The following is a 55,611-nucleotide window of genomic DNA, read 5'->3' on the forward strand; positions in this document are numbered from 1 at the left end:
GGCGCGAGCACCGCGGTCAGGGCGCCGAGCAGCAGCAGAGCGGCGGGGACCATCATGTCCGCCAGCCTATGAGCGCGGGGGTACCTGCGGGTACGGCCTCGGAGGATTGGTGACGCAGGACACGTCCGCCGGCGCCGTCACATCGTGAGCAGCATGGCCAACGTCCCGATGCCCATGGCCAGTCGGCAGGCCCGGGTCAGCTCGGCCGTGTTCGGCGCCGCAGCCCCAGCCTCAGCCTCAGCCGCAGTCGCCGCCGGCCGCCCGCCCGGCCCTCCGCCCTCCCCGGTGGCGACCCCCGCGTCTTTGCCCGCCGCCACCAGGCGGGCCCCGCCGAGGAGCACGTACCCGGCGAAGTAGAGGAGCAGGGCCCCCGTCACGAGCGGCGGTCCCGTGGCGTGCGCGTCCCCGTGTCCGCCGCCTTGCCCGCCCCCGGGACCCGGCCCGGCAGCGCCGGCCGTCGCGGTCAGGGCGATGCAGGCCATGTAGGCCATGTAAGCCATGGCCAGGGACCCCACCAGGTGGTGCGCGTGGTGCACGCCGTCCCGCATCAGCCACAGGGCGTGGGCCGCGGCCGCGCAGAAGACCGCGAGCAGGAGCGGCGGGCCCCAGGCCCCCACCCCCGACGGCACGGCCATCACGGCCATGCCCAGGCCCATCGCCGCCTCTCCCGCCGCCGCGCCGCGCGCGTCCCGGGCGGCCCGGCCGGCTCGGACCAGGCAGTACGCGCCGCTCGCCGCGCACAGCAGTACCAGCAGCCAGGAGGTGACGGAGGCGGAAGGCGGGATGCCGGAAGACGAGATGCCGGAAGGCGAGACGGCGGAAGCGGACATGGCGAACCCGTGCACGGCGGAACCTCCCGGTTCGTCGGCGTCACGGGGAGAGATGCCCGCCCCGAACCGCCCGCACGCCGCCCCGGGATAGGCTCTCTCCGTCGTACCGGGCATGTCATATGCCACCGCGCAGAACGGAGCCCCCGATGTCGACCGCCGACCCCGCAGCCCTGCAGTTCCGCACCGCGGTGGAGGCGGACGTGGACGAGCTGGTGGTGCTCGTCGAGTCCGCCTACCGCGGCGACGCCAGCCGCGCGGGATGGACCACCGAGGCCGACTTCCTGGACGGCCGGCGCACCGACGCCCAGGGCGTCCGGCAGATCATCGCCGGCTCGGACAGCACCCTGGTGGTCGTGGAGCGCGCCGGTGAGCTCGTGGCCTGCTGCCAGCTCGAACACCGCGGTGACCACGTCTACTTCGGGATGTTCGCGGTCCGCCCCGGCCTCCAGGGCGCCGGTCTCGGCAAGGAGGTCCTGGCCGAGGCCGAGCGCCGGGCCCGCGAGGTGTGGGGCGCCGCGGAGATGCGGATGACGGTGGTGAACGTACGGGAGGAGCTCATCGCCTACTACGTGCGCCGCGGCTACCGGCGAACCGGCGAGCTGAGCCCCTTCCCCTACGGTGACGAGCGCTTCGGGGTCCCGCTCCGCACGGACCTGGCCTTCGAGCTCCTAGTCAAGCCGCTCTGAACCGGGGCCCGTGCGGGTACGCGCGGCGAACAGGGGTCCGTGCGGGTACACGGGGCTGAGCCGGCGCCGGATCGCGCGCCGGTCGCGCGCCCCGGGCGGCGCCGCTCCGCGTCAGGCGGTGAACCGCCCCGTGCTGCGGACCTCGGGGAAGCCGGTCGCGGCGCCGTCCAGCCCGAGCGCCCGCGCGAGGCGCAGCAGCTCCAGGGTGTCGACCGCCCGGCCCGTCACCCGCAGCCCGGCCGTGTGCGCCGCCTCCACGGCCTCCAGGCTGATCCGGCGGATGTCCAGGGCGACCGTCGCGGCGCCGGCCGCCCGCGCCCGCTCCACGAGCGCCCCGGTGTCCCCGGCGACGACGTCCGCGTACAGCGTGGTCCGTACGCCCGGCACCCGCCGGGCCGTCTCGGTGAGCAGATCGTCGTGGGAGGAGGCCACCTCCACCCGTGCCGTGAGGTCGCGGCGCGGGAGCAGCTCCGCGAGCGCACCCGCGGCGGCGCGGTCCCGCACCCACGCCTGGATCGGAGTGCGGACGGCGTCCAGCACCTCGTCGAGGACCGGTACGCGCTCGCCCCGGCCGGCGTCGAGCCCGCGCAGCTCGGCCAGGGTCAGGTCGGCGACGGCCCCCGACCCGTCGGTGGTCCGGTCGACCTCGGGGTCGTGGAGGGCGACGAGGGCGCCGTCCTTGCTGAGCCGGAGGTCCAGGGCGATGACGTCCATGCCGGAACGCTCCGCGCGGACGAAGGAGCGCAGGGTGTTCTCCGGTTCGACACCCATGACCCCGCGGTGACCGATGGTGAGGAAAGTCAAGGTTCTCTCGCTTCCGTCGACGGCGGCTCCCCGCGCGGTCCCGGTGTCCCGGCCGTCCGCGCGCGATGAGGACGCATGCTAGTGGTCCCCGGTGGTGAGGGGACCGCCCGTGCAGCGACCCGGACGGGGCGCACAGGCCGCTCCCCGTCCGGGTCCCGCGGTGCCGGGGCGGCGCGGAGGGGCGCAGCGCGTCACCCGGCCGTGGGCGCGTCCCCGCCGGCTTGACGGGCCATGTCCCAGGGGACCGGTCCCGCGGCGGGCGCCGCCCGCCGGGGGTGGTCCCGTAGCGCCGGTCGGCGCGCACGTCCTCGGTCCCAGCACTGCGCGCGCGGCTCGAAGTACCGTGGCGACACTGGGCGGAGGCGTGGCTTCCACACTGAATCGCAGGAAGACTTCCCGCTGAACAGGGGGTGGCGCAGGATATTTTCCCGAGATACCTCTTGAGTGGGAGAGCTCCACATGCCTACTCTGTGCCGACGTGAGGTTCTCCTGTGGAGGAAGTGACATGACGGAAACTCTTGTGCCGGGTGCCGGCGGTGCCGCGATAACCGCCGGGGCGCGGGTGGTAGACCACCCGGCGTGGCCCGAGCTCAAGGCCGCCGTGGAGGAGATCCGCCCCTGGCAGGCCAAGGACGGCTCCATCGACTTCGAGCGGGAGGGCGCCCACGCGCGCGCCACCGTCCTCGGGGCCGTCGAGCGGGTGATCAAGGCCGTCGAGGCCCTGTCGCCGCTGCTCCCGCACGCCGCTGCGTACCACCGGGCGCTCGTCGCCGACCTGCGCAAGTGGGCCGCCGACGACTTCCGGGTGCCGGACTTCCTCGACTCCCTGATGGCCTTCCAGCCGGCCGCCGAGCGCGCCGACGGCCTCCAGCACCTCGTGGTCTTCCCGATGTACACGCAGAACGGCAACCCGGACCGCAATCTGGAGGCCGTGGCGCTCAGGATGGTGTGGCCCGAGTGGCTGGCCGAGCTGGAGCGCACCCGGTACGACAACCCGCTGTTCCTCGGCATCACCTTCGAGGACTTCACGCCGGGCTACGACACCAACTCCGCGGTCCTCTTCCCCGAGACCATCGCGGTGCGGGAGGCCCCCGAGCGCTTCACCTGGGGCGGCATCTTCTGCGACCGCGAGGCCGCCCGCTACCGCAAGGTGACCGAGGCCGCGGTGGACATCCTGGGCATCGAACTGCCCGAGGACATCGCCGCCATGGTCGGTGACCAGGAGCGCTGCGAGAAGGCCTTCGTCCTGTGGGACATGGTCCACGACCGGACCCACAGCCACGGCGACCTGCCCTTCGACCCCTTCATGATCAAGCAGCGCCAGCCGTTCTGGATGTACGGCCTGGAGGAGCTGCGCTGCGACCTCACCGCCTTCAAGGAGGCCGTGAAGCTGGAGTCCGAGGGCAACGAGCACGGCCGCGACGTGCAGTACGCCGTCCTCTTCGACCGGATGTTCCGCTTCCCGGTCTCCGGCGACCGCAACCGCAACTACGACGGTCTCGGCGGCCAGCTGCTCTTCGCCTACCTCCACAAGCACGACGTGGTGCGCTGGACGGACAACAAGCTGAAGATCGACTGGATGCGCGCCCCGCAGGTCACCAACCAGCTGTGCGCCGAGATCGAGGGCCTGTACCGCGCCGGCATCGACCGCCCGAAGCTCGTGCACTGGTTCAAGGCGTACGAGCTGGTCGCCGAGTACCTCGCCCCGCACCCCGGGTCGAAGTGGGCCAAGGGCCCCGACGCCCTCGACCTGACGCAGCCGCCGCGCAAGCTCGTCGACGACGTGCTTCCGGACGAGTTTCCGCTCAGCATGTTCTACGAGGCCCTCGCCAAGAAGCTCAAGGGCGTGATCGCCTCCACCAAGGGCATCACCGCCCTCAACGCCGAACAGGCCGATCGGGTCGCAGCGTGAGTGACCGCCCACAGGAGGCAGCACAGATGAACGGCTCCGGGAACGGCAACGGAATCCTGCACGGAGCGGTGGTGGCGGTGGCCGGGGCCGGCGGGCCCGCCGGCCGCGCCGCCCTGCTCCGCCTCGCCGAGGCGGGCGCGGTGGTCGTGGCGTCCGACGCCGACGCGGGACGGCTCGCGGAGGCCGTGGACGCGGCCCGCTACGCCCACGGCGGCGCCACCATCACCGGTGACACCGTGGACCTGCTCGACCTGGCCGCCACCAAGGCCTGGGCCGAGCAGATCGAGAAGGAGTTCGGCCGGGTCGACGGTGTGGTCCACCTCGTCGGCGGCTGGCGCGGCAGCTCCTCCTTCACCGAGACCGACCTCGCGGACTGGGCCTTCCTGGAGAAGCTGCTGATCCGCACGGTCCAGCACACCTCGCTCGCCTTCCACGACGGCCTGCTGCGCAGCGACCGCGGCCGGTACGTGCTGGTCAGCCAGTCGGGTGCGCACAAGCCGGTCGCCAACAACGCCGCCTACAACGCGGGCAAGGCGGCGGCCGAGGCCTGGACCCTGGCCATGGCCGACTCCTTCCGCAAGGCCGGGGGCGAGGACGGGCCGGGCGCCGCGGCTGCCATCCTTGTCATCAAGGCACTGGTGCACGACGCGATGCGCGCCGAGCGACCCAATGCGAAGTTCGCGGGCTTCACGGACGTCAAGGAGCTGGCCGAGGCCATCGCCGGCGTCTGGGACCGGCCCGCCCCCGATGTGAACGGACAGCGTCTGTGGCTCACTCCGCAACCGTGAGGACCGCGACCTCGAAGACCGACGCCCGCCGCCACCACGACCCGGCGGTGCGCGGCTTCGCGAGCGACAACTACGCGGGGGTGCATCCGGAGATCCTGGAGGCCGTCGCACTGGCCAACGGCGGCCACCAGGTCGCCTACGGCGAGGACGAGTACACCGAACACCTGCAGAAGGTCTTCCGCAGCCACTTCGGGCCGTACGCACAGGCGTACCCCGTCTTCAACGGCACCGGCGCCAACGTCATGGCCCTCCAGGCCCTGACCGACCGCTGGGGCGCCGTGGTGTGCGCCGAGAGCGCCCACATCAACGTGGACGAGGGCGGCGCGCCGGAGCGCATGGCGGGGCTCAAGCTGCTCACCGTCCCGACCCCGGACGGCAAGCTCACCCCCGAGCTGATCGACCGGCAGGCCTGGGGCTGGGAGGACGAGCACCGGGCGATGCCGCAGGTCGTCTCCATCACCCAGAACACCGAGCTGGGCACGGTGTACACCCCGGACGAGATCCGGGCGATCTGCGAGCACGCGCACGGCATGGGCATGAAGGTCCATCTGGACGGGGCCCGGATAGCCAACGCCGCGGCCTCGCTCGACGCGCCGATGCGCAGCTTCACCAACACCGTCGGTGTCGACGTGCTGTCGTACGGCGGCACCAAGAACGGCATGATGTTCGGCGAGGCCGTGGTGGTGCTCAACCCCGACGCGGTCCGGCACGTGAAGCACGTCCGCAAGATGTCGATGCAGCTGCCGTCCAAGATGCGGTTCGTCTCCGTACAGCTGGAGGCGCTCCTCGCCAAGGACCTGTGGCTGCGCAACGCCCGGCACGCCAACGCGATGGCGCAGCGGCTCGCCGCCGGCGTGCGCGAGGCGGACGGCGTGGAGATCCTCTACCCGGTGCAGGCGAACGCGGTGTTCGCCCGGCTGCCGCACGAGGTGTCGCTGCGGCTGCAGAAGCGCTACCGCTTCTACTTCTGGGACGAGGCCGCGGGCGACGTCCGCTGGATGTGCGGCTTCGACACCCAGGAGGAGGACGTGGACGGCTTCCTCCAGGCGCTGAAGGAAGAGCTGTCGCGCTGACCCCCGCACTAATCGATAGTCATGCGGAGTAATGCATAGGTATGCTCCTGGATCATGGAACTGATCCAGGAGCAACCCGACCTGGCCGCCTACCTGGCGGCCGATGACGTCATCGACCACCACCATCCGCTGGTACGCGAAACCGCCGACGCCCTGCGGGCCGCCACGGCCGGCGATGCCCGTGCCTACGCGGAGGCCGCCTTCGCCCACGTCCGCGACGCCGTGGCCCACTCGGCGGACTCGGGCGACCCGCGCGTGCCCTGGCGGGCCTCCGAGGTCCTCGCCACGCGCAACGGGATCTGCTACGCCAAGTCCCACGCCCTGGCCGCCCTGCTGCGCGCCCGGGGCATCCCGACGGCCCTGTGCTACCAGCGCCTCGCCGACGACGGCGCCGGCACGCGCCACACCGTCCACGGCCTGATCGCCCTGCGGCTGCCCGGCAGCGGGCGCTGGTCCCGCCAGGACCCGCGCGGGAACAAGCCGGGTGTCGACGCCCGGTTCAGCCTCGGCGAGGAGCGGCTGGCCTTCCCCGTGCGCCCCGCACTCGGCGAGAGCGACTACCCCCGGCTGTACGCGGCTGCGCACCCGGCGGCCCTCAAGGCCCTCCAGGGTTCCGCCGACCTGCGGGAGCTGTGGCGGAAGCTGCCGACGGCCCTGTGACCGACCCCGGTACGGGCCCCCGCGCCGCCACCAGCGCGTGCAGCAGGGCCGCCGCGAGCTGCAGCCCGGCGATCCCGGTCAGCAGCGTCCACGCGGGAGCGTCGGCCGCGATCCCCACCAGGGCCGCACCGGCCGACGCGGCCGTGAGCTTCAGGCCGGCGCCCAGGGTGAACACCTGGGTCCGCACGGCGTCCGGGGCGTGCTCCGAGCGGATCCGCAGCGTGGCCGTCAGCACCGGACCGTCGCACACCCCGGCAGCCGCGAACAGCACCGCCGTGACGGCGACGGACGGCGCGAACGCCGCCCCGGCCAGGGCGACCCCGGTCGCCGCCAGAGCCCACCGCACCAGTCGGCCGGGCTCCACGGACGTCATCCGCCCCAGGGTCAGCGAGCCGCCCAGGGCGCCCAGGGCGAAGGCGGTCATCAGCACGCCGCCGGCGCGCGGACTGCCGAGCTCGGCGGCCAGGAGTACCGAGGTGGTCGTGAGCGAGCCGATGCCGATGAAGGCCAGCGTCGTGGCCGAGGTGACCGCGCGCAGCTCGCGGACCCGCCACAGGGCGGCCAGCCCCGCCCCCATCCCGGCCCGGGAGCGCTGGGGCGGGCCCTCGACCGGGTGCGCGGGGTGGTCCCGGCCCGCGTCCTCGTGTCCGTACGGAAGGGTGGCGGCCAGGGCCGCGGCCAGCGCGCCGGAGAGCGCCAGGACCGCCATCGCGGGCCCCGCCGACCCCACCGCGGCCACCAGGCCGACCACCGCCGGGGCCGTGACCGCGGCCGCGTTGTAGGTGGAGGCGTCCCAGCCGTACGCCCGGTCGCGCGCGGCCCCCGCGGGAACCAGCCCGGCGACCAGGCTGGACAGCCCGCCGGTGACCATCGGGCCGCAGGTGCCGCCGAGCACCGCCACCGCGACCACCGCCGGCATCGGAACCCGCCCCAGCAGCACGGCCAGAGCCGCCACGGCCGCCGTGAAGCCCGCCAGGGTGCCCGGGTAGAAAACCCTCGGCCGGCGGGCACGGGCCGCGAGGACGCCCGCGAGCGGTGCGGCCAGGACATGCGGGGCCAGCCAGGCCGTCAGGACGAACGCCCCGTACGCCGCGCTCCCGGTGCGCTCCAGGGCGAGCAGCACCACGGCCATGCCCATGCCCTCGGAGGCGAAGCGCGCCGCCAGCGCCGCCCCCAGGTACCGCCCGAACCCGCTCATGCCGGACCCCTCCCGCAGTACGCCAGGTGTGTAACGTGATGAGAGGGCAAGACGTTACGCCGGTCAGGTGTATGAGGAAAGGATTCCGGGATGGCGGATCCGGAGGGCTTCTCGGCGGCCCGGCGGCTGGTCGACCTCGCCGAGGCGGTCCGCGCGGATCCCGAACTGCCGCGCGCCGACCTCGCCCGGCTCCTTGCGGCGCACGGTGAGCGGCCCGTCGACCTGAGCGAGCACACCTTCACCGAGACGGCCGCCGCCGAACTGCGCGCGGCGGCGCGGCGCATGGCCGGGCTCCTCGCCGAGACCGACGAGGACCGCGTCGCCGGGGCGCTCAACGCGCTGTTCGAGGAGTGCGGCGGACGGCCCCGGCTGACCCGGCACGACGGCCACCCCTGGCACCTGCACGTGGACCGGGGCGAGGAGGCCGGCTGGGGGGACTGGTACCTGGCGTCGGGGGCCCTCGTGCTGGCTCGGCTGCTCGGCGAGCACGGGCGCATCACCTGGGGAGCCTGTGCGGCCCAGGGGTGCGGGCGGTTCTTCCTCGGCCCCGGGCCGGGCAGTACCCGCCGCTACTGCTCCGCCACCTGTGCCACCCGGGTCCGCGTCGCCGCCCACCGCCGCCGGCGGCGCGAGGGCGGGGCCGCCCCGGAGCGGTGAGGGCCCGGGGACGGAGAACCGGGGGCCGAGGACCGGGACGGCGCAGGACCGGGAGGGCGGATGGCCGAGCGCCGTGTCGACCGGGGGCGGGCGGCGGCCCGGTGGTCCGCCCGCGAACACGGGGCGGGACCTCCGGGCCGCCGTCGGCGGCGCCGTGGATCAGCCGGCTTCGCGCACCTGGGCCGCCGTCGGCGCGGTACCGCCGAGGTGGGCCGGCAGCCACCAGGCGTCGGAGGCGTCCTTCGGCTGCGCCGGGTAGGCGCGCTGCGCCGCGTCCAGCAGTTCCTGCACCCGGTCGCGCACCCGGCGCGTGATGGCGCCGGCGTACTGGTCGGCCGGGGCGTCCATCGGCTCGCCCACCCGCATCGTCACGGGGATGTGGCTGCGCTTGAGGTTCTTCGGACGGCCCTTGGTCCACAGCCGCTGGGTGCCCCACAGCGCCACCGGGATCAGCGGGACACCGGCCTCCTGCGCCATGCGCGCCGCACCCGATTTGAAGCTCTTGAGCGTGAAGGACTCCGAGATCGTGGCCTCCGGGAACACCCCGATGATCTCGCCGGAGCGCAGCGAGTCCAGAGCGTGCGCGTACGCCGTCTCACCCTGCTTGCGGTCCACCGGGATGTGCTTCATCGCGCGCATCAGCGGACCGGACACCTTGTGGCGGAAGACCGACTCCTTCGCCATGAAGCGCACCAGGCGCTTCTGCGGCCGCGCCGTCAGGCCGGCGAAGATGAAGTCGAGATAGCCGATGTGGTTCGACACCAGCACCGCCCCGCCCGTGCGCGGGATGTTGTCGGTGCCCTCCATGTCGATGCGGATGTCGAGCGCGCGGAACAGTCCGTGCGCGGCGCCGATCACCGGAGGATAGACGAACTCAGCCATGATGCGGAGACCCCGCTTTCTGCCTGGGGAGGTGCTCCCGGCCGGAAGTTACGGCAGCGTAGGTTACGCGGCCATGGGGGATGGTGCCCCATACGGGGGCTGCTGGCCAGCCCAGACGCTCCTGCCCGGAGAGATTCTCGTCACGCAGGGAATGCGCCGGGCCCGCCATACGCTCCGATCAGAGGACGGCGTACGGGTGGAGGTACGCGGACACCGGCGGCGACGGGAGTTGGGGTGCTCGGGAACGAAGAGGTGCGGCTCGGCGCCGGGGACCTGGGCGCGGAGCGGGGGGAGCGGGCCAGCCTGGTGCAGTTCTCCAGTGCGTTCTGCCAGCCCTGCCGGGCCACCCGGCGCATCCTGGCCGAGGTGGCGGGGATGGTCGCGGGGGTCGCGCACGTCGAGATCGACGCCGAGGAGCGGCTGGACCTGGTCCGGGCCCTCGGGATCGAGAAGACCCCGACCGTGCTGGTGCTGGACGCGTCGGGGCGGATCGTCCGGCGCGCGGCCGGGATGCCGCGCAAGGCGGACGTGATCGCCGCGCTCGGAGCGGCGGTCGCATGACGGATACGCCGGTACGCGCGCCCGCACGCAGCGTGACGCGCCCGACATCTGGCCGCTCCCGCTTGACTGTGTACACGGGAGATCGCCAGGCTGACCGCATGCGGTATGAACTCCTGCTCTACGGGCGGGTCCACGTGGACCTCGTCCGCCACGCCGGCGCGCGCTGTCCGGGCCACTGACCGACCCCGGCCCCGACCTCAGCAGTGCCCCGCCCGTGGCAGAAGGAAGACACCCCATGACGGCTCCCACCGCCCAGACGGCCGCCTCCGACCGGCCCGGCGCGGGCCTGCCCGGCTCGCCCGACCTCCTGCGCTCGGTGTTCCGGCAGCACGCCGCCGGCGTCGCCGTCGTCACCGCCCGGGACGGCGGACGCCCCGCCGGGTTCACCGCGACCTCGCTCAACTCCGTCTCCGCCGATCCGCCGCTCCTCTCCTTCACCATCGGCACCGGCGCCTCCAGCTGGCCCGCCGTCCGCGACAGCGAGTACCTCGGCGTCCACATACTCGGCGAGCACCAGAAGGAACTCGCCGGTCTGTTCGCCCGTAGCGGAGCCGACCGTTTCGGCCCCGGGACCGGGTGGGTCCCGGGCCCGCACGGGGTACCGGTGCTGGACGGCGTCCTGGCGTGGGTGGCCTGCCGGGTGGTGGCCCGGGTGCCCGCGGGGGCGCACCGGGTGGTCATCGCGGAGGTGGTCGCCGGGGACCCGGCCGGGGAGGGCCGTCCCCTGCTGTACCACCAGGGACGCTTCAACGCGTTGCGCGACTGAATCGTCCCTGTTGGGGCGGGTCGGGCGGCGTTGGGCAGATCACAGTTCACCGCCCTTGCCACTTGCGGGGACGCGCGGTGTACTGGCGAGTAACATTCCCATCGGAGCGCGGGCCGCCCCGACAGGGGTCCGCCCGACGAGGCGCCTATGCTGCCTGCACAAGGCGGTATCAGAAAAAGACGATGCGGTAGGAGAGCCGGCGTGAGCCTGAGGATCGTTGTCTGTGTGAAGTACGTGCCCGACGCCACCGGCGACCGGCACTTCGCCGATGACCTGACCGTCGACCGCGACGACGTCGACGGCCTGCTGTCGGAGCTCGACGAGTACGCCGTCGAGCAGGCGCTCCAGATCGCCGACGAGGCCGACGATGCCGAGATCACCGTCCTGACGGTGGGCCCCGAGGACGCCAAGGACGCGCTGCGCAAGGCGCTGTCCATGGGCGCCGACAAGGCCATCCACGTCGAGGACGACGACCTGCACGGCTCCGACGTCATGGGCACCTCGCTGGTGCTCGCCAAGGCGATCGAGAAGGCCGGCTACGACCTGGTCATCACCGGCATGGCCTCGACCGACGGCACCATGGGCGTCCTCCCGGCGATCCTGGCCGAGCGCCTGGGCGTCCCGCAGGTCACCCTGCTCTCCGAGGTCAAGGTCGAGGACGGCACCGTGACCGGCCGCCGCGACGGCGACACCGCGAGCGAGACGCTGGAGGCCTCCCTCCCGGCGCTCGTCTCGGTGACGGACCAGTCGGGCGAGGCCCGCTACCCGTCCTTCAAGGGCATCATGGCGGCCAAGAAGAAGCCGGTCGAGTCCTGGGACCTCGAGGAGCTGGAGCTCGAGGCCGACGAGGTCGGCCTGGCGGGCTCCTGGACCGCGGTCGACTCCGCGGCGCAGCGCCCGGCCCGCACCGCGGGCACGATCGTCAAGGACGAGGGCGAGGGCGGCAAGCAGCTGGCCGGCTTCCTTGCGGAGCAGAAGTTCATCTAGGCCCGGCCCGGCCGGCCGGAAGCCCTCCCGACAGGAGCTCCGGCCAACCCCTCTTAGCCCCCAGACACTTCGCAATCGCAGGAGAGCAGTCCCATGGCTGAAGTTCTCGTCTATGTCGACCACGTGGACGGCGCCGTCCGCAAGCCCACCCTCGAGCTGCTGACGCTGGCCCGCCGCATCGGCGAGCCCGTCGCCGTCGCCCTGGGCTCCGGCGCGGACGCCACCGCCGCCGTGCTCGCCGAGCACGGCGCGGTCAAGGTCCTCACCGCCGACGCCCCCGAGTTCACCGAGTACCTCGTCGTACCGAAGGTGGACGCGCTCCAGGCCGCGTACGAGGCGGTGTCCGCCGGCGGCTCCCTCGCCGCCGTGCTCGTCCCGTCCTCCGCCGAGGGCAAGGAGATCGCCGCCCGCCTGGCCGTGCGCATCGGCTCGGGCATCATCACCGACGCCGTCGACCTGGAGGCGGGTGACGAGGGCCCGGTCGCCACGCAGGCCGCCTTCGCCGCGTCCTTCACCACCAAGTCCCGGGTCTCCAAGGGCACCCCGGTCATCACCGTGAAGCCCAACTCGGCCCCGGTCGAGGCCGCCCCGGCCGCCGGAGCCGTCGAGGCGCTCGCCGTCACCTTCGGCGCCCTGGCCACCGGCACCAAGGTCACCGGCCGCACCCCGCGCGAGTCCACCGGCCGCCCGGAGCTGACCGAGGCCGCGATCGTGGTCTCCGGCGGCCGCGGCGTCAACGGTGCCGAGAACTTCGGCATCATCGAGGCGCTCGCCGACTCCCTCGGTGCCGCGGTCGGCGCCTCGCGCGCCGCAGTCGACGCCGGCTGGTACCCGCACTCCAACCAGGTCGGCCAGACCGGCAAGTCGGTCTCCCCGCAGCTGTACATCGCGTCGGGCATCTCCGGCGCGATCCAGCACCGGGCCGGCATGCAGACCTCGAAGACCATCGTCGCCATCAACAAGGACGCCGAGGCCCCGATCTTCGACCTCGTCGACTACGGCGTGGTCGGCGACCTCTTCTCGGTCGTCCCGCAGCTGACCGACGAGATCAAGGTCCGCAAGGGCTGACCTGCAGGTACGCCGTCCCCGGGGCCGTGTGGTGATTCTCACCGCGCGGCCCCGAGTCGTTTGTCCAGGACGGCGGGGGCACCATTGACGGGGCGGAACCCCGTGGCTAAATTCTGCTATGCGGATCTAACCTTCCGTGAAGCGGAAAAGAGGAGAGTGCACGATGGGTCAGCAGGAGAAGGTGGCGACGAGCCTCGCAGGCGCGGTCAGCGAGGGCATCAGCGCCTCCCTCGCGCCGGTGGACGCGGAACTCGCGCGGCACTACCCGGGCGACCCCGGCACCCGCCAGCCCATCCACACGGTCTACGTGCCCGGTGACGTCTTCGCCGCGGACACCATCCGCTCCTGGGGCGACCAGGCCCTCGCCGCGCTCGACGAGCACGCCCCGGACGCCGCCGCCTTCGCCGAGGTGCTCGGCATCTCCGACGAGCTGGCCGTACCGGTCTACGAGCGCGTGCGCGCCAAGCTCCTGCGCGAGCCGATCGAGGACCTCCGCGTGGACTTCGAGGACGGCTTCGGCGTCCGCTCCGACGAGGAGGAGGACCAGGCCGCGGCCCGCGCCGCCCGCCTCGTCTCCGAGGCCTTCTCCAACGGCGCCAACGCCCCGTACATGGGCATCCGCATGAAGTGCATGGAGTCCAACGTCCGCGACCGCGGCATCCGGACCACCGACGTCTTCCTCTCCGGCCTGCTGGAGCACGGCGGCCTCCCCGACGGCCTCGTCCTGACCCTCCCGAAGGTCACGTACGCCGAGCAGGTCAGTGCCTTCGTCAAGCTGCTGGAGGCCTTCGAGGCCGCCCGCGGGCTGCGCGCGGGCCGGATCGGCTTCGAGATCCAGATCGAGACCAGCCAGTCGATCGTGGCCTCCGACGGCACCGCCACGGTCGCCCGGATGATCGAGGCCGCCAAGGGCCGCGCCACCGGCCTGCACTACGGCACCTTCGACTACAGCGCCTGCGTCGGCGTCTCCGCCGCCTACCAGTCCAGCGACCACCCCGCCGCCGACCACGCCAAGGCGATCATGCAGGTCGCCGCCGCCGGCACGGGCGTACGCGTCTCCGACGGCTCGACCAACGTCCTGCCGATCGGGACCACCGCGCACGTGCACGAGGCCTGGAAGCTGCACTACGGCCTGACCCGGCGCGCCCTGGCCCGCGCCTACTACCAGGGCTGGGACATGCACCCGGCGCACCTGCCCACGCGCTACGCGGCCGTCTTCACCTTCTACCGCGAGGGCCTGGAGACCGCCGCGGCCCGCCTCAAGGCGTACGTGGCCAAGATCGAGGGCGACGTGATGGACGAGCCCGCCACCGCGAAGGCCCTGGCCGGCTACCTGGTCCGCGGCCTCGACTGCGGCGCCGTCGGCGCCGAGGAGGTCACGGCCCTGACCGGCCTGACCCGCGCGGAACTGGACGCGTTCGCGATCCCGCGCCGTTCCGCGACCCTGACGGCGACCGGCTGACCGAGCCGCACGCGGGACCCGGCCGAACGCCCCCGGCCGGGCCTCGCGCCGCACGGCCCGCCGGCCCGGGACGAACGTGTTCTCGTCCGCGACCTCCCCGCGAGGCCGGCGGGGCCCCGGCGGGGCGTCGCGCCGCCCGGTGTCGGCGCACGTCAGTCCGCGGGGGCGATCTCGCCCGAGCCGCGGGGGACGAGCCGGGTGGGGAGTTCGATGCGGGCCGGGGGCAGGAGCGCGCCCGACAGGCGTCGGAAGAGGCGGTCCGTCGCCACCCGGCCCAGGGCCGCGGCGTCCTGGGCCACCACCGTGATGCCGGGGCGCAGCAGGTCGGCGAGCTCGAAGTCGTCGAAGCCGACCAGCGCCACCGGACGGGCGCCGGCGGCCAGCACCCGTACGAGCGTCACCGTCACCCGGTTGTTCCCGGCGAAGAACGCGGTCACCGGCGCGGGGCCGGAGAGCATCGCCCGTGCGGTGGCCGTCACCCGGTCCGGGGCCGTGGAGCCGAGCGACACCCAGGATCCGGCCACCGGCAGCCCCGCGGCCTCCATGGCCCGGCGGTACCCGCGCAGCCGCTCGGTGGCGGTGTGGATGTGCGGGTGGTCGCCGATGAAGCCGATCCGGCGGTGGCCCGAGGCGATCAGGTGGGCGACCCCGTCCCGGGCGCCGCCGAAGCTGTCCGAGAGGACGACATCGGCCTCGATCCGCCCGGCGGGCCGGTCCACGAAGACCGTGGCCACCCCGGCGCGCATCTCCGGCTCCAGGTAGCGGTGGTCGTCCCCGGCCGGGATCACGATCAGCCCGTCCACCCGGCGGGCGCACAGCGCGAGCGCCAACTCCCTTTCCCGCTGCGGGTCCTCGGCGCTGGAGCCGTTGATGAGCAGTGCGCCGTGCGCGCGGGCCACCTCCTCCACCGCCCGGTTCAGCGGACCGTAGAACGGGTCCGCGAGATCCTCCAGGACCAGGCCCACGGTGGCCGTCCGGCCCTTGCGCAGGACCCGCGCGCTGTCGTTGCGGCGGAATCCGAGCGCCTCGATGGCCTCGTGGACGCGCTTCTCGGTGTCGGGGGTGACGCCCGCCTCGCCGTTGACCACGCGGGACACCGTCTTCAGGCCCACGCCCGCCCGGGCCGCCACGTCCTTCATGGTCGGCCGGTTGCCGTAGCGGGGCTCGGTCGAGTGGCGGCTGTGGGGCACGGTGGGGAAACCTCCGGCGGTATCGGACGGGCTCTGGCCTTGAGGATAAGCAGTCGGCCGAGAGTGAGGTTTCCGTGGCAGGGTGGTGCGGGCAAGCCTCTGGGGGCTCCGGACGAGCCATGGGGAGAGGGGTAGACGTGATTGTCTGGATCAACGGCACATTCGGTGCCGGAAAGACCAGCACGGCCCGCGAACTGACCGGAATCCTCCCGGACAGCACCCTGTTCGACCCGGAGTTCGTCGGGGACGCCCTCCGTGTGCTGCTGCCCCGCAAACGCCTGGCGGAGGTCTCCGACTACCAGGACCTGCCCAGTTGGCGGCGGCTGGTGGTGGACACCGCCGCGGCGGTGCTCGGCGAGGTGGGCGGGGTGCTCGTCGTCCCGATGACGCTGCTGCGGCAGGAGTACCGCGACGAGATCTTCGGAGGTCTGGCGGCACGCCGGATTCCGGTGCGGCACGTGCTGCTCGCCCCAGCGGAAACGATCCTGCGGCACCGGATCGCCACCCGGGAGGAGCCCGGGGCGCAGCAGGACGTGGACCTGAGGGTCCGCCAGTGGGCGTACGACCACATCCCCGCCTACCGGCAGGCCCTGGGCTGGCTGACCGCGGACGCCCACGTCCTCGACAACGGGGCCCTGAGCGCCCGCCAGAGCGCCGAGCGGATCGCCGAAGCCGTCCGCACCGAGGCCGCCCCGGTCTGCGACATCGTCCAGACCCCGGACCCCACCCGCGAGACGGTGGCCGCCGGGGTGCTGCTCTTCGACGAGCAGGACCGGGTGCTGCTGGTGGACCCGACGTACAAGGCGGGCTGGGAGTTCCCGGGCGGAGTCGTCGAGGCGGGCGAAGCGCCGGCCCGCGCCGGCGTACGGGAGGTCGCCGAGGAGCTGGGGCTCGTACTGGAGCGGCCCCCGGGGCTCCTCGTCGTGGACTGGGAGCGGCCGCACCCGCCCGGGTACGGCGGGCTGCGGCTGCTCTTCGACGGCGGCCGCCTCCCGGCCGGGGCCGGGGCCCGGCTCCGGCTCCCCGGACCGGAGCTGCGCGCCTGGCGGTTCGCCACGGAGGACGAGGCGGCCGACATGCTCCCGCCGCACCGCCACGAACGCCTGCGCTGGGCCCTGCGCGCCCGGGAACGCGGCCGCCCCCTGTACCTGGAGGCGGGCGTCCCGGTCGGGTGACGCGGTGGGGCTCCCGGCCGGGCGTGAGCAGCGGGGGCGCTCCCGGTCGGGTGTGAGCGGGGGCGCGGGTCCGGGTCCGGGCGGGCCCGGCCGGGAGCCGGTCCGGGTGGCCGTGGCCCGGGTGGCCGTGCGCGGATAGGCGTGTGTGGCGGGGGCGGTCCGGGTGGCCGTGGCCCGGGCCGGCCTGTCCGGCGGGTGGGGTCAGGCAGCGGGAGTGCCGGAGGCGGCCTTTGCCAGAGCGGCCGCGGTGTCCACCGTCAGGGGGTCGCCGTGGCCGAAGCAGGCGACCCGCGGCGAGAGCGCGGCCAGCCGTCCGAAGGAGCGGATCGCCGCGGCGCGGTCCACGTTGAAGACGCCCAGCATCACCTGGCCCACGGCGGCGACGCAGTCGCCCGCGAACAGCACCCCGTGGCGCGGCAGGTGGACGCCGATGCTGCCGTCCGTGTGGCCCGGGGCGTGCACGACGTACGCCCCGTCCCCGAAGCCCAGCGCGTCCCCGTCCTCCAACTCCACGTCCACCGGCGTGGGCGGGGCCTCGGGGACCGTCAGGCCGTGCGCGTACAACGGGATCTCCCAGTCCAGCAGCGCCGGCTCGGGTACCGGCGCTTCACCGCGGACCACCGGCGCGTCCAGGCGGTGCACCAGTACCCGGGCGCCCCATCGGGCGGCCAGCTCACCGGCCGCGCCGACGTGGTCGCGGTGGCAGTGTGTCAGGACGATCCGCTCCAGGCGCTCGGGGGAACGCCCCAGCGAGCGTACGGCCCCCTCGATCTCGGCAGCGGAGCGGACGTTGCCCGCGTCGATCAGGGTGAGCGCTTCGCCGTCCTGCCAGAGGTAGGCCTGGCCGATCGGGAAGCGGAGCATGTGGAGCCGGTTCGGTAGCACTTCGACGAGGTCCATACCGCGAACGTACGCAGCTCCGCCCGCCCCGAGCCCCCGGGTTCGCCCGAAGCGGAGTACGCCCGGAGCGCACGGGCGCCCCGGGCACACGGAACGGAGCGGACGGTCCGGACGGTCGTGGACCCGGCGGGGCGGTCGCGGTCCGGGCGGGTCGGGCGGCTCCGGTCCGGTCGGACGTCGACCGGTGCGGGGCGTCAGGCGCGCCTGGACTCCGCGTAGTTGACGAGGAAGAGGGCCTCCGCCACCGACAGGCGCTCCAACTCCTGCGGTGACACGCTCTCGTTGACCGCGTGGATCTGCGCCTCGGGCTCGCTCAGCCCGATCAGGAGCATCTCCGCCTGCGGGTACAGGGACGTCAGCGTGTTGCACAGGGGAATCGACCCGCCCATGCCGGCGATCTGCATCTCCTGACCCGGGTAGGCCGTCCGCAGGGCCGCGGCCATCGACGCGTACGCCGGGCTGCCGGTGTCCGCCCGGAACGGCTGGCCCTGGCCGACGACCTCGAGCTCCACGCGCGCCTGCCACGGGGTGTGCGCCACGATGTGCGCCTCCAGGAGCTTGATCGCCTCGGGAGTGTCCACGCCCGGCGGCACCCGCAGGCTGATCAGCGCGCCCGCGCTCGCGTGCACCGACGGCGTCGCACCGACCACCGGCGGGCAGTCGATGCCCAGCACGGTCACCGCCGGGCGCGCCCACAGCCGGTCCGCGACGGTGCCCTCGCCGATGAGACCGACCCCGTCCAGCACCCGCGCGTCGGCGCGGAAGTCCTCCTCCGGGTACTGCAGGCCCTCCCACACCGCGTCCGAGGCCAGCCCGTCCACGGTGGTCGAACCGTCCGCCGCCCGCAGCGAGTCGAGCACCCGGATCAGAGCGGCCAGCGCGTCAGGGGCGGCGCCGCCGAACATGCCGGAGTGCAGGTTGCCGCCGAGCGTGTCGACCTTCACCTTCAGCAGGGTCATCCCGCGCAGGGTGGCCGTCACCGTCGGCAGGCCGAGCCGGAAGTTGCCCGCGTCGCCGATGACGACGGCGTCGGCGGCCAGCAGCTCCGGGTGGGCCTCGGCGTACTGCTGGAGACCGCCGGTGCCCTGTTCCTCCGAGCCCTCGACGATCACCTTCACGCCCACGGGCACTCCGCCGTTGGCCTTCAGGGCGCGCAGCGCCAGCAGGTGCATGATGAAGCCGCCCTTGCAGTCGGCCGAGCCGCGCCCGTACCAGCGGCCGTCGCGCTCGGTCAGCTCGAAGGCCGGGGAGATCCAGGCGGCGTCGTCCAGCGGGGGCTGCACGTCGTAGTGCGCGTACAGCAGCACCGTGGGTGCGCCCTCGGGGCCGGGCAGGAAGCCGTACACGGACTGCGTGCCGTCGGGGGTGTCGAGCAGTGCCACGTCCTGGAAGCCCTCGACGCGCAGTGCGTCGGCGACCCAGTTGGCGGCGGCCTCGCTCTCGCTCTTGGGAAACTGCGCCCAGTCCGCCACCGACTGGAAGGCCACCAGCTCGGTCAGCTCCTGCTTGGCGCGGGGCATCAACGAGGCGACGGTCTCGGCGATCGGATTCTGGGACATGGGCACGCTCCTTTTGGGTGCGACGTTGGTATCCGTGTACGCCGCCCGCATCCGCGTGGTGTGCGTATGCCGGATACGGCGAAAGGCAGTCCCGATCCTCGCACAGCAGGGCGCGGCCGACTCTCGCCGTAGGATTTCACCGGCATCGGAGCAACCGGGTGATCAGGAGCGGCAGCACATCGTGAGCAGCGACGACGTACGCGACGCAGGCGCGGGCGCAGGCCCAGGCGCAGACGCACACGCAGGACGGGCCGCGCGGGGGGCGGGCGACGGGGCGCCGGGGGAGCCCGGGGCGGCCGAGCAAGCCCTTGGGGACACGGCCGGGGAACCGGCTGAGGACCCGTCCGGGGACACGGCCGACGACACGTCCGGGGACGCGGCCGACGACCTGTCCGGGGACGCGGCCGACGACCTGTCCGGGCCCGCGGCCGAGGAGACGGCGGGAGCGGCCGAGGCCGGGGAGACCGGCGGGGCCGCCGGGGCGGACGAGGTGTGGGACGTGGTCGTGGTCGGAGCCGGCCCGGCCGGTTCCTCAGCCGCGTACGCGGCGGCGACCGCGGGGCGCCGCGTCCTGCTGCTGGAGAAGGCCGAACTGCCCCGCTACAAGACCTGCGGCGGCGGCATCATCGGCCCTTCGCGGGACGCCCTGCCGCCGGGCTTCGCGATCCCCTTCAAGGACCGCATCCACGCGGTCACCTTCTCGATGAACGGGAAGCTGACCCGGACGCGGCGCTCCAAGCAGATGCTCTTCGGCCTCGTCAACCGCCCCGAATTCGACGCCGGTCTGGTGGCCGAGGCGGAGAAGGCCGGGGCGACCGTCCGCACGGGGACGGCCGTGTCCCGCGTCGAGCAGCACGGGACGGCCGTGCCCGACCGGCGCACCGTCGCCGTGGTGCTCGCCGACGGGGAGACCGTCCTGGCGCGGGCGGTCGTCGGTGCGGACGGCAGCGCGAGCCGGATCGGCGCGCACGTCGGGGTCGAGATGGACCAGGTGGACCTGGGCCTGGAGGCGGAGATCCCCGTGCCGGAGTCGGTCGCGGAGGACTGGAAGGGGCGGGTCCTGATCGACTGGGGTCCGCTGCCCGGCAGTTACGGCTGGGTCTTCCCCAAGGACGACACCCTGACCGTCGGGGTCATCTCGGCCAAGGGCGAGGGTGCGGCGACCAAGCGCTACCTGGACGACTTCATCGCCCGGCTGGGTCTGGCCGGCTTCGAGCCGACCGTCTCCTCCGGGCACCTGACCCGTTGCCGCACGCCCGAATCGCCGCTGTCCCGCGGCCGGGTCCTCGTGGCGGGCGACGCGGCCGGGCTGCTGGAGCCGTGGACCCGTGAGGGCATCTCCTTCGCACTGCGCTCGGGCAGGCTGGCGGGGGAGTGGGCAGTGAAGATCGCCGAGGCCCAGGACGCCGTGGACGCGCGCAGGCAGGCGCTCAACTACGCCTTCGCGGTGAAGGCGGGACTGGGCGTGGAGATGGGCATCGGCAAGCGGATGCTGACCCTCTTCGAGTCCAAGCCGGGGCTGCTGCACGTGGTGATCACCGGACTGCGTCCGGCGTGGCGGGCGTTCGCCCGGATCACGCGGGGGTCGACGACCCTGGCCGAGCTCGTACGGACGTACCCGCTGGCCCGCAGGGCGCTGCACGCGCTGGACGCGAAGCAGGCGGCCCGGGGCGGCGAGGCCTCGTAGAGCCCGCCGTCGGCCGCCAGGCCGCCCGCCCGCCCGCAGGCCCCGGCCACCGCGGACGCAGCCACCCGTCCGCCGGGCCACCGTCGGCGCAGCCACCTGCACACGGTGAGCGGGGCGGGTGGCCGGGGGAGGAGCGGGCGGCGGCGCCTGTCCGCGCCGATGGCCATGGCGTCCACGTCACCGGGTCCCGCACCGGGCGTCCATCTGCCGGGCCACCAGGCGCGCCCCCCGCCTGCCCGGCCACGGCCGACCCAGCACCCACCCGTCCGCCTGCCACCGCCGGCCCGGAACCCCGCCCCGCCCGGGCGCCCGAGGTGGCGTGGACCGTGCTCGGGCCGACGTGCGTGCGGGACCCGGGGGCCGGGAGCGTGCGGCCCTGCGCACCCCACCGGGGGCGGCCGTGCGGCGCCCACCCGGCCCGGGCCGCTCCTGCCGGGTCCTGCCCGGGCGGGTGTGGGCCCGTGCTCTCAACGAGGGCGGCCGTGCGGCGCCTGCCGGCGGGTGCGGGCGGGTGCGGGCCCGCCCGGCCGGGTGTAGACCTGCGCACCCGCCGGGGGCGGCCCGGGCCGTCCATGCCGGGTCTTGCCGGGCAGGCCCGGGCGGTGCCTGCCCGGCGGGCACGGCCGTGCGGCGCCTGCCGGGCCCGGGTAGGACCCTGCAGGGTCCTACCCGGGCGGGTGCAGGCCCGCGCACCCACCGGGGCGGCCAGGCGTGGGCCGTTCCTGCCGGACCTGCCCGAGCGCGTGCGAGCCCGCCTTCTCATCGGAAGCGGCCGTACGGCACCGACCGGGACCGGGCCGTTCCCGCCCGGGCGGGTGTAGGCCCTGCGCGCCCGCAGGGCCGCCCCCGCACGACACCCGCGGTGCGTCCGCAGGGTGCCCCCTCGCCGGGGGTCAGCCCCGCACGCTGATCCGGAAGACCGGGTGGTCGTCGGCGGCAGCCTGGAGCTCCGCGTCGGAGGACGTCGCCGTCACGCCCTGGAAGAACCGGTTCACCTCCCAGCCCCACTTCTCCAGGTAGGCGCGCAGCACGGCCGCCTTCCGCACCGGGTCGGTGATCTCGGTGACGGTGAAGGACCGCACCCTGCGCCCCACGCGCAGCTCCCCGCCGCCCGCGACCCGCATGTTGCGGACCCACTGGGAGTGGCCGCGGGCCGAGACCAGGTACGGGACACCCTCGAACGTGTGCGGGTTGACCGGGATCCACTGCATCCGGCCCGACGTGCGGCCGCGGACCGACAGCTCGGCGGTACCGGCCACGCTGACGCCCCACCGGGCGAGCCTGCCGAAGAGCGCGTTGAAGCGCGTCGCCAACCGACCGGCCTGGACGTAGTACGGGGTGGGCGCGTTCACAGTGACCTCCGGGGCCGGTGCGGCGTTACGAGAGCACTGCTCTCGCTTGCCCTCAGTGTGCACGGGCGACCGCGACAAAACAAGAGCAGTGCTCTCGAAGTGGATCGGTGTTCTGTTTTTTGAGCGGTGCTCCCACCGCGTGGCACACTGATCCGCATGAACACCGTCCGAGGGGCCAGGGAACGGGCTCGCATCGAGGTCACCGCAGCCATCAAGGGCGAGGCGCGCCGCACGCTGGCCGCCGAGGGCGCCGCCAAACTCTCCCTGCGCGCCGTCGCCCGCGAGCTGGGCATGGTCTCCTCCGCCCTCTACCGCTACTTCCCCAGCCGGGACGACCTGCTCACCGCGTTGATCATCGACGCCTACGACAGCCTCGGCGCGGCCGCCGAGGAGGCCGACTCCCGCGCCGTCACCGCCGGCGCCCGGCCCCACGCCCGCTGGGTCGCGATCTGCGAGGCCGTCCGCGCCTGGGCGCTCGTCCACCCGCACGAGTACGCCCTGATCTACGGCTCCCCGGTCCCCGGCTACAGCGCCCCCGTGGACACCGTCGGCCCCGCCTCCCGGCTCGGCAACGCCCTCATCGGCGTCCTGCGCGCCGCTCAAGAGGGCCGCGGTCTCGCCCTGCCCCCGCTGCCGGCACACCTGCGCGCCGAAGCCGAACGGATGAGCGCCGACTTCGCCCCGGGCCTGCCCCCCGAGGTCACGGCCGCGCTCGTCGCCGCCTGGGCGCACCTGGCGGGCCTCGTCTCCTTCGAGCTGTTCGGGCAGTTCAACCGGGTGGTGGAGGACCGTGCCGCCTTCTTCGCGCACGCGGCCGGCCAGCTCGCCCACGGGGTCGGGCTGACCGTCGTATGACGTCCGGTCGGCAGGGAGGCCCTGATTTCGCCCGACGGACATTCACATGATGAGGCGACAGGTCGCTCTTCTGTTCCTCATGCGAATGCAGGCGGTCCAGCCTTGAACGAAGGGCCGTCCGTCTAGTGTTCCTCGGGTCGCACCCCCACGCCCGCCGCCGGAGGAACCGTCATGCCCCGCGCCGTGAAGGTCCTCTACGCCGTGCTGGCCACGCTCTTGCTCGCCGCGCCGGCACCGGCCGTCACGGCGTCGGCGCAGCCCTTGCGCCCGGTGCGACCGGCGGCGGCCGAGATCCAGGGCCAGGCCAGGGCGAAGACCGAGGCCAAGACGAGGGCCGAGGCCGAGGCAAAGGCCGAGGCAGGGGCGAGGACGGGGGTCCCGGCCGTCGAACCCGCCCCGGCCCCCGCCGCACCGCCCGCCCCGCGAGCGCCCGGTGTGCGCGGCCTGGAGATCGCGGTCCCCGCGTACGTCTGGGCGAACGATCCGATGCTGGCCGACCTCACCGCCACCGGACCGGCGGCCTCCGTCGTGGTGCTCAACCCGGGCAACGGCGACTCCCCGTTCGACGGCCCCTGGCAGACCCGTGCCGACGCCCTGCGCGGCGGCACCACCGCGACCGGCGAGAAGACCAAGGTGCTCGGCTACGTCCACACCGACCACGGGAGCCGCAGCGCCGCCGCCGTCAAGGCCTCCGTGGACAACTACCTCAAGACCCCCGACGGACGGCTCCACGTCGACGGCATCTTCTTCGACGTCGTCAGCCGAGAGTGCGGCCCGGGGAACGCCACCCGCGACCACTACGCGGAACTCCGCCGCTACGTCCAGGAGGTCATGGACGCGGCCGACCCGGCCGCCCCGGACCTCGTGGTGAACAACCCCGGGACGGCCATCGCCGACTGCTACCTGGAGCCGGGCCGCCGCACCGCGGACGTCTTCGTCACGTACGAGGACACCCACGCCGCCTACAACGCCGGCGGCTGGCTCGGCGGCAATGTCTTCAACCACCTCAGCGGATACCGGGCCGGCACCGAACTCGACCCGAGCGGGACGGCGTTCTGGCACCTGGTGCACGGTGTCCCCGACGCCGAGGCGATGCGCGCCACGCTGCGCACCGCCTTCGACCGCGGCGCCGGCTACGCGTACGCGACCGGCACGGTGATGCCGAACCCCTGGAACGCGGGCCCGGCCTGGAAGTACCGCGCCCAGACCGCGTACGCCGCCACCCTCGGCTAGGCCCCGTCGGACCGTGCCGGACCGGCACGGTCCGAACCGGGCGACCGACCTAGCCGCCTTCGTTCTCCGGATGCCGGGTGAAGCGCCACAGGACCCGGGTCACCTGGAGGACGAAGACCCCGCCCGCCACGACCGCGCCCGCCAGGGTCAGGGCCCGGTGCGCCGCGGGGGACAGGGAGAGCGCCGCAGCCGCTCCGTACACCGCGCCGAAGGCGAGGGCCGCCGCGAAGCAGGCGCTGACGAAGGCGTAGCCGATCTCGATGGTGATCGCGTCCCGGTCCGCCTGCGTACGTCGCTCCATCCCCGCAGTCTCACAGCGTGTGCGGCCGGTCACAAGAAGGCCTCGCCGCCGGCCCTCGGCCGCCGTCGCCGACCCGGGCCTCAGATCCCGGACGTCTGGCTCCACAGCCGGGCCAGCTCCATGTCGCCGGTGACCCCGGGGCCCGCGAGCGGAAGCCGGTTCCACAGCGCCGCGTAGAGCCAGGCCGCCTCGCCCGAAAGCTCGCAGTCGGCCTCCCCGTCCGCGGCCTCCCGCACGGTGCGGGCCGGCTCCCGCGACAGGTGTACGGTCCACACGGCGCCGGTGTCGACGGCCCGTACCCGCAGCACCCGGGGCTCCGGCGTCCGGACCCGGCTGCGGGCCCGCGCGTGGAAGCCGCGCAGCAGCTCGTCCACCCCGTCCTCCGCGAACCGCGGCTCCACCGCCGAGAACGCGACCCCGAGCGCGGCCTCGGCGTCCATCCGGTGCACGGCCGTCTCATGGGCCTGCCGCCGTGCCCAGAAGGCCAGCGGCGAGGGAGCCTCCGTCGGCAGGAACGTCCAGCACTGCACGTCGGCCGGGGCCTCCGCGAGGGTCCGCACCAGAGTCTCGTGTCCCTCGCGGAACCAGCGGAGGAGCTCGTCGCCGACCAGTTCCGGCGGGTCCGGTATCGGCTCCGGCTCCGGCCGCGCCCCGCCGACGAAGCCGGCCGCCCAGCGGTGTACGGCCCCGGTGTGCCGCAGCAGGTCGGCGATCCGCCACCCGCCGCAGGTGGGCACGGGAGCGTCCGTACCGGCCCTGCGCCCCAGCTCGGCGAGCAGTGTTCCGTCCCGCCCGAGCGCCTTCACGTACGCATCGATGTCCATACGGGGGAGTCTCGCAGCGGACCCGCGACAATGGGGGCATGGACGGGGAACTCTTCCCGCGCGAGCGGACCGTGATCGCCCCCGGCGCCGTGCACGTCCCGGACTGGCTCGGGGCCGTGCGGCAGCGGGAGTTGCTGTCGGCCTGCCGCCGGTGGGCCCGGCCGCCGGCCGGCCTGCGGACCGTCCGCACCCCCGGCGGCGGGACGATGACCGCCCGGCAGGTGTGCCTGGGGCTGCACTGGTATCCGTACGGGTACGCCCGCACCGCCGTCGACGGCGACGGGGCGCCGGTCAAGCCGATGCCCGGATGGCTCGCGGAGCTCGGGCGTGAGGCGGTCGCCGCCGCGTACGGCGAAGCCCGGGCCCCCGGGGAGGCGTACGACATCGCACTGGTCAACTTCTACGACGGGGACTCCCGCATGGGCATGCACCGGGACGCCGAGGAGCGCTCCGGGGCGCCGGTGGTCTCCCTGAGCCTCGGCGACACCTGCGTCTTCCGCTTCGGGAACACTGCCACGCGCGGCCGGCCGTACCGGGACGTCGAGCTGCGCAGCGGTGATCTGTTCGTCTTCGGGGATTCGAGCCGTCTGGCCTACCACGGGGTGCCGAAGGTCCTGCCGGGTACGGGCCCACCAGCGCTGGGGCTCTCCGGGCGGCTCAACATCACGCTCCGCGTCAGCGGGCTCGCGTGAGCGCGGGGAGTGCGGCACCCGCCGATCATGCGAGGATCGCTGTCATGAACGGCAACGGGGCCCCGCCGCGGGTGGGGGATGTGACCACGGTGTCCACGCGGGCCAGGCTGGAGCGGGGCCGTGGCGCGCTCGGCCCGGCGCTGGAGCTCGTCCACACCGGCCGCGCCCCGACCCGCGCGGTCCTGACGGCCGAGCTCGGCGTCACGCGCGCCACGGCCGGAGCGGTGGCCGCCGAGCTGGAGGCCCTCGGGCTGATCCGCGTGGACTCCCGCCCCGGCGGGGCGGGCGGGACCCAGGGGCGGCCCTCGCACCGGCTGTCCGTGGCCGAGGACGGCCCCGTGGCCCTGGCGGCCCAGGTGCACTCGGACGGCTTCCGGGCCGCGCTGGTCGGCCTGGGCGGGCGGATCGTGGCCACCGCCCCCGGCAAGGTCACCGTCTCCGCGGACCCGGCGCAGGTGCTCGGCGCCGTGGTGCGCGCAGGGGCCGAGCTGCTGGCGGAGACCGCCCGCCGCTGCGTGGGCGCGGGACTCGCCGTCCCCTCGGCGGTCGCCGAGCCGGAGGGCACGGCACTGAACCCGCTCCACCTGGCCTGGCCCGCCGGGTCCCCCGTCCGGGCCATCTTCGCGGAGTGCGTGAAGGCCGCCGGGATCGACGGCCCGGCCCTCACCGGCAACGACGTCAACCTCGCGGCACTGGCCGAGCACCGTCACGGTGCGGGGCGCAGCGCGCAGCACCTGCTCTGCGTGGCGACCGGGCACCGCGGGGTCGGCGGGGCCCTCGTACTGGACGGCCGCCTGCACAGCGGGAGTTCGGGCCTCGCCCTGGAGGTCGGCCACCTCACCGTGAACCCGGAGGGGCGCCCCTGCCACTGCGGCGGCCGGGGCTGCCTGGACGTGGAGGCGGACCCGTTGGCGTTCCTGACGGCGGCCGGACGCCCCGCCGGCCCCGAGGTGTCGCTGCTGGCACAGGCCCGCGAGCTGCTGCGCGAGAAGTACGCGGAGCCGGCGGTCCGGGCCGCCGCCGAGGAGCTCATCGACCGGCTGGGGCTGGGCCTCGCGGGCCTGGTGAACATCCTGAACCCGGACCGGATCATCCTGGGCGGACTCCACCGGGAACTGCTGCACGCCGACCCGGAGCGACTGCGCGCGGTGGTGGCGGACCGCAGCCTGTGGGGACGCAGCGGGGGCGTGCCGATCCTGCCGTGCACCCTGGACCACAACAGCCTGGTGGGCGCGGCCGAGCTGGCATGGCAGCCGGTCCTGGACGACCCGCTGGGCGCCTTGGGCGCGGCGGCCTAGACGTACGGCTGGCCCGCGCGGTCGGCGCGGGGCGCCGGGTGCGGGGTGCCGGGCGCCGTTCGGGACCGGGCTGTGCGGGCGGACCTGCGGTCTGCCCGGGTCGGGCGCTGACGGCCGGGCGTCCGTCTCTCCGGCCGGGCCCGACGGGCCGGGTGGGCGTCAGCCGGGCCTGATGCCGGCCGATGCCGCCACCGGCACGGCGGTCGGAACGGCCTCCCGGTCCACGGCGACGACCGCCGCCCGGGCGGGTTCTCGTACCGGCTTGGCCGCGATCCGCACCGCGCGCGGCGGCGACGCCGGTGCGGGGGCCGCCCTGAGGGAGAACCACACCACCTTGCCCGACCCGTTGTCCCGGCTGCGCGCGCCCCAGGCCTCGCTGACGGCCTCCACGAGCGCGAGCCCGCGCCCGCACGTCTCCAGCGCTTCCGCCCGCGCCTCCCGGAGCACCGGGAGGCGCGGATCGCTGTCGATGACCGACACCGTGAGGCGCCCCAGGCGGAGCTCGATCTCGACCGTGCAGGTCTTGTCGGGCTGTGCGTGGCGGTGGACATTGCTGAGCAGTTCCGTCACGCCGAGCGCAGCCCGGTCGATGAGCGGATCGAGCTGCCAGTGGCGCAACTGCGCAGAAACGATTCTGCGGATCTGGCCGATCCGGCACGGCAAGGCCTGCAGTTCGACGACGCAGTGCCTGCGGGAATGACTGATCACGGCTGCGACTCCCCGACATGAGTGTTACGGGTGCTGCACCCTCGGTAATGCTCCACCAGGGTCACCCACGGTAGGCCGCAGTGCAACCGAACGCGATCGAAAGGGATTCGCATGGAAACCCAAAGTGACTGTTTGTGCAGGTGAGGGAGGTACATTGCGAAAGCAGGGGGTGAAAAACCCGCGCACAGACGCACCGAAGGAGCACGGCGCATGAGCACCACCGGCACGACCGCCACGACCATCGACGTCGACCGCAGCGACGCGGACTACCGGGCCTGGTTGAAGGAGGCCGTCCGCAAGGTCCAGGCGGATGCCAACCGCTCCGCGGACACCCACCTCCTGCGCTTCCCGCTCCCCGAGGAGTGGGGCATCGACCTCTACCTCAAGGACGAGTCGACACACCCGACCGGCTCGCTCAAGCACCGCCTCGCGCGCTCGCTCTTCCTCTACGCGCTCTGCAACGGCTGGATCCACCCCGGCCGCCCGGTCATCGAGGCCTCCTCCGGCTCGACCGCCGTCTCCGAGGCGTACTTCGCCAAGCTCATCGGCGTCCCCTTCATCGCCGTCATGCCGCGCACGACGAGCCCGGAGAAGTGCCGGCTCATCGAATTCCACGGCGGCGAGTGCCACTTCGTGGACGACCCGATGAAGATGTACGAGGAGTCGGCGGAGCTCGCCGCCCGCACGGGCGGGCACTACATGGACCAGTTCACCTACGCGGAGCGGGCCACCGACTGGCGCGGCAACAACAACATCGCGGAATCGATGTTCCAGCAGCTACAGCTGGAACGTTTCCCCGAGCCCGCCTGGATCGTCGCGACCGCGGGCACCGGCGGGACCTCCGCGACCATCGCCCGCTACGTGCACTACATGCAGCACGACACCCGCATCTGCGTGCCGGACCCGGAGAACTCCTGCTTCTTCGACGGCTGGACCGAGCACGACCCGCACGCGAGCAGCGACTGCGGCTCGCGCATCGAGGGCATCGGCCGCCCGCGCATGGAGCCGAGCTTCGTGCCCGGCGCGATCGACCGGATGATGAAGGTCCCGGACGCGGCGAGCGTGGCCGGATGCCGGGCGCTGGAGCAGGCCATAGGACGCAAGGCGGGCGGTTCGACGGGGACCGGGCTGTACAGCGCCCTGAAGATCATCGCGGAGATGGTGGCGGAGGGCCGTACGGGCAGCGTGGTCACGCTGCTCTGCGACCCGGGCGACCGCTACCTCGACAAGTACTACTCCGACGCGTGGCTGGCGGCGCAGGGACTGGACATCGCCCCGTACGCGAAGACCATCGACACCCTGCTGACGACGGGCGTCTGGCGCGAACCCGCCGCCTGAGCGGCCGCCCGGCCCGGCTTCGGCGGCGCGCCCGGGCCGCCCCCCTACGGCGCCTACTGCTCCGAAGCCCGCCGGGCCGTGAGGCGGTCGTCGAGGGCGCGCACCGCCGAGCGGAAGGAACGGCCCAGCCCGGGGCGGGCGGCGCCAAGGCCCAGGCGGAACGGGGCCGGGCCGTCGGCCGCGAAGGTCCAGCGGATCAGGGTGCCGGAGCCGGCCGGGGTCAGCCGCCACTCCTCCAGCAGGGCGCGTACCCCGGGGAGGTTGGTCTCGTCGACCCGGTAGGCGTACCGCTGTTCGGGATCGGCGGCCATGACGGTCTCCCGGAAGCGGACCCCGCCCATCAGCCGGACCTCCCGGCCCGCACCACCGCGGATCGGCCGGACCAGGGTCACCGCCCTGAACCAGGCCGGCCAGGCGGTCACTTCCTCGGCGAGCGCCCGGTACACCACGGCCGGCGAGGCCGCGGTCCCGGCGGTGAAGACGAGCCGGACCGGGGCGTCCTCGGTGAAGTCCATCCCCACGGGGCGGAGTCGGCGAGCCATTGCGGTACCCCCTGCGGAGTGACGTGCGGAACGCGAGTGCGAGCACCATAGCTGGCCGGTCGTCAGATGTCCGCGCCCGGGAGGGGGAACGGACACCGGAACACTAGGCACGCGCGGGCCCGGGCGGGATGCTGGAGCCGCACCGATCCACGCCGCGTCCGTGAGCGGAGGCCGCCGTGCCGCACACCCCCGCACCCCCCTCCCCGCCCACCGGCCCGTCCTCGGCGCCGGATCCGCCCTCGCCGTCGCCATGGCCGTCACAGCTGCCGCCACCGTCACCGCTGGCGCCACCCTCGCCGGTGCCGTCGGCCCCGGCCCCGCCCCTCGATCTGGAACTGCTCGTCCACGGGGTCGCCGGCCCCCCACCCGCCGAGCTGCTCGGCGACCCGCGCACCGTGCGCATCTCCGGGGACTCGACCGCGGCGGTGTTCCGCCGTACCGAGGACGCCGACGCCGAAGCGCACCCCGAGCGGTACGGCGGCCGGCCCGTCCCCGAGGCCTACTGCTGGTCCCGGCTCACCTCCGGCGACGGCACCCGCGCCCTGTGGCTGCTGCTCCTGCCCTTCATGGTGGCCAACCTCGCCCACTGGGCCCGGCCTGCCACCTCCGCCGCCCCCACCCGGACCGCCCTGCGCGCGGTCCGGGCGTACGGGGTGCTCGTACGGGTCCTCGCGCTCAGCCTGACCGTGCTGCTGATCGCGGCCGCCTGCGAGGTCGCCCTCGACCTGGTCGCCTGGCAGTGCGCGGGCTCCCGACAGTGCACCGCACGCCGCTCCTGGCTCGGATTCCTGGAGCCCGGCGGCTGGTGGGGGCAGCCCGGACGGCGCCTCGCACTCGGCGCACTCGTACCGGCCGCCCTGACCGGGCTGCTCTGGTTCCTGTCGAACCGCACCTGGAGCGCCTACGAGTCCCAGCCGCCGCCGGCCGGCACCGCCGACCCGGACACCGCTCCGGGCACCGGGCCCGCGCTCGGGCACCCCGGATTCTGGTACGGGCGCCGGTTCGTCGCCCGACTGCGCGCCGCGCACTGTGCCGCGGGGCTGCTGACCGTGACCGCCGCCGTGGCCCTGCCCACCGCCGGCCACGACCGCCGCGCCGACGGCTCCGCGCTCGACATCCTGGGCTGGGTGCTGCAGGCCCTCCTCGGCGCCGGAGCGCTCGCGGTGGCCTGGGTCGTCTGCCGCCGGGGCCGCGCCGAGGCCCGGCCCGACCACCGCCCCGACCGGGCCGCCGTCACCCTGCTGCCCTCCGCCGCGCTCTGCCTCCTCGCCGCCACCCTCGTCCACGCCGCCTGGTCGCGCCCCGGCTGGACCTCCGCCGGACGGCTCCCGGGGGATCAGGCCTTCGGCGTGCTCATGCTGGGTCAGGGCGCCTGCGTGCTGGCCCTCGCCGCCGTCGCCGCCTCCCTGTACCGCACGGCCCCCGACCCGGCGGCGGCCCTGTACGGCCTCGGCGGGCCCGCCGTCGCCGTGCTCGGCTGCGCGCTCGGCGGAGCGATGTCCGGCGGGGTCGCCCAACGCGTCGCCGACTGGCTCGACGGGGGCGCCACCCCCGGCATGGCCGGGGCGCCCCTGCCCGGACCGCCCGTGCTGCTGACCTGGCATGCCTCCGTACTGCCCCCGCTGCTCCTCGTACTGGCCCTGCTCGCCGGGTGGTTCGCCGTACGCGGGGTTCGCACCGGGCACCTGCTCGCCGAGAGCGTGGCGAGCGAGTATCCGGGAGAGGCGCCGGACCTGTCCCGCAGCCGCCGGATCGCCGGAGCCCGGGCCGCCGCCGCGCTCACCGACTCCGCACCCTGGTTCGTGGCGGCCGTCTCGGGAATCACCCTGCTGCTGGGCGCCGGCGCCCTGACCGGGGCGTGGCTCAGCGGACAGGTGCCGGGGGAGGCCGCCCGCGGCGCCCACCCGCTCCTGGAGGCCGCGGCCCGAGCCGCCCAGGACGCCGGGTCCTGGCTGGTCGGCTTCGGCTTCGTCCTCTTCGTGACGTGGGGCCGCCGCGCCTACCGGGACCCCGCGGCCCGCCGCACCATAGGAATCCTCTGGGACGTCGGCACCTTCTGGCCGCGCGCCGCACACCCCTTCGCGCCACCGTGCTACGCCGAACGCGCCGTTCCCGACCTGACCTGGCGGATGACCGGCTGGACCGTCCGCACCGGGGGCCGCCTCGTCATCTCCGGCCATTCCCAGGGCAGCGTGCTCGCGGCCGCCGCGGTCTGGCAACTGCCGCCGCCGGTGCGCGCCCGGGTCGCCCTGCTCACCTACGGTTCACCGCTCGCCCGGCTCTACGGCCGCTGGTTCCCCGCCTACTTCGGCCCCGGCCCGCTCACCGCACTGCACCGGGAGGTCGACTGCTGGCGCAACCTGTGGCGGGCGACCGACCCCATCGGCGGCCCGGTCCTGGCAGGAACGGGGGCGGACGTGGACCGCGGCCCGCTCACCGACCCGCTCGCCTACGGCCGCAGCACCCGCCACCCTCTGCCCGCACCGATCCTCGGACACTCCGACTACCAGGCCGACCCCGTCTTCGCCGCGGAACGCGACGCGCTGCTCACCCGGCTCGACGCGGCACCGAAGACCGCACACGCCGCACCTGCCACCTGCGCCGCACCTCCCCCATGCGCCGTGCCCGCCTCACCCGCTGTGCCCGCCTCACCCGCGGTGCCCGCCGCACCGGCCGAGGTGCCGGTCCAACGGTTCAGCAGGATGCCGGAAGCACCGGGAGCGCCGGCAGGTCCGCCGGGAACAGCAGGGTGAGCTCGTCCGTACTGGGCTCCGACAGCTGCGCCACCCGCCCCGCGTGCCGCTCGACCATCGACTCGAAGGTCTGGCGCGCGGTGCGGCCGTTGCCGAAGGCGGGGCCCTTGGGAAGCACGGTGAAGTAGGCCAGCAGCGCCTCGGCCGTGCCCTCACCGAGCCGGTACTCGTGCTCCTCCGCCTGCTGCTCCACGATCCGCAGCAGCTCCTCGGGCCCGTAGTCGCCGAAGGTGATGGTGCGGGAGAAGCGCGAGGCAACCCCCGGGTTCACCGTCAGGAAGCGGTCCATCTCCGCCGTGTACCCGGCGACGATCACCACCACCGCGTCCCGGTGGTCCTCCATCAGCTTCACCAGCGTGTCGATGGCCTCGCGCCCGAAGTCCCGGCCCGAGTCCTCCGGCGCCAGCGCGTACGCCTCGTCGATGAAGAGCACCCCGCCGCGCGCCCGTTCGAAGGCCTCCTGCGTGCGGATCGCGGTCGACCCGATGTGCTCGCCCACGAGGTCCACCCGGGACACCTCGACCAGATGTCCGCGCTCCAGCACGCCGAGGGAGGCGAGGATCTCCCCGTACAGCCGGGCGACCGTGGTCTTGCCGGTGCCGGGGGAGCCCGTGAAGACCAGGTGCCGCCGGACCGAGGCGGCCTTCAGCCCCGCCCGCTGCCGCCGCCGGCCCACCTCGATCATGTCCGTGAGCGCCCGCACCTCCCGCTTGACGCTGTCCAGGCCCACCAGCGCGTCGAGCTGCCCCAGCACCTCGCCGGAATCCCGGGCGGGGGCCGCCCCGGCATCGGTCTCCTGCGGCGGGTCCGCGGGCCGTGGCACGGGCACGGGCACGGCCTCGGGAACGGAGCCCTGCGCCACCCCCGCCACCGCGCCGGCCCCGGTGGTACGGCCGGCCCGGGCCCCGGTGGAACCGCCGGCCGGCGGAGGCAGGGCCGTCGGACGCGGGCCCGGCTCGTCGCTGGTGCACCCTTCGGCCGCCGGACCGTCCTCGGCGAACTCGTACCCGCCGCGCGCGCAGCGCTCGGTGTGGCAGCCCTTCAGGGTGGTCCGGCAGCCGTCGATGACGTGGAAGCCGAAGCCGGAGCTGCCCGTCACCCGGCAGGCCGTGAACGTGCCGCGCCCGCCCGCCGACACGTAGTAGCCCGCCTCCGCGGGGGAGGTGACCGTGCACCGCTCCAGCGTCGGATCGGCGCCCTTGGTGACGATGACGCCGGTCTGCACCGCGTCGATGGTGCAGTTGGCGAGGGTGCCGCCGCTGCCGTGGTCACGGAACCAGGCGCCGGTGGCGGCCTCCCGGATACGGCAGTCGTCGAGCTGGGCGGTGGCTCCGTCGCTCACCGAGACGGCGGTGTTGCGCACCTGGGACAGATCGCTGTCGACCACGTCGACACGCGAGCCCCGGTCGAGGACGAAGAGGGCGTCCGGCACGTCGTGCACCCGGCAGGAGTCGAGGGAGACCGCCGCCCCGTCGCTGATCCACACCGCCGGGTAGTCCCCCGTGCTGTCGTGGATCTCGCAGGACTCGGCATCGACCCGGGTCCCCGGGTCCCACACCGACAGGCCGTTGCGGCCGAAACGGCGCACGGTGGTCCGGCTGAGGGTGAGCACCGACCGGGACCGCAGGTCCACCGCGTTCTCCGGGATGTCGTGGATGTCGCAGCCGGCGAGGGTGAGGACCGCGTCCGTGTCCAGGGTCACCCCGTCGGCCGAAGTCCGGTGCACCGCGCAGTCCGTGAGCCGGGCCGTGGCCCGGCTGGCGATCTGCACGCCGGCGCCCTTGATCTCGTACACCTCGCAGCCCAGCGCCTCCAGCCCCGAACCCTCGCCGGTGACCCCGATCCCCGCGCCCGCGGCGTGGTGGATCCGGCAGCGCTCCAGCCGGGGACGGCCACCGCTGCGGACCGAGATCCCGCTCTGCCCGGCGGCCACCACCTCGCACTCCTCGAACACCCCGCCGCCGCCGTCCAGGACGGCGATCCCGACCCCGGTCGGATTCTCCACGGTGCACCGGCGCACCAGGGGCCGGGCCCCGCTGCCGCGCACCTCGATGCCGGCCGCCGAGCGCGTGCTCACGCGCAGGTCGGTCAGCTCGGGGGCGCCGTCCTCGACGAGCAGCGCGGGGGCCGCCCGGTCCTGGCCCTCCAGGTGCAGGTCCTGGACGACCGCCGAGGCGCGCACGGTCAGCGCCACCCCGTCGGGCGGGGCGATCCGCACCGATCCCAGGCCGCCCTCGGGGCCGCGCAGGGTCACGGCGTGCTCCAGCACCAGGTTCTCCCGGTAGGTGCCGGGGGAGATGGACAGCACGTCCCCGTCGCCCGCGACGGCCAGTGCGGCCGTCAGGGTCGAATACTCACCGGAGCGGCGCCGCCACCGCGAAGCCCCGCCGTGCGTCACCTGGACCGTGCCCTGAGCCATGGTGCTGTCGTGCCCCCACCCTCGTACTAGCGCTGCCGATGCGACCGAAGCCACTGAAGTCGATGAAGCTGCCCAACTCGCCGGACCCGGAGAAGCCTGCCGCACCGTGCGCCCTCGCCGAGCCCGGTCGGAGCGCCCGGCGCGGTCCACCGGCGGTGGTGCGGCCGAGGCGCCTGAGCCGGCCGCACCACCGTAGCGCGCGCGGGGCCGGTGAGGTGCCAGGTCAACTGCCTGCGCCCGCCCGGCCCCAGTCCGGCCCGGTCGCCGCCCACGCGCGGTCCAGCCGGGCGTACCGCTGATGCGTGAGCCTGCGTACGATCATCCGCCGGACGGTCTCCACGAGTGCGGCCACGCAGATCGCGGCGGCCAGGCCCGCCATCCCGGAGTGGAACGCGGCCGCGCCGGGATCGAGCGGCTGCCCCACCACCCGGCCGCGGGCATCGGTCCATATCCGGAACCGGTCGCCGGGGTGCGGCGGTTCCTCCGCGGCCGGGACCGTGCCCTCGTGGCTGCTGCCGTCGGGTGCCGTCCACGCGGCCACGATCTGCGTCCGCTGCGGTGTGCTCTGCCGAGCGGACGGATCGGCGGACGGCTGCCCGGCCGGCTCCTGCGCGGGCCGGACCACCACCGCGGGCACGAGGTGCCGCTCCTGCCGCTGTGCGCTCACCGCCCGCTGAAGGGTCCCGTCGACCTGCGTGCCGGCGGCCCAGCCCACGGCCGGGGCCACCACCAGGAAGCACACCAGCGCGGTGAACGCCACCCACGCCTCGAAGAGATCGGTCGGCCGGCGCAGCGGATTGCGCCGCCAACGCCACACTCCCATTGCTGTCCGCACGGTTCGGCTCCCCCTGCCTCCGCCAGTCTCCGCATGCCTGCGCGTCCCAGCCTCCCGCATGCCCGCGGGACGCGCATTCCGGGACGCGCGAGACATGTGTCACCCGATCCTGTGCCGGTGACCGGTACGGGTGCCCACCTGTCCTGACTGATCCAACGGCGCGGCGGTGCAGGTTGGTTCCGCCCGGGGCGCAGAGCCCCTCGAAGGTGTCATTCCGATGAGCCTCCCGGCGCCTCCGGGGGCTGGGGGCGTTGCTCCGTCCGGCGCGCGCCCGGGTCACTCCAGGACCCGTACCTCGTCACCGACCCGCACCGTGCCCGTCCGCACCGGAACCAGGTGCCGGCCGAAGGCCAGGGACTTCCCGATCCGCCGGTGGCGCGCCAGCGTCACCAGCGGCTCCCGGCCGCGCTCCGCCGTCTCCTGGTCGGTGGTGGTGACGATGCAGCGCCCGCACTCGCGCACCCCGCGGAACTCGGCGTCCCCGACCGCGATGCGCCGCCAGCCGTCCTCGGCCCACGCCTCGGCCCCCGAGACCACCACGTTCGGCCGGAAGCGGTTCATCGGCAGCGGCCCCTCGGCCGGATGGTCCCCCCGCGCGATCAGGGAGTTGAGCGCGTCCAGCGAGGCCGCAGTGGTGATCAGCACCGGATAGGCGTCGGCCAGGCTCACCGTCTCGCCCGGCAGGGCGTAGTCCGGGTCCACGGGCCGGCGCACCGCCGGATCGTCCAGGTGCACCAACCGGGCGGGCACGCCCAGGTACGCGCTGAACCAGGTCGCGGCGGCCCCCGCCGCGACCACCGTTTCGACCTTCTTCCCGAACAGCGCCACCGGCTCCGGCGAAGCCGGCCCGGGCACCTCCACGACCAGATCGGCCATGCCCGGCGCCGACAGCTCGATCCGGTCCCCGCCCGCCGGCCTCGCCCGCGCCAAGGCGAGCCGGGGCTGCTGGCGCTGGGTGACGACCGCGCCCCCGCTGTCGACCACCGCCCAGCGCCGGTCCCCGGCCAGCCCCCAGGGCTCCACGGACGCCTCGTCCAGAGCGGTCCCCGCTACCGATTTGACGGGGTGGACGTGGAGCGCCTGGACGCGCAAGTTCGACATGGAGGCATACTGCCAGCCGCCTCCTCCACCGCCCCGGCGGGCACCGGGGGATTCCTCAGTAACCCCGTCCCTGGTAGGTGCGGCCGTACGGGTCCTCGTACGTGGCCGCGGGCGCCTGCGCCGGAACCTGCATCGGGCGCGGAGCCGCGGGGCGCATGGCCTCGTAGCCGGTGGCCGCGGCGACCGGGCGCGGCTGCTGCGGCTGCGGCGCGTACCCGCCGCGGGCGGCGAGCGGCTGCTGCTGCGGAATGTAGGGGGCGGGCGCCTGCTGGAGCGGCATCGGCTGCGGGGCGGCCTGCTGCTGGTACGGGTAGCCGTACGCCGGGGCGGTCTGCTGCTGCGGTGCGGCGGGCGGCAGCGCGGGCATCGCCGAGGCGAGGGCCGGCAGGTAGCCGCCGCCGGAGTACCCGCCGTTCGCGTACCCGCCGTTCGAGTAGCCGGTGCTCGGGGACTCGTAGGCTGCCGGGACGCGGATCGGGGCGATCTGCGGGGTGCCGCGTTCGGCGACGAGGGAGTCGTAGATGGGGGTGTCCGGGAAGGAGGGCGCGGAGTAGTAACCGCCGCCATAAGTGGAGCGGGGGGAGGTCATGGGACCTAAGTTAAGCCCACGACTTCACCGGGTCCATAGCGAGGATTCCGCAACACCGCCCTGACCTGCATATTCGCAGGTCAGGGCCACAGCTTTCACTTCGCGTTCACGTGCACGATTCGCCACTTCCGCCCCGGCTTGTTCCCACTCGTACTCACCGGGTGGGTACTGCACTCAGTTTGCGCTGACGCACGGTCACAACGCGGTGACCTCGGATGATGTTGGTGCGCGCGGCGGTACGTCGTTTCACGCGTCGCTCGGTCGGGCGTAGGTGCGGCCCTTCCAGGCGGCGCCGCGCCCCCGGTAGTGCTGGACGGCCGAGTCGACGGTCATCAGGAGGTACAGCAGCGCCGTGAACGGAAGCGCCGGGGCGAGCAGTACGGGCCGGCGGTAGTGGCGGAGCATCGGCGCGTACGTGCCGGCCATCAGCAGCCAGGCGAGACCCCCGGCCCACGCGAGGGCGGGCCGGCCCGCCGCGAGTCCGCCGAGGAGCGCGGCCGGGGGCACGAGGTACACCAGCACCAGGCCGGCGACGGTCCCGGCCAGCAGGAGCGGCTGGTGGCGGAGTTGGGCGTACGCGCTGCGCGAGACCATCCGCCACAGGTCGGCGAGCGAGGGGTACGGCCGGACGCTCTCCACGCGCTCCGCGAGCCCCAGCCAGATCCGGCCGCCGGAGCCCTGGACCGCGCGGGCCAGGGAGACGTCGTCGATGACGGCCTGCCGGATCGAGTCGGGCACCCCCGCCCGGACGGCGGCCTCCGTGCGCAGCAGGACGCAGCCGCCCGCCGCGGCCGCGGTGCGGGCGCCGGGGCGGTTGACCCGGCGGAAGGGGTACAGCTGGGCGAAGAAGTAGACGAAGGCCGGCACCACGAGGCCCTCCCACGCGCTCGCCACGCGCAGGCGGGCCATCTGGGAGACGAGGTCCAGGTCGGCCGAGGTCGCCGCCGCGACCAGCTCGCGGAGGCTGTCCGGCGCGTGCACGATGTCGGCGTCGGTGAGCAGCAGGTACTCGGGGGCGGGGGTGGGGGCGGGGGTGGGGCCGGGGGCCGCGCCGACGCGGGCGGTGCGGGCGGTGCGGGCGAGGGCCATGCCGTGGCGCAGCGCCCACAGCTTGCCGGTCCAACCGGGTGCGGGATCGCCGGGGGCGGTGACGGTGAGGGGGAGACCCGGCCGCGCGGCGGCGAGCCGCCGCGCGAGGTCGGCGGTGCCGTCCGTGCTGCCGTCGTCGACCAGGATGACCTCGGCGTCCCCGGGGTAGTCCTGGGCGAGGAGCGAGGGGAGGGTGCGGGGGAGCACCTCGGCCTCGTCCCTGGCCGGGACCACGATGGCGACGGACGGCCACCGGGCGGGAGCGGTACGCGGGGGGAGGCGGACGTCGGTGCGCCAGAACATGCCCTGGGCGAGGGTGAGCCAGAGCCAGGCGGCGAGGGAGGCGTAGGCCGCGCAGGCGGCGGTGAGGAGGCCCATGCCGGCAGTGTGCCGGTCCCCGCGCGAGCTGTCCCGCACCCCGCCCCCACCGGGTGCGGCGCGGCGACCGAGCCCCCCGGGCCGGGCCCGGTCTCCCGCCGGTGTCGGGCCGGGCGCCGCCGGGCCGGGCCCGGTCTCCCGCCGGTGTCGGGCCGGGCGCCGCCGGGCCGGGCCCGAGCGCCCGCCGGTGCCGGACCGGGTCGCCGCGCCGCCCGGCCGGGCACGGCCACCCGCCGGCGGCGGAGCGGGGGTCGGGCTACCGCGGACGTCGGGCTGGAGGGGCGTGCCGATCTGGTGGGGCGGGTGGCGTGCCGAGGGCGGGGCACGGGGCGACACACGTCCCGGCGGTGCGCGGTGCGGCCCTGCGCTCGTGGGCGCGGGGCGGTGCGGCGGGGCCTTCGACTAAGGTGGCCCGGTGAAGATCGCGCTCATGGACTCCGGAATCGGCCTCCTCGCGGCGGCCGCCGCGGTACGGCGGCTGCGGCCGGACGCGGATCTCGTGCTGTCCTCCGACCCCGACGGGATGCCCTGGGGTCCGCGGACCCCGCAGGACCTCACCGCGCGGGCCCTCGACGTCGCCCGCGCCGCCGCCGCGCACCGGCCCGACGCGCTCATCGTGGCCTGCAACACCGCCTCCGTGCACGCCCTGCCCGCGCTGCGCGCGGAGCTGGAGCCCGTGATCCCGGTCATCGGGACCGTGCCCGCGATCAAGCCCGCGGCCGCGGGCCGCGGCCGCGTCGCCATCTGGGCCACCCCCGCGACCACCGGCAGCCCCTACCAGCGGGAGCTGATCCGCGAGTTCGCCGCGGGGGCCCGCGTCACCGAGGTGCCCTGCCCCGGTCTCGCCGACGCCGTGGAGGCGGCCGACGGCCCCGCCGTGACGGCCGCCGTCGCCGCGGCCGCCGCACTCACCCCCGCCGACGTCACCGACGTGGTGCTCGGCTGCACGCACTACGAACTCGTCGAGACGGCCATCCGGACCGCCCTCGCCGCCCGGACCGGGGGCACCGAGCCGGTCTTCCACGGTTCCGCCGAGCCCGTCGCCGTCCAGGCGCTGCGCCGCATCGGCGTCCTGCGCGATCCCGCCCGGCCCGCCACCGGCAGCCTCACCGTGCTGCGCAGCGGACGGCCCGGGGCCCTGCCGGAAGCAGCGCTCGGATACGCAGAGGGCCGCTTCCTCGCGGGCCGGTCGGCGGACACCTCGACGGCCACGGCCGTCCGTTAGGCGTCCCTTCCCGATGCTTCCGGGCGCGACGGCCCGGTGCTGTGACCGGGAAGGTCCACCGGCCGGCGACGCCGCCCGGCGAGGCCTCCCGGCCTCAGCGCGGGCATGAACCGGCTTCGGACGTCCCGGACCGCCCCGCTCCGGGGGTTCGTCGGGAGCCGGCCGCCAGCAGACGCCGGGCCAGGGTGCGCAGGTCCCGCGCGCGCAGGACTCGGCCACCGGACCCCGGCAGCGGAACGTGCAGCGGCTCGGTCCAGTGCCGGGGGATCGCCGCCGCCCCGTACCGGGCACCGGCCAGGGTGCCCGTCACCGCCGCCACCGTGTCGGTGTCGCCGCCCAGGTCGACGGCGGCACGCACCGCCTGCGCGAATCCGCTGGTCGTCCGCAGCGCCCACACCGCGGAGCCCAGGCACGGCCACACCGCCCCGTTGAACTCGGTGGCCAGGCCAGGGTGCCAGTCGGCGGCGAGCACGCGGTCGTACCGTTCCCGGTCCGCCGGGCGGACCAGCGCGAGCGTCGCCGGGAGGGCGGCCAGCGGGTCGTCCCCGTCCATCGCCGTCCGAACCAGCTCGTGCAGGACGGCGGTTCCCTCCCCCGCAGCCGGGTCGCCGTGCGTCAGCGCCGCGATCCGCCGCGCGGCGTCCATCGTGGCCCGCCGCCCGGCCGGGGCGAAGTACACCGCCGAGGTCGATGCCCGCATCAGCGAACCGTTGCCCGCGGCAAGGGCATTGACCCGGAAGTGCAGGGCGGCAGCGAGGTCCCAGGGCTCGCCGTTGGTCAGCACGTCCTCCGTCTGGAGGCCGATGTCCTTCGGCTCGCCCGCCGCCCAGCGCTGGAACCGGGCGAAGACGTCCGGGAGTTCGAGGCCGTCGCGCTCCACCAGGGACTCGCCGACCAGGACCGCCATCTGCGTGTCGTAGGTGGCCTCGCCCGGATCCCAGCCACCGCCTGCGCACATCTCCTCGCCGCCCGCGCTGAGCCGGCCTTCGGGTCCGAACTCGTAGGGCGCGCCCAGCGCGTCGCCGACCGCCGATCCCAGCACGGCCCCCACGGCCCGGTCCACCCGATCGGCGGGCCCGGAGCGGTCGTCGGCGGCCGGGTCCATGATTCCTCCGCGATGCGTACGGCGGCCTGCGTGCCGCGGGTGAAGCATCCCAGAACCGGGCCCGGAGCGACCGGACCGTGTCCTTAGGGGCGCTCCGGGCGCGCGCCCGGAGGGGCCGCGCGCGCGTTCCTGCCGCCCGCGGAGTGCCCGGGGCGGTCCGCACTGCCTCGGGAGCGGTCACGGCAGGACGGAGGACCTCGGGGTCGGGCGTGGGTACGGTCCGGCAGGGGCCGGGGGCCCCGGGGGGTGCCGTACCGGGTGGGCCGGGGCAGTGGCGCGCATGCGGAACGTGAGTACGCTGCTACACATGACGGGTCACCCCTCGGGTCCGCTCTGGACGGGCCGGGCCTCCAACCGCGCGCAGTGGCTGCTCGCAGTGGCCGGCGCGGCCTGCCTGGCCCTCGGCATCGAACTCGCCGTCGCCAACTCGTGGACCGCCGGCATCGTCCCGCTGCTCATGTCCGTGGTCGGCTGCCTCGCCGTCGGCCTGCTGATCCTGTTCGGCACCCTCGCCTTCGTGCACGTCGCCGTCACCGTCGACGCCGAGGCCCTCGAAGTGCGCTGCGGCCACATCGGGCTGCCGCGCCGCCGGATCCGGCTCAGCGATGTGGCCTCGGCCGAGTTCCTGCCCCGCGTCACCCCGCACCAGTGGGGCGGCTGGGGCTACCGCTGGCGCCCCGACAAGGGCACGGCGGTGGTGGTCCGGCGCGGGGAGGGGCTGGAGCTGCGATTGGGCGACGGCAAGCTGTTCACGGTCACCGTCGACGACGCCGAGAACGCCGTCCGGGTCATCCGCACCCACCTGCGCGCCCTCGCACGGTAGAGCGGCAGCGCGCCCGCGCCGTCGCGGCGGGCGGCGCCCGGTCCGGCCCTTCACCCGGCTCCGGCGCGCGGGGACGTACACTCCGCGAGATGAGCAGCAGTGTCACCCGCGCGGCCGGAAGCGAGCCCGCAGGGCCCGCCGGCCGGCCCGCAGCGAGCCCCGGAACCGATGCCTCCGCGCTTCCCGGACCCACCGGCTCCCCCCGGCCCCCCGGAACGCCCGGCAAGGGGACCCGGACGGGCTTCTGGGTGCGTGCCGGGCTCGCCGCCCTGGCCGGGGTGCTGCTCTACCTCAGCTTCCCGCCCCGGCCCCTGTGGTGGCTGGCCCCCCTCGCGCTCGCCCTGCTCGCCGGCTGCCTGTACGGCCGCCGCGCGCGGACCGGCTTCGCCCTCGGGTTCCTCGGCGGGCTCGGCTACCTGCTGCCGCTCCTGAGCTGGACCGGCGAGGAGGTCGGCCCCGTGCCCTGGCTGGCGCTGGCCGCCGTCGAAGCCGTCTTCATCGGCCTCACCGGCCTCGGCATCGCCCTGGTCAGCCGGCTTCCCGCCTGGCCGCTCCTCGCCGCCGCCGTCTGGGTCGCCGGAGAGGCGCTGCGCGCCCGAGCCCCCTTCGGCGGATTCCCCTGGGGCAGGCTCGCCTTCGGCCAGGCCGACGGCGTCTTCACCCCCCTCGTCGCCCTCGGCGGCACCCCCCTGCTCTCCTTCGCCGTGGCCCTGTGCGGATTCGGGATCTACGAAGCCGTGCGCGTCGGCCGCGGCCGACCCCGCCGGGCCACCGCCGTACTGGCCGCCCTCGCCGTGGCCGCCCCGGTGGCCGCGGGCCTCGCCACCCGGCCGCTCGTCTCCGACGCCCCCGAGGACGGCACCGTCGTGGCCGCCGTCATCCAGGGCAACGTGCCGCGCCTGGGCCTCGACTTCAACGCGCAGCGCCGCCAGGTCCTGGACAACCACGCCGCGCGCACCGTCCAGCTCGCCGCCGACGTCCGGGCCGGCCGCGTGCCCAAGCCCGACCTCGTCGTCTGGCCGGAGAACTCCTCCGACCTCGACCCGTACTCCGAGCCCGATGCCCACGCCGCCATCGACGCGGCGGTCAAGGCCATCGGCGTACCCGTCGCGATCGGGGCCGTCGTCGCTCCGGAGACCGGCCCGCTGCGCAACACGATGATCTTGTGGGACCCGGTCGAGGGCCCCACCGAGACGTACGACAAGCGCAAGATCCAGCCGTTCGGCGAGCGCATCCCGATGCGGTCCGTGGTACGGCTCTTCAGCTCCGACGTGGACCGGGTGCGCCGCGACTTCGGTCCCGGCAGGGAACCCGGCGTCTTCGACATGGCGGGCAGCGGGATCGGCATGGTCACCTGCTTCGAGGCCGCCTTCGACGACGCCGTCCGCTCCACCGTCCTGGACGGCGCCCAGGTCATCGCCGTACCCAGCAACAACGCCACGTTCGGGCGGAGCCAGATGACCTACCAGCAGCTGGCGATGGACCGGATCCGGGCCGTCGAGCACAGCAGGACCGTGCTGGTGCCCGTCACCAGCGGGGTCAGCGCGGTGATCCGCCCCGACGGGGCCGTCGTCTCACAGACGAAGATGTTCACGGCCGACGCGCTGGTCGCCGAGATCCCGCTGCGCTCCGGCCGCACCCCGGCCACCGTCGTGGGGCCCCTGCCGGAGTACGCGATGCTGCTCCTGGCCGCGGGCGGCCTCGGCCTGGCGGCGGCCCGCCGGATCCGCGCCCGCCGCCGGGGTGCGCCCGGGCTCGAGGCGGGAGCCGTCACCGCGGCCTCGTAGGGTCGGGGGATGACCACACCCGATTTCATCCGTGCGATCCGGGCCGGCGCCGGACAGCAGCTGCTCCTGCTCCCCGGGGTGACGGCGATCGTCTTCGACGACCGGGGCCGGGTGCTGCTCGGCCGGCGCAGTGACACCGGGCGGTGGTGCGCGGTCGGCGGGATCGCCGAGCCGGGGGAGCAGCCGGCCGAGACCGCCGTGCGCGAGGTGTACGAGGAGACGGCGGTGCACTGCGTGCCGGAGCGGGTGGTCCTCGTCCAGATGCTCGCGCCGGTCACCTATCCCAACGGTGACGTGTGCCAGTTCCAGGACATCACCTTCCGCTGCCGGGCGACCGGCGGCGAGGCGCGCGTCAACGACAGCGAGTCGCTGGAGGTCGGCTGGTTCGAGGTGGACGCGCTGCCGCCGCTGGAGCCGTTCTCCCTGGACCGCATCCGGCACGCCCTGCTGGACGGGCCCACCTGGTTCGAGCCCGTCGCGACGGCAGGCGACCCGCCCGCCCGCGGCTGAGCCCGCCCCGGACCGTCCGCGTTTGCGAGCCGTTCCGCCCTGCGAGCCCGTCCCGTCTCAGCCCGCCCGGGCCGCCTCCCGGTACAGGGCGGTGGCGCTGTCGCCCATGACGGCGCTGTACGAGACCTCCGGAAGCGTGCCGCCGCCTTCGTGGCCGCCGAGCACCCCGGCCAGCGCGCCGTCCACCAGCCAGGGGCTGCCGCTGGTGCCGCCGCTGAGGTCCGGGCAGCCGATGCGACGCTGGGTCTCGGAGATCAGCGCGGTGGTGTTGGCGCAGCGCAGCGGAGCCTCCTGGCTGCGCGGGTACCCGACGATCGTCACCGTGGCGTGTTCGTACTGGTCGGCGGCGACCCGGAAGGCGCCGACCAGCTCCTCGAGCGGCGCCGGGCCCGCGTCGTCCACCGGGGCCACCGTCGCGAAGGCGATGTCCCGGTCCGGGTCCTGGCCGTCCGTCCAGCCCGGGGCCACGTACACGCCGGTGAGCCGCCAGAGGCCGTACGGGGCGCGGCCGTCCCGGTAGCCCGGTGCGAAGACGGTGGTGTCCGGATGGTCCAGGCAGTGTGCGGCGGTCGCGATGACGTCGCCGTCGTCGCTGTGCACCACCGAGGCGGTGCAGAAGTGCCCGCCGTCCAGCCCGCCCGTGAAGAGCGCGCCCACCCGGTCCGTCACGGTCCCGGCCGCGGCGCGCGCCGTGACGCCGAGGAGGGCTCCGGCTGGGGGGTCGGGCAGGTCGAGACCGAGCAGGGCGGCCATCACGGCCAGGGCCGGGACGGTCCGGGACGCGCGCCGGGCACGGGCTCGGAGGCGGCCGGCCGGGCCGGGCCGGGAGGGCTTGCGCTGGATCATGCCCCGAGCCTGCCCGGTGAACCTTTGTCCGGAGCCCGAAGTTCCGTATGAATCCGCTGTGAATCCGGTGGACCCGGTGGACCCGGTGTGAAGCTCGCGCCACGGCCCGGCCGGAGCGGCGGAGCGGCACGCGCCCCGGTCCGGGAGGAACCGTACGAGGCCCGGCGGAGCGCTGGCGGAGCGGGCCGGGCCTGTCGGAAGTGCCGAAACGGTACCGGACCCGGACGCGGGCCTTCGGCGGAACCCACCAGTCTATGGACGCCGCGGACGGTTTCCGTACCCCCTGTTGTGCACAGCGGAGCGTGATCGGGGCGCCCGGCGGCCCCTAGCCTCACCGCAGGAGCACGAACGAGGGGCGGTACCCGGTGAACTGGCTCATCCACGACTACCGCGAGAGCGATCTCGCCGCGGTGGTCCACCTGATCGACACCACGGCCGAACTGGGCCAGGAGTCCGTCTTCTCACTCGCCGAGTGCATCAGCGCCCTCACCGACCGGCAGCCCTGCGTGGTCGCCGTCCACCAGGGTGTCCCGATCGGAGCCGCCCTCGCCTGCGTGACCGGCGAGCGGGCCTGGGTGATGCGCATCGCGATCGCCGCCGGATGGCGCGGCCGCGGCCTGGCCAGCGCCCTCCTCGTGGAGCTGGAGCGCCGCCTCATCGCCGCCCGGGTCGGCCGCATCGCGTACGTCCTGCCCGAGGAGGACCTGCTCGGCGAGGGGCTGCTCAACGCCGGCTACACCCGGCAGCCCGCGGTCGCCTACTTCGAGAAGACCGAACCGCTCCACGGGCCGGCGGCCGGACTCCTCGACGACCTCGGCGGCCGCTTCCTCCCCAACGACCTGTGGGCCAAAGTCGCTGGCATGGAGAAGGAGAAGGACCTCATCGAGCGGCGCGTGGTGCTGCCGCTCGCCGAGCCGGAGCGCGCCGCGGCGCACGGAGTGCGGCCGCCTCGCGCCATCACCCTCTTCGGACCGCCCGGCACCGGCAAGACCACCTTCGCCCGTGCCATCGCCTCCCGACTCGGCTGGCCCTTCGTCGAGCTGCTGCCCTCCCGCCTCGCGGACGAGGGCAATCTGGCCACCGCGCTGCGCGACGCCTTCGCCCGGATCGCCGAGCTGGAACGGGTCCTCGTCTTCATCGACGAGGTCGAGGAGATCGCGCCCGTGCGCACCGAGCCCGCCCGGCCCGGCGGAATCCACGGCGTGACGAACGAGCTGCTCAAGCTGATACCGGGCTTCCGGGAGGGCGACGAGCGGCTGCTGGTCTGCGCCACCAACTCCATCCGCTCCCTCGACCCGGCCTTCCTGCGGCCCGGCCGCTTCGACTACCTGATCCCGATCGGCACCCCGGACGCCGGCGCCCGCGCCGCGATCTGGTCCCGCTACACGGCGGGGCGCACCGACGTCGACGTCGCGGCCCTGGTGGCGGCGACCGAGCTGTTCACGCCGGCCGACATCGAGCACGCGGCGCGGATCGCGGCGCAGGTGTCCTTCGAGCGCGACCTGGAGGCGGTGGGGACGCGGGGCGCGGCGGCCGCACAGCTCGGCGCGACCACGCACGACTACCTCGCGGCGGTCCGGCAGTGCCGGCCGACGGTGACCCCGGCGATGACGGGGGAGTTCGAGGCGGACATCACGGCGCACGCCCGCTCCTGACCCCCGCGCCCGGGCCTTCGCATCCGCCCCCGGTTGCGGCGGGGGACGGCGAGCGGCCCGCAGCCACTCCCCAAAGCGGTTGCGGGCCTCCCGCGCGGACGTGGCATCCGTGCGGGACGGCCACGTTCCGGTTGGGGTGTATCGCCGGCTGGAACGTGACACGCAGGGGTGCCGGAGGCGTCCTGAGCGCTCCCGTCCACCCATACGAGTCAACCAGCGGGCGGCTGCCCCGCGCTTCGACCGGACGGCCAGGTCGACCCGGCCGGAAGTACGGCCCGCGGCGGCCGCCCGGGGCCGGGCGGCCCCGGGCCGCGGTTTCACACCGCGCCGCTCTCCGGCCGCAGCTGGCGGGCAGTAGCCGGGGTCAGCCCTTCAGGTGGGCCAACAGCCTCTCCAGGAAAGGCACTTGAGGTGGCATCACCTTCCTCTCGGCCACCTCCGGAGCGAACCACGCCACCCGGTCCAGCTCGGGGAACTCCCGCACGGTCCCGGAGTGCGGCGGCCACTCCATCGAGAAGGTCCCGGGCACCATGAGCGCGGGGTCGAGGTCCGCCTCCACCGCCCAGATGGTCACCAGCTTGCCGCTGGTCAGCCGCACCTCGCCCAGCGGTACGTACGGGCCCTCGGGCGGGGGCAGTCCGATCTCCTCGGTGAACTCCCTCCGGGCCGCGTCCCGCGGCGTCTCGTCCGGCCCGTACTCGCCCTTCGGGATCGCCCAGCCCCCGTCGTCCCGGCCGGCCCAGAGCGGTCCGCCCATGTGCCCGAGCAGGACCTCGATGCCGGAGCCGTCCGGTCCGGGGCCCCCGGGCGTCCGGCGGAAGAGGAGCAGCCCGGCACTGCGCTTGTGCGTCATGCACCCATGTATGCCCCGCCCGGACCCGCCTCAGCGGCCCGCCCCGACGATCCGCCTGCGGCCCGCCCCGGCGGCCCGCCCCGGCGGCCCGCCCCGGCGGCCCGCCCCGGCGGTCAGTGGCTGTGCGGGCCCTGCCGGTGCACCGGGCCGTGCGCGTCCGCGCAGTGCGGGTCGGCCGGGTCAGCGCCCGCCCGGCCGACGCTGAGCAGGGGCTCCTGGGTGTGGTCCACCTGGAGGGTGGTGTGGGTGATCCCGTACTCCTTCTCCAGCAGCCGCTCCAGATCGCGGCGTACGGCGTGGCAGTCGCCCGCCGGCTCCACGAGCACGTGTGCGGAGAGCGCCGCCTGGCCGGAGGTGATCGTCCAGATGTGCAGGTCGTGCACCTCGGACACCGGCGGGTGCCCGACCAGCCGGTCGCCCACGGCGTCCGGGTCCACATGGGCCGGTGCGGCCTCCAGGAGTATCCGGCCCGACTCGCGGACCAGCCCGTAGCCCGCCTTGACCATCAGCGCCACCACCACGAGGGTGGCGATCGCGTCGACCTGCCGGAAGCCCGTGGTCAGCACGACGAGACCGGCGACGGCCGTCCCGATGAAGGCGAAGAGGTCGTTCAGGATGTGCTGGTAGGCGCCCTCGACGGCGAGCGAGGACCGGTTCGCCCTGGAGATGCACCAGGCCGCGGCCACGTTCACGGCGATGCCCGCGAGCGCCGTCACCAGGACCAGCCCGCCCTCCACCGGCGGCGGGTCCATCAGCCGTCGGACCGCCTCGTACGCCAGCCAGACCGCCAGCAGCAGCAGCGTCAGGCCGTTGGCCTGCGCGGAGAGTATCTCCGCCCGCTTGAGGCCGTACGTGAAGCCGCCGCGCGCCGGGCGGGCGGCCAGCCGCATCGCGATCAGCGCGAGGACGATCGAGACGGCATCGGTGAGCATGTGCGCCGCGTCGGAGATCAGGGCCAGTGAGTGGGCCATGATGCCGATGAACACCTCGACGGCCATGAACGCGCCGATCAGCCCCAGCGCGATCGCCAGCCAGCGGCGGTCGGCGTCCGCCGCCACGCCGTGGCTGTGGCCGCCCGGTCCGTGGTCGTGTCCGCCCGGTCCGTGGTCGTGTCCGCCGTGCGCGTGGCCGTCGTGGCCGTGCCCGCTCATGGGTCCCCCGTCTCGTCGCGTCACCCGTGTGTCCGGTTCCGTCGCGTGAAGTGAAGCGCACCCCGGCGAGATCGGCAAAGGCTGCAACGGGGACCGTTGTCATTCCCCATAAGAGGGCTCTGACCTGCGGTGATGCCCGGCCGGTGTCGGGGCGGCCGGATCGTGGGAAAATGTGCTCATGGTCCAGCGCCCCGGAGTGCCGACCGCGCCCGAGCTCGTCCTGGAGACCGACCTCGGCTCCACGGAGATGAGCCCCGGCCGCACCTACCACGTGGGCCGCGACCCGCTCTGCGAGATCTGCCTCGACGACGCCCGCGTCTCCTGGCACCACGCTGTCCTGCGCCCCGACGGCGACCACTGGACCGTCGAGGACGAGCACAGCACCAACGGCACCTGGGCCGACGGCCACCGCGTGCACGCGTGGCGGGTGGGCCCCGGCAGCGAACTGCGCTTCGGCAGCGCCTCCGACGGCCCGCGCGCCGTGCTCGTCGGCCCGGCGCCGCCTCCCCGGCCCGCCGTGTCGCCCGGCCGGCCGTCCCGGGTCTCGAACCCGGCGATGACCGGCACCTACCGGCAGCCCACCACCGTCCACCCCCTGCTCGCCCGCGCCGCCGTCCGCATCGGCCGCGCCCCCGACAACGACCTCGTCGTCGACGACCTGGTCGTCTCCCGCCGCCACGCCGAACTCCGGGCGCTCGCCGACGGCACGTACGAGATCGCCGACCTCGGCAGCCACAACGGAACCTTCCTCAACGGCGCCCCCGTGGAGCGGACCGCCCCCCTGACCGACGGCGACATCGTCGGCGTCGGCCACTCGTCCTTCTGCCTCGTCGGCGACCAGCTCCAGGAGTACGTGGACACGGGCGAGGTCTCCCTCGACGTCCAGGGCCTCACCGTCGCCGTCGACCACGGCCGCAAGACCCTCCTGGACGACATCTCCTTCCCGGTCGGCGCCACGTGCCTGCTGGCCGTCGTCGGCCCCAGCGGAGCCGGCAAGTCCACCCTCCTCGGCGCGCTCACGGGCCTGCGCCCCGCCGACCGGGGCACCGTCTTCTACGACGGCCGCGACCTCTACCGCGACTACGCCGAGCTGCGCAGCCGCATCGGCCTCGTCCCCCAGGACGACATCCTGCACGCCCAGCTCACCGTCCGCCGCGCCCTCGTCTACGCCGCCGAACTGCGCTTCCCGCAGGACACCGCCAAAGTCGAACGGCAGGCCCGGGTCGACGAGGTGATCGGGGAACTCGGCCTCCGGCAGCGCGCCGACCAGCCCATCCACAGCCTCTCCGGCGGCCAGCGCAAACGCGTCTCCGTCGCCCTGGAACTCCTGACGAAGCCCTCGCTGCTCTTCCTGGACGAACCCACCTCGGGCCTCGACCCCGGCATGGACCGCTCCGTGATGCACATGCTCCGCGCCCTCGCCGACGACGGCCGCACGGTCGTCGTAGTCACCCACAGCGTGCTCAGCCTGGACGTGTGCGACCGGCTGCTCGTCCTCGCCCCGGGCGGGCGCACCGCCTACTTCGGGCCGCCCGGGGAGACGCTGGACTTCTTCGGCTTCACCCAGTGGCCCGAGGCCTTCGAGGCCTTCGAGAACGAGCGGGGCCGCGACTGGGCGGCCGAGTACGCCGCCTCCCCCCAGCACCGCATGTACGCCGTCGGGGCGGCCCGCACGCCGCGGCGGGCCGACGCGGACGCGGGGGGCGCCACCCCGGCCACCCCCGCCGCCACTGCGCCGCCCAAGGCACAGAGCTGGGGCTCCCAGCTGTCCACCCTGGTCCGGCGGTACGCTGCCGCCCTCGGCGCCGACAGGACCTTCCTCGTCATCATGATCGCGCTGCCGTTCGTCATGGGCGCCATGGCCCGCGCCCTCGCCGGCAGCACGCTCACCCGGGAGAGCGCGATCAACGCCCTGCTCATCCTCTGCGTCGGCGGAGTCCTCACGGGCGCCGCCAACGCGGTCCGCGAGCTGGTCAAGGAGCGGACCATCTACCAGCGCGAGCGCGCGGTCGGGCTGTCGCGCTCCGCCTACCTGATGTCCAAGGTGGTGGTGCTCGGCGCCGTCACGGTGTCCCAGGCGGTGGTGCTCACCCTGGTCGGCCTCTTCGGGGTGAAGTCCAACGCCCCCGGCGGCAGAGGGGTCTTCCTGCCGCCCCTCATCGAGATCACCGTCGCCGTGGCGCTGCTGTCCTTCACCGCGATGATGCTCGGCCTGCTGGTCTCCGCGCTGGTCAGGAAGGAAGAGGTCACCATGCCGCTGCTGGTCCTCCTCGCCATCGTCCAGGTGGTCTTCTGCGGGGCGCTGCTCCAACTGGACGGCGTACCGGTCGTGGAGCAGCTGGCCTGGTTCGTTCCGTCGCGCTGGGCGCTCGGCGCCATGGCCGGCACCATCGGCCTGGGCGCCATCGTGCCCGGCCCCCTCACCGACGACCCGCTCTTCGCGCACAGCGCCGGGGTGTGGCTGCTCAACGCGGGGATGCTGGTCGCCCTGTCCGTGCTGTTCGGGGTACTGGTCCTGCGGCTGCTGCGCCGCCACGAGCCCGCGATCATGCGGAAGTAGCCCCATGACGCACCCGGACGGCCGCGCCGAGGACTTCCGGCCCACGCACGTCGTGCCGCAGCAGGGGCTGCCCGCCTGGGAGGGCCCCGACGCGTCCCGGCCCACCGAACCGCTGGACCCCTTCCTGCCCGTGCGGCTGCTCTCCCGGCGCGGCGACTGGGGGCAGGTCCTGTGCGCCAACGGCTGGTCGGCCTGGGTGGACGGCCGACTGCTGGTCGCCGTACCGCAGCCGCCGCCCACCGCCGGGGGCCGCCCGACCGGCCGCGCCGAGGACCCGCGGCCCCTGCTCGCACGGGCCGCCGACGCGCTGGACCGCTACCGGCGGGGCGTCGACTCCCTGGCCGCGGGGACGAGCGGCCCCGAGGCCTTCCGGCGGTCCGTCCGGGGGCTGCGCGCCGGGCTGGTGATCGACGGGGAGTCGGTCTGGCTGTACGAGGAGGCCACCGGGCGCTGGCTCTACGGGGACGGCACCCGGCTGGCGACGTACGCGGTGGCCACCGGCCCCGGACCCGGCCCCGGCGCGCGGCCCGGAGCGGAACGGGCGCCGGCGGCGGAGCCGGAGCCGGAGGCGGCCGGCACCGATGCCGCGGCGGGGCACGCGCCGACCCGCATCGCCGACGTTCCCGGGGGCGGGGAGCGGTGACGGGAGACGACCCGGTCGCGGGCCGCCCCTCGGACCTGCGCGGGAGGCGGATCGCCGGGTACGAGGTGGAGACCGAGATCGGGCGCGGCGGCATGGCCGTCGTCTACCGCGCCAGGGATCTGCGCCTGGACCGGACGGTCGCGCTGAAACTCCTCGCGCCCGAACTGGCGCGCAACGACAGCTTCCGGCAGCGCTTCGCCCACGAGTCGAAGGTGGCGGCCGCCATCGACCACCCGCACATCGTGCCGGTCTTCGAGGCGGGGGAGACGGACGGCCTGCTGTACATCGCCATGCGGTACGTGGCCGGACAGGACCTGCGGGCGCTGCTGGACCGGACCGGGCCGCTGCCGGTGGAGATGGTCGCGCGGATCGCCGGCCAGGTGGCGTCGGCACTGGACGCCGCGCACGCCCACGACCTGGTCCACCGGGACGTGAAACCGGGAAACGTGCTGGTCGCGGAGGGAACCGACAGCGAGCACCCGGAGCACGTGTACCTCACCGACTTCGGGCTGACGAAGAAGTCCCTGTCGCTGACCGGCTTCACGAGCGTCGGACAGTTCGTGGGGACCCTGGACTACGTGGCACCGGAGCAGATCTCCGGGAAGCCGGTGGACGGCCGGTGCGACGTCTACGGCCTGGGGTGCGTCGTGTACGAAATGCTGGTGGGCGGCCCGCCGTTCCAGCGGGACGACGACATGGCCCTGCTCTGGGCCCACCAGTACGACCCGCCGCCCCCCGCGTCCTCCCGGCAGCCGGGGCTGACCGGAGCGGTGGACGAGGTGCTGGCGCGGGCGCTGGCCAAGGCGCCCGACGACCGCTGGGGCAGCTGCCTGGAATTCACCGGCGCACTGCGGCGGGCGGGCGCCGGGTCCCGTCCGCCCGCCCGGACGGCCGGCGCGCCGGACCCGGCGGGGCAACCGGGGCCGCCCCCGCCGCCCTGGGCGGCGCCGGTGTTCCGCGGGCCGGGCTGACCCCCCGGTCCGACGTGGTCCGACGTGGTGACCTTGCCGGGGCGTCGGCGGGCGACGTGGTGCCGATCAGAGCGGAGGGCGGCCGGAGCGGTCGGGCAGGGGCTCCTCCACCAGGCCCCGGCGGTGCAGGGGGCGGGCGAGCAGGGCGCCGAGGAATCCCGCCGCCGCACCCCAGAGCAGGGCCAGACCCACCGTGCGCCACAGGACCGGCGTGAGCCGCACCGTGCCGCCGAGGCCGTCCACGTCCCCGATGCCCAGCAGGGAGAGCCCGAACTGCGCCTGCACCCGCGCCAGCAGGCACACCGCCAGCGTGCCCAGGGCCAGTGCGACACCCAGGTGCAGGGCGTGCTGCCAGGGGCGGACACCGGCGGGGGACCGTACCGCCGCCAGTACGCCCGCGCCCGGCAGCAGGACCGCCGCCACCGCCACCAGCCACCACGCCCGGGGGTCCCGCTCGGCAAGCGAGGCCACGTCCACCACGGAGACGTCCGCGCCGCGCAGCACCTGGTCCAGGACGTGCGGCGCCGGCAGCCCGAAGGGCCCCTCTGCCCTGCCCTCCCATGCCCCGCCGAAGCCGAGGGTGAGCGCCGGCCAGGCCAGGTTGGGCAGGCCGAGCAGGACCACGGCCAGGGTCTGCGCGGCGTGGCCGCGGGTCGCGGCCACCACCAGCCCGACGCCGAGGCCCAGGACGACGTACGCGAGGAGCAGCGCCACCGTGGCGAAGGCGGCCGGCCGCACCGCCGTGTGGAAGCGGACCAGCCCGGCAGGGAGCGGCGCGCGGCGGGAGACCAGCAGGCAGACCAGCAAAAGGCCCAGTATCCACAGCAGGCCGGACAGGAGCGTGGCGGGAAGGTCCGCGCGGAAGCCCACCGTCGGCGCCGAGTCGAGGAGTTCGCCGATCTCGCCGATGGGCGAGTCGCCGGTGGAGATCCCGAAGCTCTGGCGGGCCAGAAGTGCGGTGAGGGCGAGGGCGAGCAGCCACAGGAGGACCAACCGCCCGGCACGGGACAGCAGTTCGCGGTGGCTCGCCACGGCCCGGTTGCGCAGCGGACGCAGGAAGAGGTATCCCGCGCTGAGGGCTCCGGCCACGCTCACGGAGAGCGGCAGCACGGACAGGCTCGCGTCGGCGTCCGCCAGGAAACCGGCACCGCCCGACACCTCGACCGAGCCGCCGGCCGCCATCACGACGACGGCCGCCACGACACGGGGGAACGCGCCGCCCGGCAGATCGGCGGCCCCGGCGCAGGCCAGCCCGGCCGCGCCGACCGCGGTCATCACCGCGAAGGCCGCGACGACGGCCACGAGCGCGCCGCGCCACGCCCGTGCGGAAGAACCCCCGGTCAGTGCTGCCTTCGACGTACGGCTCACCCTGCAACCGTAGGCGGCCCCGGCTTGCGGGCACCACCGGGAGGGCGCACACAATGGTCCGCAGGGAACTCCTCCGCCTGGGAAGAAGAACCCGTGAGCACTCAGCCCTCCGGCCAGCCGCCACCCCCGTCCGAGCGACCGACCGGCCCGCCGTCCGGCCCGCTCTCGGCGGGGCGCCAGGGCCCGCCGCCACCGCCGCCGTCCGCACCGCCGGGAACAACCGGCGGTGCGGACGGTCCCGGCGGACCGGGCAGGGGGCCGTGGTGGCGTTCCGTGCCGCGGCTGGCCACCGCCCTGGTGGCCGTGGCGGCCGTCGTGGCCCTGGTCGTGGTGCTGACCCGCCCGAGCGGCACCTCCCCCAAGGCCGGCGGCGAGGTGTTCCTCCAGCCGGCGGCCGCCTCCGGCCCGGACCCCTTCACCGAGTCCACCGCCACCACGCCGGCCCAGCCCCCTCCACAGAGCCCGCCGCCCCCGCCCACCGGCCGCACCACGGGCCCCGGGGCGACCGCGGGCACCGCCACCCCCAGCGTCAGCGGGTCCTCGCCGGGCCTCTACGGCGGCACCCGGTCCGTGGCCAGCTGCGATGTCGAGAAGCAGATCACGGTCCTCGCCGCCCAGCCCGCGAAGAACACCGCCTTCGCCTCGGCCCTCGGCATCCGGCCCGCAGCGGTCCCCGGGTACCTCCGCTCGCTCACCCCCGTACAGCTGCGCTTCGACACGCGGGTCACGAACCACGGCTACCGCGAGGGCCGGGCGACCGCCTACCAAGCCGTCCTGCAGGCCGGTACGGCCGTCCTCGTCGACGACCGCGGGGTGCCCCGCGTGCGCTGCGCATGCGGGAACCCGCTGGCGGCGCCCGTGCCCCTGGAAGCCGACCCCAAGCGCTTCGGTCAGGCCTGGAGCGGGTACCGGCCGGCGCAGGTGATCGTCATCGCGCCCTCGGTGACGGTCGTGAACAAGAT

51 protein-coding genes (2 of these 51 running past the window's edge) are annotated in these 55,611 nt (G+C 74.8%); 28 read left to right on the forward strand and 23 right to left on the reverse strand.

The window, feature by feature from the left end; all coding sequences use genetic code 11:
* A protein-coding gene (locus tag ACFWU6_RS11360; RefSeq protein ID WP_383801738.1) for a M56 family metallopeptidase crosses the window boundary here: on the reverse strand, positions 1–56 show its beginning. The gene continues 883 nt to the left of window position 1, outside the view; 56 of the gene's 939 nt are visible here — the first part of the coding sequence; it begins with the start codon at positions 54–56; the stop codon falls past the left edge of the window.
* Positions 57–137: 81 nt separating this feature from the next.
* The gene (locus tag ACFWU6_RS11365; protein WP_383980539.1) at positions 138–830 is read right to left on the reverse strand and encodes a DUF5134 domain-containing protein; all 693 of its coding nucleotides are present in this window, start codon (positions 828–830) and stop codon (positions 138–140) included.
* Between the two features lie 146 nt (positions 831–976).
* Here ACFWU6_RS11365 and ACFWU6_RS11370 point away from each other — a divergent pair, with 146 nt between their 5' ends.
* Positions 977–1,516 (forward strand): GNAT family N-acetyltransferase, encoded by a 540-nt coding sequence (locus ACFWU6_RS11370; protein ID WP_383801732.1) that lies wholly within the window; start codon positions 977–979, stop codon positions 1,514–1,516.
* A gap of 111 nt (positions 1,517–1,627) precedes the next feature.
* Here the strand turns inward: ACFWU6_RS11370 and ACFWU6_RS11375 are convergent, their stop codons facing one another.
* A complete protein-coding gene (locus ACFWU6_RS11375; RefSeq protein ID WP_383801729.1) occupies positions 1,628–2,320 on the reverse strand; it encodes a glycerophosphodiester phosphodiesterase in 693 nt (230 codons plus the stop codon).
* Positions 2,321–2,825: 505 nt separating this feature from the next.
* On the opposite strand from ACFWU6_RS11375, the gene ACFWU6_RS11380 reads away from it, so the two are divergent.
* The 4 genes from ACFWU6_RS11380 to ACFWU6_RS11395 are packed head-to-tail and all read left to right on the forward strand — an operon-like array spanning position 2,826 to position 6,753.
* Positions 2,826–4,232, forward strand: coding sequence for a DUF6421 family protein (locus ACFWU6_RS11380; protein ID WP_383801727.1), 1,407 nt, complete (start codon positions 2,826–2,828; stop codon positions 4,230–4,232).
* Between the two features lie 26 nt (positions 4,233–4,258).
* A complete protein-coding gene (locus tag ACFWU6_RS11385) occupies positions 4,259–5,020 on the forward strand; it encodes an SDR family NAD(P)-dependent oxidoreductase (protein WP_383801790.1) in 762 nt (253 codons plus the stop codon).
* A complete protein-coding gene (locus ACFWU6_RS11390; protein ID WP_383801724.1) occupies positions 5,017–6,093 on the forward strand; it encodes a threonine aldolase family protein in 1,077 nt (358 codons plus the stop codon). Before ACFWU6_RS11385 ends, ACFWU6_RS11390 begins: the two co-directional genes overlap by 4 nt.
* Before the next feature lie 54 nt (positions 6,094–6,147).
* Positions 6,148–6,753, forward strand: coding sequence for a transglutaminase family protein (locus ACFWU6_RS11395; protein WP_383801721.1), 606 nt, complete (start codon positions 6,148–6,150; stop codon positions 6,751–6,753).
* Here the strand turns inward: ACFWU6_RS11395 and ACFWU6_RS11400 are convergent.
* On the reverse strand, positions 6,689–7,951 hold the full coding sequence (locus ACFWU6_RS11400; protein WP_383980541.1) for an MFS transporter: 1,263 nt from the start codon (positions 7,949–7,951) through the stop codon (positions 6,689–6,691). The two genes, ACFWU6_RS11395 and ACFWU6_RS11400, sit on opposite strands and share 65 nt — an antisense overlap.
* A 90-nt stretch (positions 7,952–8,041) precedes the next feature.
* Between ACFWU6_RS11400 and ACFWU6_RS11405 the strand changes: the two genes are divergently transcribed.
* Positions 8,042–8,608, forward strand: coding sequence for a CGNR zinc finger domain-containing protein (locus tag ACFWU6_RS11405; protein WP_383801715.1), 567 nt, complete (start codon positions 8,042–8,044; stop codon positions 8,606–8,608).
* A 159-nt stretch (positions 8,609–8,767) separates the two neighbouring features.
* Here ACFWU6_RS11405 and ACFWU6_RS11410 read toward each other — a convergent pair whose 3' ends face one another.
* Positions 8,768–9,490, reverse strand: coding sequence for a lysophospholipid acyltransferase family protein (locus tag ACFWU6_RS11410; RefSeq protein ID WP_383801712.1), 723 nt, complete (start codon positions 9,488–9,490; stop codon positions 8,768–8,770).
* 234 nt (positions 9,491–9,724) lie between these two features.
* Between ACFWU6_RS11410 and ACFWU6_RS11415 the strand changes: the two genes are divergently transcribed.
* From ACFWU6_RS11415 to ACFWU6_RS11435, 5 genes are all read left to right on the forward strand, one after another.
* The gene (locus tag ACFWU6_RS11415) at positions 9,725–10,051 is read left to right on the forward strand and encodes a TlpA family protein disulfide reductase (RefSeq protein ID WP_383801709.1); all 327 of its coding nucleotides are present in this window, start codon (positions 9,725–9,727) and stop codon (positions 10,049–10,051) included.
* Between the two features lie 235 nt (positions 10,052–10,286).
* A complete protein-coding gene (locus tag ACFWU6_RS11420; RefSeq protein ID WP_383801706.1) occupies positions 10,287–10,817 on the forward strand; it encodes a flavin reductase family protein in 531 nt (176 codons plus the stop codon).
* 201 nt (positions 10,818–11,018) lie between these two features.
* Entirely contained in the window at positions 11,019–11,804 is a 786-nt protein-coding gene (locus ACFWU6_RS11425) for an electron transfer flavoprotein subunit beta/FixA family protein (protein WP_383801704.1), read from the forward strand.
* A gap of 93 nt (positions 11,805–11,897) precedes the next feature.
* Positions 11,898–12,872, forward strand: a complete 975-nt coding sequence (locus ACFWU6_RS11430; RefSeq protein ID WP_383801701.1) for an electron transfer flavoprotein subunit alpha/FixB family protein — start codon at positions 11,898–11,900, stop codon at positions 12,870–12,872.
* A gap of 163 nt (positions 12,873–13,035) precedes the next feature.
* Positions 13,036–14,334, forward strand: a complete 1,299-nt coding sequence (locus ACFWU6_RS11435; protein WP_383801698.1) for a DUF6986 family protein — start codon at positions 13,036–13,038, stop codon at positions 14,332–14,334.
* 152 nt (positions 14,335–14,486) lie between these two features.
* On the opposite strand, the gene ACFWU6_RS11440 is transcribed toward ACFWU6_RS11435, so the two are convergent.
* The gene (locus ACFWU6_RS11440; RefSeq protein WP_383801787.1) at positions 14,487–15,473 is read right to left on the reverse strand and encodes a LacI family DNA-binding transcriptional regulator; all 987 of its coding nucleotides are present in this window, start codon (positions 15,471–15,473) and stop codon (positions 14,487–14,489) included.
* 170 nt (positions 15,474–15,643) lie between these two features.
* On the opposite strand from ACFWU6_RS11440, the gene ACFWU6_RS11445 reads away from it, so the two are divergent.
* Complete coding sequence (locus ACFWU6_RS11445) at positions 15,644–16,699, forward strand: NUDIX domain-containing protein (protein WP_383980543.1); 1,056 nt, start codon at positions 15,644–15,646, stop codon at positions 16,697–16,699.
* Positions 16,700–16,900: 201 nt separating this feature from the next.
* Here ACFWU6_RS11445 and ACFWU6_RS11450 read toward each other — a convergent pair whose 3' ends face one another.
* On the reverse strand, positions 16,901–17,599 hold the full coding sequence (locus ACFWU6_RS11450) for an MBL fold metallo-hydrolase (protein WP_383801693.1): 699 nt from the start codon (positions 17,597–17,599) through the stop codon (positions 16,901–16,903).
* A 194-nt stretch (positions 17,600–17,793) separates the two neighbouring features.
* On the reverse strand, positions 17,794–19,158 hold the full coding sequence (locus ACFWU6_RS11455; protein WP_383980545.1) for a dipeptidase: 1,365 nt from the start codon (positions 19,156–19,158) through the stop codon (positions 17,794–17,796).
* A 490-nt stretch (positions 19,159–19,648) separates the two neighbouring features.
* On the opposite strand from ACFWU6_RS11455, the gene ACFWU6_RS11460 reads away from it, so the two are divergent.
* The gene (locus ACFWU6_RS11460; RefSeq protein WP_383801785.1) at positions 19,649–20,845 is read left to right on the forward strand and encodes a geranylgeranyl reductase family protein; all 1,197 of its coding nucleotides are present in this window, start codon (positions 19,649–19,651) and stop codon (positions 20,843–20,845) included.
* Positions 20,846–21,738: 893 nt separating this feature from the next.
* On the opposite strand, the gene ACFWU6_RS11465 is transcribed toward ACFWU6_RS11460, so the two are convergent.
* Complete coding sequence (locus ACFWU6_RS11465; RefSeq protein ID WP_383980547.1) at positions 21,739–22,197, reverse strand: deazaflavin-dependent nitroreductase; 459 nt, start codon at positions 22,195–22,197, stop codon at positions 21,739–21,741.
* Positions 22,198–22,353: 156 nt separating this feature from the next.
* Between ACFWU6_RS11465 and ACFWU6_RS11470 the strand changes: the two genes are divergently transcribed.
* Together ACFWU6_RS11470 and ACFWU6_RS11475 are read left to right on the forward strand one after the other, a co-directional pair.
* Positions 22,354–23,052 (forward strand): TetR/AcrR family transcriptional regulator, encoded by a 699-nt coding sequence (locus ACFWU6_RS11470; RefSeq protein ID WP_383980549.1) that lies wholly within the window; start codon positions 22,354–22,356, stop codon positions 23,050–23,052.
* 171 nt (positions 23,053–23,223) lie between these two features.
* Positions 23,224–24,285 (forward strand): spherulation-specific family 4 protein, encoded by a 1,062-nt coding sequence (locus tag ACFWU6_RS11475; protein WP_383801682.1) that lies wholly within the window; start codon positions 23,224–23,226, stop codon positions 24,283–24,285.
* 49 nt (positions 24,286–24,334) lie between these two features.
* On the opposite strand, the gene ACFWU6_RS11480 is transcribed toward ACFWU6_RS11475, so the two are convergent.
* Together ACFWU6_RS11480 and ACFWU6_RS11485 are read right to left on the reverse strand one after the other, a co-directional pair.
* On the reverse strand, positions 24,335–24,586 hold the full coding sequence (locus tag ACFWU6_RS11480; RefSeq protein WP_383801679.1) for a DUF6332 family protein: 252 nt from the start codon (positions 24,584–24,586) through the stop codon (positions 24,335–24,337).
* Between the two features lie 80 nt (positions 24,587–24,666).
* Positions 24,667–25,410 (reverse strand): maleylpyruvate isomerase family mycothiol-dependent enzyme, encoded by a 744-nt coding sequence (locus tag ACFWU6_RS11485; protein ID WP_383801676.1) that lies wholly within the window; start codon positions 25,408–25,410, stop codon positions 24,667–24,669.
* Between the two features lie 38 nt (positions 25,411–25,448).
* Between ACFWU6_RS11485 and ACFWU6_RS11490 the strand changes: the two genes are divergently transcribed.
* Together ACFWU6_RS11490 and ACFWU6_RS11495 are read left to right on the forward strand one after the other, a co-directional pair.
* Positions 25,449–26,102 (forward strand): alpha-ketoglutarate-dependent dioxygenase AlkB family protein, encoded by a 654-nt coding sequence (locus ACFWU6_RS11490; RefSeq protein ID WP_383801673.1) that lies wholly within the window; start codon positions 25,449–25,451, stop codon positions 26,100–26,102.
* Positions 26,103–26,146: 44 nt separating this feature from the next.
* Positions 26,147–27,400, forward strand: a complete 1,254-nt coding sequence (locus ACFWU6_RS11495; RefSeq protein ID WP_383801670.1) for an ROK family protein — start codon at positions 26,147–26,149, stop codon at positions 27,398–27,400.
* A gap of 159 nt (positions 27,401–27,559) precedes the next feature.
* On the opposite strand, the gene ACFWU6_RS11500 is transcribed toward ACFWU6_RS11495, so the two are convergent.
* Positions 27,560–28,108 (reverse strand): ATP-binding protein, encoded by a 549-nt coding sequence (locus ACFWU6_RS11500; RefSeq protein ID WP_383801667.1) that lies wholly within the window; start codon positions 28,106–28,108, stop codon positions 27,560–27,562.
* A 210-nt stretch (positions 28,109–28,318) separates the two neighbouring features.
* Between ACFWU6_RS11500 and ACFWU6_RS11505 the strand changes: the two genes are divergently transcribed.
* On the forward strand, positions 28,319–29,446 hold the full coding sequence (locus tag ACFWU6_RS11505) for a PLP-dependent cysteine synthase family protein (RefSeq protein ID WP_383980551.1): 1,128 nt from the start codon (positions 28,319–28,321) through the stop codon (positions 29,444–29,446).
* Positions 29,447–29,499: 53 nt separating this feature from the next.
* Here ACFWU6_RS11505 and ACFWU6_RS11510 read toward each other — a convergent pair whose 3' ends face one another.
* The gene (locus tag ACFWU6_RS11510) at positions 29,500–29,988 is read right to left on the reverse strand and encodes an SRPBCC family protein (protein ID WP_383801662.1); all 489 of its coding nucleotides are present in this window, start codon (positions 29,986–29,988) and stop codon (positions 29,500–29,502) included.
* A 281-nt stretch (positions 29,989–30,269) separates the two neighbouring features.
* Here ACFWU6_RS11510 and ACFWU6_RS11515 point away from each other — a divergent pair, with 281 nt between their 5' ends.
* Positions 30,270–32,741: a hypothetical protein gene (locus tag ACFWU6_RS11515; protein ID WP_383980587.1), complete on the forward strand. Its 2,472-nt coding sequence runs from the start codon at positions 30,270–30,272 to the stop codon at positions 32,739–32,741.
* Here ACFWU6_RS11515 and ACFWU6_RS11520 read toward each other — a convergent pair.
* The 5 genes from ACFWU6_RS11520 to ACFWU6_RS11540 all read right to left on the reverse strand — a co-directional run bounded on the left by ACFWU6_RS11520 (position 32,683) and on the right by ACFWU6_RS11540 (position 39,152).
* Positions 32,683–35,160, reverse strand: a complete 2,478-nt coding sequence (locus ACFWU6_RS11520) for a right-handed parallel beta-helix repeat-containing protein (RefSeq protein ID WP_383980553.1) — start codon at positions 35,158–35,160, stop codon at positions 32,683–32,685. The genes ACFWU6_RS11515 and ACFWU6_RS11520 overlap by 59 nt on opposite strands.
* 223 nt (positions 35,161–35,383) lie before the next feature.
* Positions 35,384–35,995: a hypothetical protein gene (locus ACFWU6_RS11525; protein WP_383801658.1), complete on the reverse strand. Its 612-nt coding sequence runs from the start codon at positions 35,993–35,995 to the stop codon at positions 35,384–35,386.
* A 276-nt stretch (positions 35,996–36,271) separates the two neighbouring features.
* Entirely contained in the window at positions 36,272–37,096 is an 825-nt protein-coding gene (locus ACFWU6_RS11530) for an MOSC domain-containing protein (RefSeq protein WP_383980555.1), read from the reverse strand.
* 55 nt (positions 37,097–37,151) lie between these two features.
* Entirely contained in the window at positions 37,152–37,685 is a 534-nt protein-coding gene (locus tag ACFWU6_RS11535; protein WP_383980557.1) for a DUF6643 family protein, read from the reverse strand.
* Between the two features lie 246 nt (positions 37,686–37,931).
* Positions 37,932–39,152: a glycosyltransferase gene (locus ACFWU6_RS11540; RefSeq protein ID WP_383980559.1), complete on the reverse strand. Its 1,221-nt coding sequence runs from the start codon at positions 39,150–39,152 to the stop codon at positions 37,932–37,934.
* Positions 39,153–39,567: 415 nt separating this feature from the next.
* Here ACFWU6_RS11540 and ACFWU6_RS11545 point away from each other — a divergent pair, with 415 nt between their 5' ends.
* Positions 39,568–40,377 carry a glutamate racemase gene (locus tag ACFWU6_RS11545; RefSeq protein WP_383801647.1) on the forward strand — a complete coding sequence of 270 codons (810 nt, stop codon included), beginning with the start codon at positions 39,568–39,570 and terminating at the stop codon, positions 40,375–40,377.
* A 94-nt stretch (positions 40,378–40,471) separates the two neighbouring features.
* Here the strand turns inward: ACFWU6_RS11545 and ACFWU6_RS11550 are convergent, their stop codons facing one another.
* A complete protein-coding gene (locus ACFWU6_RS11550) occupies positions 40,472–41,482 on the reverse strand; it encodes an ADP-ribosylglycohydrolase family protein (protein WP_383980561.1) in 1,011 nt (336 codons plus the stop codon).
* Between the two features lie 307 nt (positions 41,483–41,789).
* Between ACFWU6_RS11550 and ACFWU6_RS11555 the strand changes: the two genes are divergently transcribed.
* From ACFWU6_RS11555 to ACFWU6_RS11565, 3 genes are all read left to right on the forward strand, one after another.
* Positions 41,790–42,305: a hypothetical protein gene (locus ACFWU6_RS11555; RefSeq protein WP_383801644.1), complete on the forward strand. Its 516-nt coding sequence runs from the start codon at positions 41,790–41,792 to the stop codon at positions 42,303–42,305.
* 89 nt (positions 42,306–42,394) lie between these two features.
* Positions 42,395–44,092 carry an apolipoprotein N-acyltransferase gene (gene lnt / locus ACFWU6_RS11560; protein ID WP_383980563.1) on the forward strand — a complete coding sequence of 566 codons (1,698 nt, stop codon included), beginning with the start codon at positions 42,395–42,397 and terminating at the stop codon, positions 44,090–44,092.
* 9 nt (positions 44,093–44,101) lie between these two features.
* On the forward strand, positions 44,102–44,602 hold the full coding sequence (locus tag ACFWU6_RS11565) for an NUDIX domain-containing protein (protein ID WP_383980565.1): 501 nt from the start codon (positions 44,102–44,104) through the stop codon (positions 44,600–44,602).
* 57 nt (positions 44,603–44,659) lie between these two features.
* Here ACFWU6_RS11565 and ACFWU6_RS11570 read toward each other — a convergent pair whose 3' ends face one another.
* Positions 44,660–45,448 (reverse strand): trypsin-like serine peptidase, encoded by a 789-nt coding sequence (locus ACFWU6_RS11570; RefSeq protein ID WP_383980567.1) that lies wholly within the window; start codon positions 45,446–45,448, stop codon positions 44,660–44,662.
* A gap of 365 nt (positions 45,449–45,813) precedes the next feature.
* On the opposite strand from ACFWU6_RS11570, the gene ACFWU6_RS11575 reads away from it, so the two are divergent.
* Positions 45,814–47,103 (forward strand): ATP-binding protein, encoded by a 1,290-nt coding sequence (locus ACFWU6_RS11575; protein ID WP_383801631.1) that lies wholly within the window; start codon positions 45,814–45,816, stop codon positions 47,101–47,103.
* Between the two features lie 364 nt (positions 47,104–47,467).
* On the opposite strand, the gene ACFWU6_RS11580 is transcribed toward ACFWU6_RS11575, so the two are convergent.
* Positions 47,468–47,956 (reverse strand): NUDIX domain-containing protein, encoded by a 489-nt coding sequence (locus ACFWU6_RS11580; protein WP_383801628.1) that lies wholly within the window; start codon positions 47,954–47,956, stop codon positions 47,468–47,470.
* A 113-nt stretch (positions 47,957–48,069) separates the two neighbouring features.
* Complete coding sequence (locus tag ACFWU6_RS11585; RefSeq protein ID WP_383980569.1) at positions 48,070–49,107, reverse strand: cation diffusion facilitator family transporter; 1,038 nt, start codon at positions 49,105–49,107, stop codon at positions 48,070–48,072.
* Between the two features lie 178 nt (positions 49,108–49,285).
* Between ACFWU6_RS11585 and ACFWU6_RS11590 the strand changes: the two genes are divergently transcribed.
* The 3 genes from ACFWU6_RS11590 to ACFWU6_RS11600 are packed head-to-tail and all read left to right on the forward strand — an operon-like array spanning position 49,286 to position 53,281.
* Entirely contained in the window at positions 49,286–51,667 is a 2,382-nt protein-coding gene (locus tag ACFWU6_RS11590) for an FHA domain-containing protein (RefSeq protein WP_383980571.1), read from the forward strand.
* A gap of 4 nt (positions 51,668–51,671) precedes the next feature.
* Entirely contained in the window at positions 51,672–52,310 is a 639-nt protein-coding gene (locus ACFWU6_RS11595; protein WP_383980573.1) for a hypothetical protein, read from the forward strand.
* Positions 52,307–53,281 carry a serine/threonine-protein kinase gene (locus tag ACFWU6_RS11600; protein WP_383980575.1) on the forward strand — a complete coding sequence of 325 codons (975 nt, stop codon included), beginning with the start codon at positions 52,307–52,309 and terminating at the stop codon, positions 53,279–53,281. The genes ACFWU6_RS11595 and ACFWU6_RS11600 overlap by 4 nt, the downstream gene beginning before the upstream one ends.
* A 66-nt stretch (positions 53,282–53,347) precedes the next feature.
* Here ACFWU6_RS11600 and ACFWU6_RS11605 read toward each other — a convergent pair whose 3' ends face one another.
* Positions 53,348–54,649, reverse strand: coding sequence for a streptophobe family protein (locus ACFWU6_RS11605; protein ID WP_383980577.1), 1,302 nt, complete (start codon positions 54,647–54,649; stop codon positions 53,348–53,350).
* 273 nt (positions 54,650–54,922) lie between these two features.
* Here ACFWU6_RS11605 and ACFWU6_RS11610 point away from each other — a divergent pair, with 273 nt between their 5' ends.
* On the forward strand, positions 54,923–55,611 hold the 5' portion of the coding sequence (locus ACFWU6_RS11610) for a DUF6777 domain-containing protein (protein WP_383980579.1). 484 nt of this gene lie beyond the right edge of the window; only the first 689 of its 1,173 coding nucleotides appear in the window; the start codon lies at positions 54,923–54,925; its stop codon lies beyond the right edge, outside the window.

It is taken from the genome of Streptomyces sp. NPDC058674, assembly GCF_042716505.1.
Classification (GTDB): Bacteria; Actinomycetota; Actinomycetes; order Streptomycetales; family Streptomycetaceae; genus Streptomyces.

What these genes read in the sequence shown, in the direction of transcription:
- ACFWU6_RS11365 (WP_383980539.1), bottom strand. Translation starts at nt 830, where the DNA reads ATGTCCGCTTCCGCCGTCTCGCCTTCCGGCATCTCGTCTTCCGGCATC.
- ACFWU6_RS11370 (WP_383801732.1), top strand. Translation starts at nt 977, where the DNA reads ATGTCGACCGCCGACCCCGCAGCCCTGCAGTTCCGCACCGCGGTGGAG.
- ACFWU6_RS11380 (WP_383801727.1), top strand. Translation starts at nt 2,826, where the DNA reads ATGACGGAAACTCTTGTGCCGGGTGCCGGCGGTGCCGCGATAACCGCC.
- ACFWU6_RS11385 (WP_383801790.1), top strand. Translation starts at nt 4,259, where the DNA reads ATGAACGGCTCCGGGAACGGCAACGGAATCCTGCACGGAGCGGTGGTG.
- ACFWU6_RS11395 (WP_383801721.1), top strand. Translation starts at nt 6,148, where the DNA reads ATGGAACTGATCCAGGAGCAACCCGACCTGGCCGCCTACCTGGCGGCC.
- ACFWU6_RS11400 (WP_383980541.1), bottom strand. Translation starts at nt 7,951, where the DNA reads ATGAGCGGGTTCGGGCGGTACCTGGGGGCGGCGCTGGCGGCGCGCTTC.
- ACFWU6_RS11405 (WP_383801715.1), top strand. Translation starts at nt 8,042, where the DNA reads ATGGCGGATCCGGAGGGCTTCTCGGCGGCCCGGCGGCTGGTCGACCTC.
- ACFWU6_RS11410 (WP_383801712.1), bottom strand. Translation starts at nt 9,490, where the DNA reads ATGGCTGAGTTCGTCTATCCTCCGGTGATCGGCGCCGCGCACGGACTG.
- ACFWU6_RS11420 (WP_383801706.1), top strand. Translation starts at nt 10,287, where the DNA reads ATGACGGCTCCCACCGCCCAGACGGCCGCCTCCGACCGGCCCGGCGCG.
- ACFWU6_RS11430 (WP_383801701.1), top strand. Translation starts at nt 11,898, where the DNA reads ATGGCTGAAGTTCTCGTCTATGTCGACCACGTGGACGGCGCCGTCCGC.
- ACFWU6_RS11435 (WP_383801698.1), top strand. Translation starts at nt 13,036, where the DNA reads ATGGGTCAGCAGGAGAAGGTGGCGACGAGCCTCGCAGGCGCGGTCAGC.
- ACFWU6_RS11440 (WP_383801787.1), bottom strand. Translation starts at nt 15,473, where the DNA reads ATGAAGGACGTGGCGGCCCGGGCGGGCGTGGGCCTGAAGACGGTGTCC.
- ACFWU6_RS11445 (WP_383980543.1), top strand. Translation starts at nt 15,644, where the DNA reads ATGGGGAGAGGGGTAGACGTGATTGTCTGGATCAACGGCACATTCGGT.
- ACFWU6_RS11450 (WP_383801693.1), bottom strand. Translation starts at nt 17,599, where the DNA reads ATGGACCTCGTCGAAGTGCTACCGAACCGGCTCCACATGCTCCGCTTC.
- ACFWU6_RS11455 (WP_383980545.1), bottom strand. Translation starts at nt 19,158, where the DNA reads ATGTCCCAGAATCCGATCGCCGAGACCGTCGCCTCGTTGATGCCCCGC.
- ACFWU6_RS11470 (WP_383980549.1), top strand. Translation starts at nt 22,354, where the DNA reads ATGAACACCGTCCGAGGGGCCAGGGAACGGGCTCGCATCGAGGTCACC.
- ACFWU6_RS11475 (WP_383801682.1), top strand. Translation starts at nt 23,224, where the DNA reads ATGCCCCGCGCCGTGAAGGTCCTCTACGCCGTGCTGGCCACGCTCTTG.
- ACFWU6_RS11480 (WP_383801679.1), bottom strand. Translation starts at nt 24,586, where the DNA reads ATGGAGCGACGTACGCAGGCGGACCGGGACGCGATCACCATCGAGATC.
- ACFWU6_RS11485 (WP_383801676.1), bottom strand. Translation starts at nt 25,410, where the DNA reads ATGGACATCGATGCGTACGTGAAGGCGCTCGGGCGGGACGGAACACTG.
- ACFWU6_RS11490 (WP_383801673.1), top strand. Translation starts at nt 25,449, where the DNA reads ATGGACGGGGAACTCTTCCCGCGCGAGCGGACCGTGATCGCCCCCGGC.
- ACFWU6_RS11495 (WP_383801670.1), top strand. Translation starts at nt 26,147, where the DNA reads ATGAACGGCAACGGGGCCCCGCCGCGGGTGGGGGATGTGACCACGGTG.
- ACFWU6_RS11505 (WP_383980551.1), top strand. Translation starts at nt 28,319, where the DNA reads ATGAGCACCACCGGCACGACCGCCACGACCATCGACGTCGACCGCAGC.
- ACFWU6_RS11510 (WP_383801662.1), bottom strand. Translation starts at nt 29,988, where the DNA reads ATGGCTCGCCGACTCCGCCCCGTGGGGATGGACTTCACCGAGGACGCC.
- ACFWU6_RS11520 (WP_383980553.1), bottom strand. Translation starts at nt 35,160, where the DNA reads ATGGCTCAGGGCACGGTCCAGGTGACGCACGGCGGGGCTTCGCGGTGG.
- ACFWU6_RS11530 (WP_383980555.1), bottom strand. Translation starts at nt 37,096, where the DNA reads ATGTCGAACTTGCGCGTCCAGGCGCTCCACGTCCACCCCGTCAAATCG.
- ACFWU6_RS11535 (WP_383980557.1), bottom strand. Translation starts at nt 37,685, where the DNA reads ATGACCTCCCCCCGCTCCACTTATGGCGGCGGTTACTACTCCGCGCCC.
- ACFWU6_RS11540 (WP_383980559.1), bottom strand. Translation starts at nt 39,152, where the DNA reads ATGGGCCTCCTCACCGCCGCCTGCGCGGCCTACGCCTCCCTCGCCGCC.
- ACFWU6_RS11550 (WP_383980561.1), bottom strand. Translation starts at nt 41,482, where the DNA reads ATGGACCCGGCCGCCGACGACCGCTCCGGGCCCGCCGATCGGGTGGAC.
- ACFWU6_RS11555 (WP_383801644.1), top strand. Translation starts at nt 41,790, where the DNA reads ATGACGGGTCACCCCTCGGGTCCGCTCTGGACGGGCCGGGCCTCCAAC.
- lnt (WP_383980563.1), top strand. Translation starts at nt 42,395, where the DNA reads ATGAGCAGCAGTGTCACCCGCGCGGCCGGAAGCGAGCCCGCAGGGCCC.
- ACFWU6_RS11565 (WP_383980565.1), top strand. Translation starts at nt 44,102, where the DNA reads ATGACCACACCCGATTTCATCCGTGCGATCCGGGCCGGCGCCGGACAG.
- ACFWU6_RS11570 (WP_383980567.1), bottom strand. Translation starts at nt 45,448, where the DNA reads ATGATCCAGCGCAAGCCCTCCCGGCCCGGCCCGGCCGGCCGCCTCCGA.
- ACFWU6_RS11580 (WP_383801628.1), bottom strand. Translation starts at nt 47,956, where the DNA reads ATGACGCACAAGCGCAGTGCCGGGCTGCTCCTCTTCCGCCGGACGCCC.
- ACFWU6_RS11585 (WP_383980569.1), bottom strand. Translation starts at nt 49,107, where the DNA reads ATGAGCGGGCACGGCCACGACGGCCACGCGCACGGCGGACACGACCAC.
- ACFWU6_RS11590 (WP_383980571.1), top strand. Translation starts at nt 49,286, where the DNA reads ATGGTCCAGCGCCCCGGAGTGCCGACCGCGCCCGAGCTCGTCCTGGAG.
- ACFWU6_RS11595 (WP_383980573.1), top strand. Translation starts at nt 51,672, where the DNA reads ATGACGCACCCGGACGGCCGCGCCGAGGACTTCCGGCCCACGCACGTC.